The sequence below is a fragment of the Bradyrhizobium sp. LA2.1 genome, assembly GCF_040547725.1.
In the GTDB taxonomy this organism is placed as follows: Bacteria; Pseudomonadota; Alphaproteobacteria; order Rhizobiales; family Xanthobacteraceae; genus Bradyrhizobium; species Bradyrhizobium barranii.
Map to the genome: position 1 here is coordinate 1 of NZ_JBEPQI010000043.1, position 51265 is coordinate 51265.

The 51265-nt window shown below is 61.8% G+C and carries 36 protein-coding genes, 1 tRNA gene and 1 pseudogene; 16 read left to right on the forward strand and 22 right to left on the reverse strand.

The features are described 5' to 3' along the window. The 3 genes and pseudogenes from ABIB95_RS44460 to istA all read right to left on the reverse strand — a co-directional run. On the reverse strand, positions 1–476 hold a 476-nt coding region (locus tag ABIB95_RS44460; RefSeq protein WP_354248834.1), incomplete at its 3' end, for an IS110 family transposase. Positions 477–551: 75 nt separating this feature from the next. Beyond that, on the reverse strand, positions 552–1418 hold the full coding sequence (istB, locus tag ABIB95_RS44465) for an IS21-like element helper ATPase IstB (protein ID WP_354248835.1): 867 nt from the start codon (positions 1416–1418) through the stop codon (positions 552–554). 8 nt (positions 1419–1426) lie between these two features. Further along, positions 1427–2917, reverse strand: a pseudogene (istA, locus tag ABIB95_RS44470) (IS21 family transposase); the annotation flags it as partial. Positions 2918–3025: 108 nt separating this feature from the next. On the opposite strand from istA, the gene ABIB95_RS44475 reads away from it, so the two are divergent. Then, positions 3026–3460: a hypothetical protein gene (locus ABIB95_RS44475; protein ID WP_354248836.1), complete on the forward strand. Its 435-nt coding sequence runs from the start codon at positions 3026–3028 to the stop codon at positions 3458–3460. Between the two features lie 227 nt (positions 3461–3687). Here ABIB95_RS44475 and ABIB95_RS44480 read toward each other — a convergent pair whose 3' ends face one another. The 3 genes from ABIB95_RS44480 to ABIB95_RS44490 all read right to left on the reverse strand — a co-directional run bounded on the left by ABIB95_RS44480 (position 3688) and on the right by ABIB95_RS44490 (position 6314). Beyond that, complete coding sequence (locus ABIB95_RS44480; RefSeq protein WP_354248837.1) at positions 3688–4149, reverse strand: hypothetical protein; 462 nt, start codon at positions 4147–4149, stop codon at positions 3688–3690. 30 nt (positions 4150–4179) lie between these two features. After that, entirely contained in the window at positions 4180–4890 is a 711-nt protein-coding gene (locus ABIB95_RS44485; RefSeq protein ID WP_354248838.1) for a hypothetical protein, read from the reverse strand. Between the two features lie 80 nt (positions 4891–4970). Next, a complete protein-coding gene (locus tag ABIB95_RS44490; RefSeq protein WP_354248839.1) occupies positions 4971–6314 on the reverse strand; it encodes a hypothetical protein in 1344 nt (447 codons plus the stop codon). Positions 6315–6386: 72 nt separating this feature from the next. Here ABIB95_RS44490 and ABIB95_RS44495 point away from each other — a divergent pair, with 72 nt between their 5' ends. The 3 genes from ABIB95_RS44495 to ABIB95_RS44510 all read left to right on the forward strand — a co-directional run bounded on the left by ABIB95_RS44495 (position 6387) and on the right by ABIB95_RS44510 (position 13544). Beyond that, positions 6387–8213 carry a hypothetical protein gene (locus ABIB95_RS44495; protein WP_354248840.1) on the forward strand — a complete coding sequence of 609 codons (1827 nt, stop codon included), beginning with the start codon at positions 6387–6389 and terminating at the stop codon, positions 8211–8213. A 307-nt stretch (positions 8214–8520) separates the two neighbouring features. After that, on the forward strand, positions 8521–11235 hold the full coding sequence (locus tag ABIB95_RS44500) for a hypothetical protein (RefSeq protein ID WP_354248841.1): 2715 nt from the start codon (positions 8521–8523) through the stop codon (positions 11233–11235). A 1262-nt stretch (positions 11236–12497) separates the two neighbouring features. Then, complete coding sequence (locus ABIB95_RS44510) at positions 12498–13544, forward strand: hypothetical protein (RefSeq protein WP_354248843.1); 1047 nt, start codon at positions 12498–12500, stop codon at positions 13542–13544. A gap of 92 nt (positions 13545–13636) precedes the next feature. On the opposite strand, the gene proA is transcribed toward ABIB95_RS44510, so the two are convergent. Continuing rightward, positions 13637–18403 (reverse strand): anti-phage protein ProA, encoded by a 4767-nt coding sequence (proA, locus tag ABIB95_RS44515; protein WP_502917943.1) that lies wholly within the window; start codon positions 18401–18403, stop codon positions 13637–13639. Between the two features lie 142 nt (positions 18404–18545). On the opposite strand from proA, the gene ABIB95_RS44520 reads away from it, so the two are divergent. Then, on the forward strand, positions 18546–19004 hold the full coding sequence (locus ABIB95_RS44520) for a hypothetical protein (protein ID WP_354248845.1): 459 nt from the start codon (positions 18546–18548) through the stop codon (positions 19002–19004). 380 nt (positions 19005–19384) lie between these two features. Here ABIB95_RS44520 and ABIB95_RS44525 read toward each other — a convergent pair whose 3' ends face one another. From ABIB95_RS44525 to ABIB95_RS44540, 4 genes are read right to left on the reverse strand one after another with little or no spacing between them, the layout of a single operon-like run. Then, positions 19385–20740, reverse strand: a complete 1356-nt coding sequence (locus ABIB95_RS44525; protein ID WP_354248846.1) for a ThiF family adenylyltransferase — start codon at positions 20738–20740, stop codon at positions 19385–19387. Next, the gene (locus ABIB95_RS44530; RefSeq protein ID WP_354248847.1) at positions 20710–21261 is read right to left on the reverse strand and encodes a hypothetical protein; all 552 of its coding nucleotides are present in this window, start codon (positions 21259–21261) and stop codon (positions 20710–20712) included. Before ABIB95_RS44530 ends, ABIB95_RS44525 begins: the two co-directional genes overlap by 31 nt. Beyond that, positions 21258–21713, reverse strand: a complete 456-nt coding sequence (locus ABIB95_RS44535) for a hypothetical protein (protein WP_354248848.1) — start codon at positions 21711–21713, stop codon at positions 21258–21260. Before ABIB95_RS44535 ends, ABIB95_RS44530 begins: the two co-directional genes overlap by 4 nt. 5 nt (positions 21714–21718) lie before the next feature. Beyond that, the gene (locus ABIB95_RS44540) at positions 21719–22015 is read right to left on the reverse strand and encodes a hypothetical protein (RefSeq protein WP_354248849.1); all 297 of its coding nucleotides are present in this window, start codon (positions 22013–22015) and stop codon (positions 21719–21721) included. A 207-nt stretch (positions 22016–22222) separates the two neighbouring features. Between ABIB95_RS44540 and ABIB95_RS44545 the strand changes: the two genes are divergently transcribed. After that, the gene (locus tag ABIB95_RS44545; RefSeq protein ID WP_354248850.1) at positions 22223–22519 is read left to right on the forward strand and encodes a hypothetical protein; all 297 of its coding nucleotides are present in this window, start codon (positions 22223–22225) and stop codon (positions 22517–22519) included. Further along, the gene (locus tag ABIB95_RS44550; protein ID WP_354248851.1) at positions 22516–23664 is read left to right on the forward strand and encodes an ImmA/IrrE family metallo-endopeptidase; all 1149 of its coding nucleotides are present in this window, start codon (positions 22516–22518) and stop codon (positions 23662–23664) included. Before ABIB95_RS44545 ends, ABIB95_RS44550 begins: the two co-directional genes overlap by 4 nt. A 740-nt stretch (positions 23665–24404) precedes the next feature. On the opposite strand, the gene ABIB95_RS44555 is transcribed toward ABIB95_RS44550, so the two are convergent. From ABIB95_RS44555 to ABIB95_RS44585, 7 genes are all read right to left on the reverse strand, one after another. Beyond that, positions 24405–24480, reverse strand: a tRNA-Lys gene (locus ABIB95_RS44555). Between the two features lie 180 nt (positions 24481–24660). After that, positions 24661–25269, reverse strand: coding sequence for a Spy/CpxP family protein refolding chaperone (locus tag ABIB95_RS44560; RefSeq protein WP_187387955.1), 609 nt, complete (start codon positions 25267–25269; stop codon positions 24661–24663). A 199-nt stretch (positions 25270–25468) separates the two neighbouring features. Next, on the reverse strand, positions 25469–26482 hold the full coding sequence (locus ABIB95_RS44565) for a TRAP transporter substrate-binding protein (protein ID WP_208088070.1): 1014 nt from the start codon (positions 26480–26482) through the stop codon (positions 25469–25471). A 222-nt stretch (positions 26483–26704) separates the two neighbouring features. Beyond that, a complete protein-coding gene (locus ABIB95_RS44570; RefSeq protein ID WP_354248852.1) occupies positions 26705–30307 on the reverse strand; it encodes a beta strand repeat-containing protein in 3603 nt (1200 codons plus the stop codon). A 173-nt stretch (positions 30308–30480) separates the two neighbouring features. After that, on the reverse strand, positions 30481–32043 hold the full coding sequence (locus tag ABIB95_RS44575) for a 2-isopropylmalate synthase (RefSeq protein WP_166343489.1): 1563 nt from the start codon (positions 32041–32043) through the stop codon (positions 30481–30483). A gap of 373 nt (positions 32044–32416) precedes the next feature. Next, positions 32417–33748 carry a hypothetical protein gene (locus ABIB95_RS44580; RefSeq protein WP_354248853.1) on the reverse strand — a complete coding sequence of 444 codons (1332 nt, stop codon included), beginning with the start codon at positions 33746–33748 and terminating at the stop codon, positions 32417–32419. Positions 33749–34239: 491 nt separating this feature from the next. Next, on the reverse strand, positions 34240–34485 hold the full coding sequence (locus ABIB95_RS44585; RefSeq protein ID WP_354248863.1) for a hypothetical protein: 246 nt from the start codon (positions 34483–34485) through the stop codon (positions 34240–34242). 305 nt (positions 34486–34790) lie between these two features. Between ABIB95_RS44585 and ABIB95_RS44590 the strand changes: the two genes are divergently transcribed. After that, positions 34791–36008 (forward strand): SMP-30/gluconolactonase/LRE family protein, encoded by a 1218-nt coding sequence (locus tag ABIB95_RS44590; RefSeq protein WP_354248854.1) that lies wholly within the window; start codon positions 34791–34793, stop codon positions 36006–36008. Positions 36009–36095: 87 nt separating this feature from the next. Here the strand turns inward: ABIB95_RS44590 and ABIB95_RS44595 are convergent, their stop codons facing one another. After that, positions 36096–37985 carry a peroxidase family protein gene (locus ABIB95_RS44595; protein WP_354248855.1) on the reverse strand — a complete coding sequence of 630 codons (1890 nt, stop codon included), beginning with the start codon at positions 37983–37985 and terminating at the stop codon, positions 36096–36098. Positions 37986–38210: 225 nt separating this feature from the next. Here ABIB95_RS44595 and ABIB95_RS44600 point away from each other — a divergent pair, with 225 nt between their 5' ends. From ABIB95_RS44600 to ABIB95_RS44635, 8 genes are all read left to right on the forward strand, one after another. After that, entirely contained in the window at positions 38211–39311 is a 1101-nt protein-coding gene (locus ABIB95_RS44600) for an NAD(P)/FAD-dependent oxidoreductase (RefSeq protein WP_354248856.1), read from the forward strand. 299 nt (positions 39312–39610) lie between these two features. Next, the gene (locus ABIB95_RS44605) at positions 39611–40825 is read left to right on the forward strand and encodes an ABC transporter substrate-binding protein (protein WP_354248864.1); all 1215 of its coding nucleotides are present in this window, start codon (positions 39611–39613) and stop codon (positions 40823–40825) included. A 102-nt stretch (positions 40826–40927) separates the two neighbouring features. Further along, positions 40928–41803, forward strand: coding sequence for a branched-chain amino acid ABC transporter permease (locus ABIB95_RS44610; protein ID WP_354248857.1), 876 nt, complete (start codon positions 40928–40930; stop codon positions 41801–41803). Between the two features lies 1 nt (position 41804). After that, positions 41805–42731 carry a branched-chain amino acid ABC transporter permease gene (locus ABIB95_RS44615; RefSeq protein WP_354248858.1) on the forward strand — a complete coding sequence of 309 codons (927 nt, stop codon included), beginning with the start codon at positions 41805–41807 and terminating at the stop codon, positions 42729–42731. Then, positions 42731–44209 (forward strand): ATP-binding cassette domain-containing protein, encoded by a 1479-nt coding sequence (locus tag ABIB95_RS44620; protein WP_014493138.1) that lies wholly within the window; start codon positions 42731–42733, stop codon positions 44207–44209. The genes ABIB95_RS44615 and ABIB95_RS44620 overlap by 1 nt, the downstream gene beginning before the upstream one ends. A gap of 40 nt (positions 44210–44249) precedes the next feature. Next, positions 44250–45485, forward strand: a complete 1236-nt coding sequence (locus ABIB95_RS44625; RefSeq protein ID WP_354248859.1) for an ABC transporter substrate-binding protein — start codon at positions 44250–44252, stop codon at positions 45483–45485. A gap of 187 nt (positions 45486–45672) precedes the next feature. Further along, on the forward strand, positions 45673–46722 hold the full coding sequence (locus ABIB95_RS44630) for a methyltransferase (RefSeq protein WP_354248860.1): 1050 nt from the start codon (positions 45673–45675) through the stop codon (positions 46720–46722). A gap of 161 nt (positions 46723–46883) precedes the next feature. Further along, entirely contained in the window at positions 46884–48194 is a 1311-nt protein-coding gene (locus tag ABIB95_RS44635) for an ABC transporter substrate-binding protein (RefSeq protein ID WP_354248861.1), read from the forward strand. A 204-nt stretch (positions 48195–48398) separates the two neighbouring features. On the opposite strand, the gene ABIB95_RS44640 is transcribed toward ABIB95_RS44635, so the two are convergent. The 3 genes from ABIB95_RS44640 to ABIB95_RS44650 all read right to left on the reverse strand — a co-directional run bounded on the left by ABIB95_RS44640 (position 48399) and on the right by ABIB95_RS44650 (position 50880). Continuing rightward, positions 48399–49568: a Gfo/Idh/MocA family protein gene (locus ABIB95_RS44640; protein ID WP_354248862.1), complete on the reverse strand. Its 1170-nt coding sequence runs from the start codon at positions 49566–49568 to the stop codon at positions 48399–48401. A gap of 49 nt (positions 49569–49617) precedes the next feature. Continuing rightward, positions 49618–49932, reverse strand: coding sequence for a septal ring lytic transglycosylase RlpA family protein (locus tag ABIB95_RS44645; RefSeq protein ID WP_071910599.1), 315 nt, complete (start codon positions 49930–49932; stop codon positions 49618–49620). Between the two features lie 102 nt (positions 49933–50034). Beyond that, complete coding sequence (locus ABIB95_RS44650; RefSeq protein ID WP_283017457.1) at positions 50035–50880, reverse strand: CmcJ/NvfI family oxidoreductase; 846 nt, start codon at positions 50878–50880, stop codon at positions 50035–50037. Between the last annotated feature and the right edge of the window lie 385 nt (positions 50881–51265).

The following is a 51265-nucleotide window of genomic DNA, read 5'->3' on the forward strand; positions in this document are numbered from 1 at the left end:
ATGGCGCGAGGGAATAGCAACCCACATTCCTTGATCAGACTGCGGACCTGGTTCTCGATATCCCGGCGCATGGACACAAGGCGGAATCGCGCGACAAGGATCGCTCGAACCTTCTGGCTCTCCTCGCTCTTGATTTTGACTTCACGATACCACCCGACCCGCACCAGTTCGGCAAGGCCCCGAGCATCATTCCGATCGCTCTTGTTCATGCGGACCGACAGTGCTGCGTGTGCATGCCTTGCATCGATGCAAACGACGGGAAGTTCAACCCTACGAAGCTCGTGCCAAAGCCAGCTTGCCATCGCGCCCGTCTCAAAGCCGATCCGCTCCGCCAGTGGCGCATGTCTACGAAGCAGCTTGGACAGATCGCCGGGATCAGACTTGGCCTTTCCTTCAAAAATCGCCTGACCAGTCTCGTTGACCACGCAAACCGAAGTCTCTCTTTGCGAGACATCCAGGCCGACGTATTGCCTCATGACAGCTCCTCCGAATCGCTTGATTGCGAGAGCTCGACGATAACGGAGCTTTCGTGCCCCGAGCGCTGACCGCAATTACGTCATCGTTTGCAAATTTGACCCCTCATCGGCGTCCAATTTTGCCCCCTTTGCGCGGCGGGGTTTGCTGGTAGCGCTCGTCTCGTCGGAGCTGGCCGGGATAGCGGAGGCGAGACGAGCGCGGGTGGCGTGATCGTCGTCTCTGCTTTTGAACCGCCAGCTATCGTTGCCGGTCTCGACGATGTCGCAGTGATGGGTCAACCGGTCGAGCAGCGCGGTGGTCATCTTGGCGTCGCCGAACACGCTCGGCCATTCGCCGAAGGCGAGATTGGTGGTCACGATGACGGAGGCGCGCTCATAGAGCCGGCTGACGAGGTGGAAGAGAAGCTGGCCACCGGACTGGGCGAAGGGCAAATAGCCGAGTTCATCCAGCACGATGAAGTCCATCCGGGTCAGATGCTCGGCGAGCCGACCTTGCCGTCCATTGCGGGTCTCGGTCTCGAGCCGATTGACGAGGTCGACGACGTTGAAGAAGCGGCCGCGGGCACCGGATCGGATGCAGCTTCTGGCGATGGCAATGGCCAGGTGGGTTTTGCCTGTGCCGGTGCCGCCAACCAGCACGACGTTGCGTTGTTGGGCGATGAAGCCGCCGCCAGCGAGATCATTGACGAGGGTCTGATTGATCGGCGTGCCGTCGAACTGGAAGTCGGCGATGTCCTTGGCAAGCGGCAGCTTGGCAATGGTGAGCTGGTATTTGATCGACCTGGCTTGCTTCTCGTTGATCTCGGCGTTGAGCAGGTCGCCGACAATGCGTTGAGGTTCGTGCTGGCGCTTGACGGCAGTTGCCATGATCTCGTCGAAGGCAGCCTTCATGCCGTAGAGCTTGAGTTCGCCCATGAGGTCGAAGATTTGAGTTCGTTCCATCAGATGGTCCTCCGGAGGTTGTCGTAGCGGGCACAATCGGCGATCGGTGCATGACGGAGCGTCAGTGCGGCCGGCGTCATGATGTTGGCCGGTGGAGCGGGATCGCGTTGCCGGGCCAGGATGTTGAGCACCACATCGGCGGAATGAACGCCGTGACCGAGCGCTTCGGCGCAGGCGGCTTCCACCGCGGGAAGGCCGTCGGTCAGCACCGCATTGAGGATATCGACCATCTGCCGGTTGCCGTCATCGGTGCTGGCGAGCTTGCGCCGGATCCGCTCGATCGCGGCCGGCAGCACCCAATCCTTGAAGGGAGCACCGTTGCGCAAGGCGCCGGGTTTGCGGGCGAGCACCGGCACATAATGCCAGGGGTCGTAGACGGTATCGCCGCGGCCAAAGGATCGCGGGTGCTCGGCAACGATGCGTCCATCCTGACGGATTACGATGCGATCGGCATAGGCTTGAACCTCGACGGGTCGTCCGACTGCGCTGGCTGCGACCGAGTACTTGTTGTTGTCGAAGCGCACCAGGCAGGTCTTCGAGACCGATGCCGTCACCGCATGGAAGCCGTCGAAGCGGCCGGCATAGGGAACGAGTTTGGGGCGTTCGGCTTCGAACACTTCCCAGATCGTCTGATCGGCCAGCTCCGGATGGCGATGAACCTTGGCGTAGGCGATGCATCTGTCGAGCAACCAGGCGTTTAACTCGTCGAGGTTTTTGAACCGCAGCCGCGGCGTGAAGAAGCGTTCCCGGACCAGCCCGACCTGGTTCTCGACCTGCCCCTTCTCCCAACCCGACGCTGGCGTACAGGCGACCGGATCGACCAGATAGTGGCTGCACATCTGCAGGAAGCGGCGATTGTAGAGACGGCCTTTACCGACGAAGATCGTCTCTACCGCGGTCTTCATGTTGTCGTAGATGCCGCGGGTGCAGGTGCCTTTGAACAGGGCGAACGCCCGGTCGTGGGCGTCGAACACCATCTCCTGCGTCTCCCGCGGATAGGCCCGCACGAACAGCATACGGCTGTGACAGAGCCGGACATGGGCAGCCTTCACCATCACCGTGGTGCCGCTCAGCAGGACGACCTCGTGGCTCCAGTCGAACTGGTAGGCTTCGCCTGGGGCAAAACTCAGCGGGACATAAGCGGCTGCGGTCGATTGCCCGCGTTCCTTGCTCCAGCGCCTGGCGTAACGCCGCACCGCATCGTAACCGCCGTCGTACCCGCGGCCGCGCAGCTCCTCGTAGATCCGGATCAACGTCAGCTGTTCACGAGCCGATTTAGCCGCGTTCGCCGCCAGCAGCCCCTCAAGCTCTGACGCCCAGCGCCCCAGCTTTGGCCGTGGCTGCACCTGCCGCTCGTACTCGAAGGAGGTCTCTCCCGACCTCAGCACCTTCCGGACCGTGTTCCGCGACACCTTCAGGTCGCGGGCGATCTCCTTGATGGTCTTGCCCTTGATGAAGTGCTCGCGCCGTATCCGCGCAACCGTCTCCACGATCAGCATCCTCCACCACCTGCTTTGTTACGAAGCAGGCAGCGCAACAGACCAACCTATAGGGGGTCAATTTTGGACGCCGATCCCCCGGCTTAGGGGGTCAATATTGCAAGCCGAATGACACTCAAACAAGCAATGGAGGGGAAAGTACCTGACCCGGATCGGCTCCGTAAACGCTGCACCGAAATCGGCCTCTTCCTGGAGCGGGTTCTGGTTTCACCGGTACACAACATCACCCTTGGCGAATTCGCGACAATGGCCTGCATGGAATGTGGCAAGCCCGTGCGAAAGCGCATCCCGCGGCAACAAGGCGCGGTCCAGGCCGAATGCTTCGGCTGCCACGCTTCGTACACGATAACCGATGATGGCGGCGGGAACGTCAAATGGGTGCCACACCAGCATCAAATCGCTTGTGCCAACGCATCGTGCAAGAAGGAGATCGTCGTTTGGCAGCACGAACTGGAAATCGGCAGGTGCTGGACTTGCCCGGACTGCTCGGGCCGCAACGTGCTGGTTCTCGGCGTGCGTCACGATGTCGCCGAGAAGCCTTAAAAGGAGCGCTGGAGGTTATTCCGGCATCCTTCTAGATCCGAGTTTGGCGGCTCCGCCGCGGCGGTCAAGGAGGATTTGCGACAATGTCGAAAGCGACTGAGACTGCAAGTCGTTGGCTCGTCAATTGTTTTTCCGAGATAGCTTTGGATCTCGACTAAACTCTCGCGTCACTTCTTGAAACGACGAGAATACCGCCCCAAGCTTCCGATGCTCGCAAACGATCTAACCTACTGCGGATGCAGCGATGAGATGGCCTCGAGGTGCTTCAACGACTGTTCCGTCAGATCCCTTGCAGCCTTTATGTATTCCCTGGCCTGCTCGATGCGGCCGATTTCCGGAGCCATACCTCCAGAAGCAACCGTGAGGAGCTGCTTGGAAACAACTTCGAAATCGGAAGTTAGATCGCAAATCAGGTAGGCTACATTATCCAAAGTCATTACCTGGGCGAAGTACGGATCCTGCTCGCCTTCGAGCTTCATTTCGACGAAGGGCACAAGCACCGGTTTCCCAGGTGCGTCATCGGCCTTTCCGGATGCCTGTTCGATGCTTCCGACTGCCAGGAGCAGCGACATCATCGAATTTTTGACGACGGTGACATTGTCGAGGAAGTCGCCGTACATCCTAACCGCTTCAGGCCCGCGCTCCTCAGTCTGTGCCGGAACGATTTCCGGACGGGAACGATCCACCATCTTGCTCTCCGATCCCTGACAAACTCTGATCTATACGGCCTTGCTATAAACAGGTGCCTCGTAGCCGCTTACGCTCCGGGTTGGATGCAAAAGCTCCTTTGAGTGACGTACTTGTTTTGCGCCTTCGGATTTGACTGGATCCGGGGCAACATTTGTCGCGACCATCGCGCTCTTAACGACTGGGACGGTAAGCCTTTGATCCGAAATCATCTTCGCCGCTCGTGCGCCCGTGGGGGTCAGGGTGAATGCCGCATGTTTTCCATAGCTGGTCCGGCGGATCAGCCCAGCGGTCGACATCATGTTGAGGACCCGGGACATGTTCGCCTGACCAAGCCCGAACTGGCGCAGAAGTGCGATCCTGTAGACGCGTCTGAGCGGCGCTCCATGGATCTCCATAAGGATTTCCCTGACGTGGCCCCGCTGCAGCACTTCCGATACCGGCAATCTTTCCCCGGCCGTGATCGATTCTGAAACAAGCTCTTTCAGGGTAGTGAGCTTGTCGGCGAAAGTCCGATGGTCGGGCTCCAGGTAGGCGCTAGTGCGCGCAATTAGTTCGTGCCATGAACGCAATTCGTCGTCGCGTCGGCCGTCGGAAAGGCACTTCCATGTCCATGCTCGCATCGCGCGATAGATGCTTTCAGCAGTTCTTCCGCCCCCTTCCTTGAGGGCGGCGCGGATGACCTGCCGGGCCTCTGAAGGCGAAGCCTCGCCGAGTGCAATCTCATCAAATCCTACTGTCATGGACACTTATCCCATTCTCCGGTTAATAAGTCATTTTACAACGTTTTACACCTGATTTGGTCCCAGCGGAACCGAAAGATTCAGTCTTGATGAAGGCTCCAAATTTCCTTAGATTCTAATGACTTAAGTGACATTTCTGCTGGCGCTTCCGGCATCGGCAGGACAAAACCAAACTCGGAATTGGCCGCTTCTCGGAAATCTGTTTGCTGCACCACGAAAGTCAAGGCGCCCGTCTTGGCCTTCACCTCCGCAGCTACGTTCAAATGAGCAGCCATTGTGCTCGCACCTCCTATGGATGGCACCACGAACAGATCGACGGGCAGGCCCAAATATGGAGATTGAATAGTAGCCCGGTCACAGAAGTCCCGGCAGACCGCGAGCGCAACGAGCGTTGTGTCGGTTACAAGGATAGGAATATGGTCCCCAGGCCGGATATCCTCGAACCGACCCGATCGGTCCTGAGCCGGAATTATCTTGTCGTAGCGGTGCAACGTGCGGCCATACCCGTCGAGAACGGTTGCGCGGTTGCGGAAGATGGCATCTTCGGGCTCATGCCAGCTCCCGGCGACCAACCAGTGCAATGGAAACTCGTCTTCGCCCAGGACGGTCCGCTCCCTTAACAGGTCTGCGATTTGCCTTCTGGTGGATTCGTCCACGGTCAGTTCGGGCCAGACGACGCCCGCGCACCCCGAATCTACGGACTGGGTGATCTGCTCGACAAGAGTGTTCTCGGCATCGTCGAAGGAAACTGCATGCGCGATGAAATTATTGGCCCGCGTCTCGCGCGTTGATAGACGTAGGTTCGCGAACAAAGACGCCGCGGCGCCTGACTTTTCTCCCCGCTCGCGCAGGTCAATTCGCAAGAGGCGGACTTCGAATCCGCCGACTTCCGGCGGGATGATGCGATGCCTCAGCATCCCCCGTTTGAGATAGCGCCGCCCCTCAAGCTGCGCATCCTCCAGCCGCCTCTCCCGCGGCACCACGAACATGCCGGTTTCAGGACAACGCCAGTCCGAGAGATCCTCGGCAGGATCGCCGAAATCGGTCTGGACGGAATTGTAGAGCAATTCGTCGATAGCCCGGATCTGAACGGCGAGCGCCAGGATCCAGTCATCTGGATTCTGAGTGGTGGGCGTCCACCGGAGGTGACCGGCGAATAGCCGGTCGATCCGTCGGGAAGTCGCAATGCGAAGCGTCCTCTCGACCAAACGCCGGTAAGCGTCGAGAATGACGAGCGGCGCCTCGCACGCCAGCAGATGAAGCCGCACAAGCGCGGTCATCATCGGACCTCGCTGCAATACGAAATCTTTGGCGATGTCCGCCTCGACGGCTTTCGCTGCCGCAATCCAATCGCTAAAATTCATTTCAGGTTCGACATAGGATGCCCCTTTGTCGACAATGATCGTCGCCGGATTCCCGTGCAAGGCGTTTTCTGTTCCGGCCCCCTAGTGACGTCCCTAGGATGCCCCTGGGGCGCCGGGGTTTAAAGGGTGCCTATGACTGAGGAAGCGAGAACGGACGACTCAGCAGCAGCCACGGAAATACCGGCCGGACCCGATACCGGATCCGAGGCCCCTAAGACGACCCGGCGGCCATATACGGCCATCGTATACTTCCACGGGATGGGATCCCCGCGAAGGCATGAGCAGATCAGCAGGCTGACGGACGAGCTTGACCTGTTCGCCGGCGGTCAGGACGCCGCAAGTGTCGGGCACCTTCGCGATCAGAAGGTGCTCTTGGAGCCTTCCCGCACCGAGGAAGACGAAGACGTCGCGTTCGTCGAAATCTCGCGCTTGGTTCGGCGCTTTACCCGTGCGGATGGCAAAGGTCGCCTCCGCAAGGAAGGAAGCATACGTATCTATGAGGGATTTTGGTCGCCGCACGCTGCGAGCGACCTTCCGTGGTGGCGGGTCCTTCTTTGGTTGCTTTCGCGTTTCGTGGCACCGGTTCGCGTGCTGAGCCATCCGTGGAGGGCGCACCAACGCCTGAAACTGGCCACGCTCTATCGAATGCAGGCCGAGCATCCAGCAATGGTTCGGCTTTTTGGCCGATTGGAAGACTTTTACCTCACTTTCGAAAACTGGGCGGCGAGAAGAGAGGCGCCATCCGGCGGATTTTCCGGATTTCTTGCACACGTTTCCGCGAACCTTGCGACGGCCAGCCAGCGACACGAAGCACTAAGGCTGGCGAAGGCCTGGCGCCGCCGTTTCCTCAGGGAGCAGCTCACCCTCCTGTTCTTGATTTTGACCGCAGGCGCCGCTGCAGCTTCAGGAATCCTGTTGCTCGCGCTATACGCCGTAGCCTGCACCCGGTTCTTCGCACCGGAAGTGTTTCGCGGCGTTTTGCTTCCCTTCGAAACACATTCGCTTCTCAGTGGCATATTTATGGGTGGCGTGGCGGTCGTTTTGTTGGCGATGTTCCTCAAGACTAAGCGTTACCTGGAGACGTTCTGGGCGGACGTAATGTTCTGGACCACCCAAGAGGAGAAGACTGCGCGGTTCATCAAGAGGAAGGAAATTCTCGCCGCGGCCGTCAGCATATTGAGCCACGTGCTTCGAGATGAGGATTGCACGAGGGTGGTCGTGGTAGGTTACAGCCTTGGATCAGCTATCGCGCACGAATCGCTACTGAGGCTCGGACGGAGGGCCATGGCGCGCAAGAGACTCGGCAAGACGCTGCCAACCGAACTTGCCAGACTCAGCATCGTTTCTCATCTAATCACGGCCGGATCTCCGATCGATAGGATCCATTATTTCTTCGAACTGCACGATAGCCGGTCGCACCGCTACAATCGTATCCGGGAAAAACTGAAGGGTTCGACCGACGATGCACCGTTTACTATCGACGGAAAGCCTTCCGCGGCGTGGGTCAATCTCTGGGACGACGCCGACGGCATCAGCTCCGGACTATTTTCTCCGAGAGCTTCAGGCCGGAATGCCAGCGCCATCACTGAAGTATGGGCGCCCGGTAGCCACAGACTGAACCCGCTCCAGGCTCATTCGGCATACTTCAACTCCGTACCTGGAATGCGTGTCATTTTCTGGCTTGCGGTGATAGGGCGGATGCCGCCGGCAACCGAACAGGAACCGTCCCGGCGCGGTCCATTCTTCCGTTTTGTACGGCCGTGGACAAAATGGCTTGGAATCACATTGACTTGGACGGTGTTGGCACTTCTCGTCAGCGCAATATTCTTCGATGCAGGGACCACTCTCGCCTATATCGCGTTCGCTCAGGTCCTCGCGCTGTTCGCGCTAGAGGCGGCCGGTGCGCTCGCCGACAGACGTCGCCCGCTTCTCTTTTCGCGAACGCCTCGCGATGCTTGACATCGGTGGCGGCTCCTTCAATATGGAGGGTAGACATGATGGAGTCTTATTCCGTCACACAAGGGGTCGTCGGCCGCGAGGCTTGGCGGCCCCGCCTCTTTTTGGCTGCCAGTCCGCGCTCGTTGACGTTGCGGACTATCGGAGTCCGGGGGCGCTTCTTTCTTGGACCCGGCAATAACTAGGCAGCCGGTGAGTCTCCTGTTCCGAAAAAGGTATCCTCAAGAGACGTTGGTAGGGGTCGCTTATTGTCCCGTTCGGCGCTGAGTCTCGAGAGGGATGATGGTTGAAGTAGGACTCGGGGCACGACATGAATCCGAAACGCAGAATAGCTCAGATTGACCGTCTGACCAGGGCGATCGAATACATCGGCCCCGATTTTGAGAAGTTCGGAGGGCTGTTTCTCGACTACTTGCTCGAGATCCAAATGAACCACCAAGGGACGAATTTGGTCGGTTATCCGGTCTCGGGCGTCGTGGACAGCGTAAGCAAGAACGACCGGATCGTTGCGGAATACTCCGACGCCGAGGCCTACTTCACAGGCGCCATGCACAAGGCGGAGTCCGACCTGGTAAAGGCGCTTGATCGAAAGCCTCGCGCAAACGACATCTTTCTTCTGTCCGGCGAGCGCAAGCGGCCTCAAATTGCCCAGGCCTTCGAGTCGCGTGTACATGGCTGGCAATCCATGGCGGGGAAGACGTTGTGGCTCTGGGGCGCCGGAGAAATCGCCGCCTACTTGGCGGAAGAGTTAATATTCAATGACAGGGCGGTTCAGCGGCTCGCAACCTACTTGCCCGAATTCAAGAGAATTCACGAGGAAGAAGCCGCAAGCCGCCGAGTACCCGCGCCCGACCGCCAAAGATTGATCCGCGCGGACGTCGACACCGAGATCGCACGCCGTCTCAAGCACCAGGCTTGCGTCACCATTAGCGGAATTGCCGGTCTGGGTAAGTCATCCGCGGCTTCCGCCTTCGCGACCCAGCATGAAGATGACTACGATTTAGCGATTTGGCTGGACCGTGGCGAGGTGCGGAGACCGGAGGATCTACAGGGGCTCCCGTTGGTGCGCGGCGGCGAGCTTCGGAACGTGGCTTCGCTTCTGCGGTCGAGAGCCTGTTTGCTGGTGATCGACGATGCCGACCCAGACCTTCCGGCCGACGCAATGGCAGAGCTCTGCGGATCGAGGTCGCGAATACTCCTGACTCGACGCACCGTTTCGGCCGATTCCTACGAACTTCCGTTTCTTTCGCGTCCGGACGCCGAATCCATCTTGAACCGGGCGGGGGTCAGGTGCCCTCCGGAGATTGTCGAGACCATTTGGTCGACCGTTCGCGGCCATCCGCTCACATTGGGTCTCATGAGCGCTATGGTACGGCAAGGCGTATCTTGGGCCGACGTCGCGCTGGACTGCCGTGCCGTGGGAGACCTGGATGATCACGGGCAGCGCCTTGCTGACCGCTTGTTGGGTCGGGTGCGTCCCTTGTTGGAGCGTGAACTCTCGGTGTTTGCATGGGCCGGTCAACCCGTGTGTGCCAAAGATTTCCTCGAAGAAGTCATCCAGCCGCAAGGGGTACGAAAGCTGAGGGGTAACGCCCTCACCTCCGCAGATCGTAGCGACGTCATCAGACTGCACGACGTTGTCTTTGCCGCCCTGACCCACGGCTGGTGTGGTGCGGATCGCAGCGCAGAACTCGATGCATCGCTGGAATCCTACCTGATATCGGTCGCGGCGGAGCCGGGTTTGCGACTATGGACCGGCGCGCGAATCCTGCTGCGGAAACTCGAGGACCTGGTGGGTTCGGGAGCCCGCAACCCGGCGTTTCGTTATGCCCTGCTCACGGTATGGGATCCCACCGAACTGCGCCCGGATCTCATCGGCGACCCTTCGGTCGATGCGAGATCGATCGGTACACCGCCGGCTCCCTTGGCCGTGATGGCGGTGATAGAGGCGATCGAGCAATTATTCCTTCATGATAAGCTGGATAGCCAGGAGATCGCGACGAGCAAGCTTAAGGCGCGCCTCGATATCTTCGACCGTCTCGCAGCGCTACCGGCACTAAGCGATCTCGAGGCATCTCAGATAAAGCACCACAAGGCCAAGGCGCTCAAGCGACTTGGGGAAACGTCCGAAGCGGCCACGCTGTTTGAGGCAGTGCTCGATGGTCCCGTACCGATGGACGAAGCACGTTTGCAGCTAATCGATATCTATCGGGGTGATCGGTCCAAGGAGAGCCGCTCGGTTGAACTCGTAGACGAGATACTCGGGCGCGCCGCCGCAGGGCAGGACGTCGCCTATTCGGTGTTCCTCGGTGTCGTCGAACGGTTGCCACGAGGGCCCGGAAAGTGGCGCGACACGCTGATCGATCGTCATGCTGTCGCTATCGAAGAAACGATCGTAGAGGCCGCCAATGCGGGCGTGCAACAAGCATTCGTGGCCTTCTCCGCAGTCGGGCGACATCTCTCCAAGGAGCAGCCCAAGCTTTTCGAGCGCATATTCCGCCAACTTCCGGAGCCTACCTTCGAATCGTTACAGACCGACGGGGAACGGTTCGCGTGGGCAGAAATCTTCTGCGAGGCCTCGCGACTCCCTGATGCCGACGCGAATCGGTTACGCGCCCAAGCGCTTCGGCTGTACGAAGCAGAGGTCAGACCGCAGCTGTTCCACCTGCAAAGGCGCGCCGAACTCTTGATCGATATCGGCAATCCGGACGCAGCCGTGGCCCTGCTGAAGGAAAGAAATGATCTCGATATCAGCGAATGGATCCAGCGACTGATGGCCCGCGCCTGTCTTGCCCGGGGCGCTTCTGATGAAGCGCTCGTCTGGATCGACAAAGCGCTCGCGCGGCTCGAGAACGAACATTTTCGCAGTGAGTTCCTCGAACTCAGGTTCGATATTCGTGATGCGCTTGGGGACCGCGACGCGGTCGAAGATCTCGTGAAGGCTCGTGCCGCGAGCCTGAAGGAGGTGGAGGCGGCTCGCCTTGACGCTCGGCTCCTCCAACTGGCTATCGTACGGAAAGCATGAATTCTTCGAACCAGCATACCGGCCTGAAATTCAACGACCGGAATGCCGGCGCCAGAACTTCCCTGGATCGGCCTCCAGGCGAGATGGATCGCCGGCCGAGAAAAGTGAGTATCGAGACGGAGGTTGCTCAGCCAAAAATGAGAGGCGCGCCGAACCAACCTTCATATCATTTGAAGCCAGGCCGCGGTAGCGCATCAGAGACTTAAAGGGCCTAGTTCCGCCGTGCACCATATCCGCCGAACATGCATGCTGGTACCAAGATAACAAGAAGAAATCACCGAACGTTCATCCCCAAGAAGCGCTCCATAAAAATTCCCACGCGTGGCGAAAGGGGGCGTCGAGCCGGATCGCATCCCGCTCCAGCACTTCGCACGGAACGGAGACATTGCTCCACCGACGATACATAGACGCAAGCATCCTTCACACGATGCGGGATACGCTTCCTCAAGTCAGATCACGGGAATCTCAGATTTTCCCTCTGGCTCAGCGTCAATTCGTGCCATCCCCGCCGCGCAGTTGTGCGAGGGTTCACCGATGTCGATCTTATGAATTTTTGTGAATAATTCTCAACAAGACATCAATCGCTGCCCTGAAGTCCCGGGACGATTTTGCCGCCCTTCCGACCCTTTCTATCCAGGGATCAGTAATCGTATCGCCTCGCATTCTGAGCATTTCCTGAACCCGCTCTTGGACCCTCGCGCTGGCTATATGTGAGCCTTTCAGAAGCTTGCAAAGGTAGGACTGGGTTATTCCCAGTCGGGCCGCAAGCTCGGCCTGCGTCAGCGACGCAATCTTCGCCAACTCCGCGATTTCGCGGGTGGCGCGCGAAGTGCTTGTGTCTTTCACCATCATCGGCATAAGCGATGGATTTGAGAAGCCCCTCTCCAAAATCATCGAACCCCTAGGATGGTCCAAATTCAACGCGATCTCTAACTTTCTGAAGCATACTGACCGGGATCCCGTGGCCCAAATGGAGCCGGATGAGACCAATGTCAGAACAGGCATCGGATTGAGCATCATTCTGTATGGTCGAGCGACCGACTGCGCTTACTCCCCAGAGATGAAAGCGTGGGAAACAATCATGACGCTTGCCCTGCCGGACATATGGGATTCTCACCCGGAACCCGGGCACGCGGACTACGGTAGCTCAAGAGCGCCGTCGCAGAGTACGAGACTTCCACGCGGACGCAACGCCTGGCGATGGGCAGAAGCTTCCTGCGCGGCTTCAAGCTGCTCGAGCAGGGCATGGATAGATCGACTGTTTGGTCGGTCCGACCCGAAAATTGAAAACAGGAAGCGATCTGATGGCAACAGCTCCAACTCCGATAACCGGACTGACCCGTAGTCAGGTCTCGGTCACCGACATTCTGCACTTCACGGGCGGTCTCCGTGCGGTGAGAGGCGATGGCGGCTGGCAGCTGGGACCGCTTCTTCGAGACGGCACGATCAGCGCCGAACGAGGAATCCCCGAGGAACAAATTCGCGGTCTGGCGCAGACCATGGGGCTCGTGTTGTTCGGGGCAGACGAGATAGTTCCGGTTGATCCGCATTTGCCTGCGCGCATTTGGACTCCGCTTCTGGGACCACCGCGGTTGCAGCACGCCGCCAACGATACGTGGTCCATGATTTCATCGACTGCCGGAGACGCTGGCGACGAAGGGTATGCGAAGCTTGCCCGAAACCTGTCCGTCAGCTTGCGTGCCGCAGGCCTGCAATTGCGGAACGCTTCGGACGAATACGGCAGACAACTCGAAGCCGCCCTGGCCAGCGGCTGGCGAGTAGGCGATCGATTTTCCAATCTTCTAATGGTCGAGCTGCATCTCGCCTTTCACTCGGTGCTGTCTGAAATGGCCAGCGCGAGGGACTATTTGGCGCAAGTCGCAGCCCGCCGCGTCGGTGCACCGGATCGTATCGACGCGCTTGCCCGGTTCCGCGACTGGACGGGGCGACCCACCAATTCACCAGTTCTGAGCGACGCTTTGGTAAAGGCGCTTTTTGAAGCTTCGGATGTCGCAACACCTGATCCATGGCTCCACGACATCGGCGAGTATCGAAATCTATTTCTTCACCGCGAGCACATCGGGGCAATGGCGCGTTGGCTGGTGGTGGAAGAGCGCGACAGCCCGATAGGTCCCGTTAGAACGATCGCCATGGCCATCAACACGCGACCCGGATCCGAGTCCAGGTGCGATGCCTTGACGCGGTTCGTCGACCTATATGGCAGACTATGCCGTCTTGCGGATTTTGCCGCCCCACTCGCGCCGTTCGAGGCAAGGCCTCCGGCGTTCGGAACTGCCGAAAACCCCTAGACTTGGTGTGACCCGGCGGTTTCCTCGAACCAGAAAACGCGCCGAAGACATTCAACAAGGGCCATATCTTAACGGGTTCAGGCATGCCACGCTCAGGCCGTTGACGGCTCCGGCTGCGCCCGCGTCACGAGCGCGCCGTCCAATCGAAGAGTTCCCGATTCCAAAAGCTCGGCCAATGCATCCTCCACCACCTCGCGCAGTTGCGAACTGGTGGAGCCGAAGCCGAACAGTCGCGCCACTGCCTGTACGAGCTGATCACGTTCAGCGCCGTAATTTTCTTCGACCACCTGGGCGATAGCGGCCATCACCTCCTCGGACGGCAGGATTTCCGGCCTGCGCAGCGTCTGCGACTCGACCTCTCCGCGACTACGAACGACGACCGCTTTACCCGGAATGATGTAGAAAGGGCCGCCCGCGATGTCGCCCTTGCGCTTCGCGGCCTTGATTGCCGCCTTTACAGCATCGCGGATGCGGTTGCCGGCACGGGCCAAACCCCAGGCAGATCTGATCCTCACGACGATTTCCGACTCGTGGATGGGCCCTTCGACGGTGACGACCCCGACGACGTGCTTCATCATCTCAGAAACGGGCGTCTCGTGCGGATCTACCTGCCTTCGCACGGAGAGCTTCGCTTCTTCGTAAGGCGGTGTTTCGGCCTTCTCGGTCGTCCCGACGACCGCGGTGACGACCTCGACCTCCGCCTCCTCGTGCGACGTAAACCGGATGGGGACGGCGGATGCCGAGTCCGCCGCCCGTTCGTCGGTTTCCCGCCAACGGGCCTTCACCGCTTCAATCGCCTGAATGACCTTAGCCGTCTCTTCATCCGGGCGCAGGAACCAATCCGTCGACCAAATACGATGCAGCACCCAACCGTGTGCTTCGAGAACGTACTGCCTCAGTCGATCCCTATCTCTCGCCGAGCGTGACGAGTGGTATTGAGCACCGTCGCATTCGATACCCAAGACGAAACGACCCGGCTTCTCGGTATCAGCCACCGCCAGGTCAATGAAAAATCCAGCGGTGCCGATCTGCGTCTTCACATCGTAGCCCTGGGCAGTCAGGCGAGCGGCAACCTGTTCCTCGAAAATCGAATCGGCGCCGCGTCCGGTTTCTTCCGCAATGCCGAGCTTCCCGGTCTGGGCGAATGATAGGAACATCTTGAGTGCCGCAACGCCCCTTCCCTTGGATCGCGACAGGTCCACATCGTCGCCCGTGATCGATGCAAAGACCTCGCAACGTAGCTTCGCCCTGGAGATCAACACGTTGAGACGACGCTCGCCGCCCTCGGAGTTGAGCGGCCCGAAGCTCATCGAGAGGAAGCCCTCTTTCGTCCGGCCGTAGCCCAAGGAAATGAATATGACGTCCCGCTCGTCGCCCTGGATGTTCTCGAGGTTCTTCACGAAGAACGGCTCGCTGGTGCCGCGACTGAAGAACTCCTCCGTGTCCGGATTTTCCTTACGCAGCAGTTCCAGTTCGTCCTGTACGGCCTGGCGCTGCGCGACCGAGAACGTGGCAACGCCAAGCGTTCTATCCGGCGTCTCCCGGGCGTGACGAATCACGGCTTCAGCGACGATCCGCGCTTCCTTTGGATTCGTGCGCGTGTTTCCTCGATCATAATGCGCATCCGGAAGATAGTTGAACTTGAGGCCCATGCCGGCAACGGCATCATAAGGGCTCGGCACTATGAAAAGTTTGTTGTCGTAGAATTGCTTGTTCGACACCGCTATCAGCGATTGATGCTTACTGCGGTAGTGCCAATTCAACATCCGGTGCGGTAGGCCCTTTGCCAGACAAAGGTCCAAAATGCTTTCTGCATCCTTGGCCTGGAAGGTGAGTTCGTCATCCTCATCGCGGTCGTCGTCGTTTCCGGTCAACTTGGCGAAGAAGCGGGTCGGCGGCAATTGGCGCTCGTCACCGACGACCACCATTTGACGGCATCGCGCTACGGCGCCGAGGGCGTCGACCGGCTCGATTTGCGACGCTTCGTCAACGACCAACAGGTCGAATGAGATCGAACCTGGCTTAAGGAACTGCGCCACGGATAGCGGGCTCATCAGGATGATGGGTTTGATCTGCTGGATGACGGGACCGGCGCGCTCCAGGAGCTGGCGGATCGGCAGATGATTGCGCTTCTTGGCTATCTCTCCGTTGAGGACCCCCAACGGACCGATGCCCCCGGCGTTTCGCGGCAACCGCGACGCGTGCTCGTAGGCGATCTGGTTCCGCGCGAGCTTCATCCGCTGGAGATCGAGCTTTCGGAAACTCTCGACCAGCCGGCTATGCACTTCGCCGTCGAATTTCCTGAGTTCGGGATGGGCTGCGAAGATTACAGTGCGCATCGCTTCGAAATAAGAACGGTCGAACGTCGCTACTAGCGAAGATCCCGCGAGCGAGCCGTTGAGCAGACCTTCACCAAAGGCGCCGAGGCCTTTTTCCTCCGCAAGGCGGAGGCGATCCATGAATGCGATCCAGCGGGTCACGCGTTCGGGCGATTTCCGCCAATCGGACACAAGTTCGACAAGACTGGCCACGGGCAGGTCGTTGCCGGTCCTCATAGGAATACGGGACGCATCGAGTTGTAGGAAATCAAGCAGGCGGTCGACACCGGACCTCGCCGACCGAAAATCGTCCTTGAAGGCCTCTAGTGAACTTCTGTCATTCGCCGACAAAGTCACGCGTGCCAGACGTTCGCGTACGCCCTGAACCCCGTCTTGCGGAAACGTCGCCCACCAGACGCTGAGGTTTCCCAACTTTGTCCAATCGGATCGTTCCTTACGCCATGCGCCGCCGAAGGCTGCGCGTCCCGAAGCTTGAAGTTCCTCGAACAAGCGGCGCGCGGTTTGAGCGGCAATCAATCCGTCTATCAGCAGCAGACGCTGTTCGACCGCCGTCGGCATCTCAACATTCAGGTAAGAGCTCAGAAGCGCGACCTGCGCCCGGTAGCGCGAACTGAAGAAGCGGAACAGCGACCGCCCTTTTTCGGCGATGACACTCCGGCACTCGCCGATCGACGCGTTCCAAGCCGACTCGACGAACGCAGAGTCGAATGCCGTTTTTAGCCTCGCGAAGCGTTCGCCCTTTTCGACTATCTCCGTGACGTCGTCGGCGCGATCCCATATGGGATCACAGAAGGCCTCACGATCGCATTCCGGCATTGCGGCGGCCGCTTCCACGAACGCCAGCAGTCGCTCCACTTCGCCGAAAGTCTGCGGTCGCGGAAGATCGAACAACCTGCACGCGCCATCGACGCCGGTGTTCAGTCTAGTCAGGTCGCCGGCGACCGTCTCTAACAACCGCCGTAGGGCATCCATTTCCGAGGGGTCGAGGGCCTCCCTGCCGACTCCGCGCCACGGATGCAGGTGCGGCGGACCGTCCGCAGCGATCCTTTCCGTTATCTCTTCAACCAGCTCACGCCGCTTTTCGCGGTCAAGCGGAGACCAAGTCTCGGGATCTTTCAACGGCCGATCGGGTTCTCCGGACGATCCCCTCGTCCGAATAAGGTTGCCCAGCATCTGGAATGGCGTCAGACCGCTCGGCTCGTGCAGCGCATGCATCATCTCGGCGTGGCGATTGAGCTCGTCGCGGCTGTCCGTCAACCGCTGCACCAGGGTCGCCTCTCCGCGCGGCGTCGGTGCTGCCGCGCCCCGCGCTCGCTTCAGCTCTTCCAGAAGTACCCGCTTGTTGGCTTTGCTTGAGTGAAGCTCCAACGCAAGGGATGACAATCCGGCGTCCCTCAGACGCCGATGCACGACGTCCAACGCGGCCATTTTCTCCGCGACGAAGAGTACAGTTCGTCCCTGGGCTGCCGCCGCCGCGATGATGTTCGTAATGGTTTGCGACTTTCCCGTCCCCGGGGGTCCTTTGATGACGAGATGGCGCCCGCGCGCCACTTCCTCGATAGCGACGGTCTGGGACGAATCGGCGTCGATGACATGGTTCATCGCAATCGGTTGGATCACCGGGTCGATCTTGCCGTCGTCCGCGACGATCGGATCAGGCGACTCGAAACCGTCCTGCAAGAGACCCCGGATCAGAGGGTTGAGATCCAGCCCGCTGTCCGCTGGCCAATTCTCGGGGTCGAGATCTCGGTACATGAGGAACTTCGAAAAGGAGAAGAACCCGAGCACCATGGCGTCCGGATTGACCTGCCATCGCGACTTGCGCGAAACTGTCGCGGCGACTCCATTCATATAAGCGACGATATCTACATCGTCCTCGTCGCCGAAATCTTCGATCTTCAACCCAAACTCGCCCTCCATCTTCGCTTGAAGCGACAGATTCGGAGAGGGAGGCTCGGAGCGCCAAACGAGGTGGAACCGGTCGGCAGCACTGCTGCGCTCGAGACGCACTGGGAGGAGCACCAACGGTGCAAACCGCACGATCTCCGACTTGTCGTCTTCGAACCATTTCAATAGTCCGAACGCCAGGTAGAGAATGTTGACGCCCTGCTCTTCTTCCAGAGTGCGCGCGTCATACCAGATGTCAAGAAGGCGCCTTTGAAGCCCCTCCGAAGACAGCTTGGTCTGCAGCCGCCTGTCGGAATGACGCGACTGCAGGCTGCCGTCGGTACTCTCGTCCTTGAGCGCCAGCTGCGCGGCCTTGCCGGGGGAGTTCTCGCCGTTGACCGTCGATTGGGAATCGGTCTCCTCGATCGCTGCCGGCAGGAACGTAAAACGCTTTCCCTCGCCCAGGATCCGGAAGACTTCAGCGGATTTCTCGTCGACAATCTCGATGGCGCGGATGTTTTTGGTCCGCAGCGGAATGTGGACGAGCCTATTTCGCGTGCCCAAGTCGAGGAGCGCACGCCTGTCCGCCAAAAGCCTGTCCCGGATTGATATGCCCGCCAAAATGACCCCCATGCACCCTTAAACCAAAGATTGCAGGGTTGAAAGCCATTTGGTCAAGCTGGCCTAGTTATGCTCTCAGGATAGGCCATCGGCACCCACCGATGTAGAACGAATAGCGCGTTGAAATTGTTGCTTGGTCAGGACGAGCACGATCTTGACGTTCCGCGGAAAGGCTAGTCAGGTGGACGCAGATGGCAGTGATCTTTGCGAAATTCGAGAGTTGGCGGCAGAGTTTCGAGAGGCGATCGAGCGCTGTCCACGCGAACGCTTGCCCATCACCTTTGCCGATTGCCCGCGTGGTGCCTGTGGCGACGCAACGCTGCTGTTAGCAAAGCACCTCGAAAGAAACGGTCACACCGGATTCGTCTACGTTCTTGGCATGCGGAACGGGGGGTCTCACGCATGGTTGAGACGTGGCGCCTTGATCGTCGATATCACGGCCGATCAATTCGAAGATCATTTCCAACCAGTCGTCGTCGATACAACATCGAACTGGCATGCCACGTTCGACCTCGATCCGGACGATCAGCAACACCCGACAAATTTCGAGGAATACGACGAGGCCACTGTTGTGACGCTCGCAAACGCCTACGTGGAGCAAGTGCCGCGCTAAACTCCACGTGGCGCCGCGCCATCTTGACGAAAGCCGCCCACGTTACGGTCGAGGAAATGATGAGTACTTCGCGAAGCCGGACGGACTGGGCTGACGCCTTGCGCAGCGTTACTTCGAAAACCCGAAGCATCCCATCAGCTTCGACCTGCTCCATCTTAACGGAGAAGAGCGCTGGCGCATCGAGCCAGACTCCTCTTCACGGCGACCGTTTTTACGGTAATTTGTGGTCTCTCGCCTCGCAGCGAAGGAGAGGCATCGGAGGTCCTCAGAGTTTTCAAGCATCGCAAAAAGGACCTCTTCGACACAACGCGCCAAGACTGGACATAGCGGACAATGGCATCGCCGATGGCACTCTGGGAATTAGCGAACCACGTGGCGGCCTACCGACTGGGCTTAGTTGCGAACTCAGCGTAGCGCGAGCCAGCGATTGCGAGTTCGTGCACGCCCATGTGACGACCCTCGCACAGGCAGCCGGTGCGGTGCGGAATCGGCGTGCCGACCAACAGCGGCTCTTCCCTAAGGCTGAGCATCACCCGTTCGGCCGAGAACGGGTAGCCAGGAGCGGTGAGCTTCAGAACCTCTGCTGCGGTCATCAGTCCCGCGGCAAATGAGAGGAAGGGCAGCGCCGCATCGGTGCGCCTTTCCCCGACCGTCGTCTGGGGCGTTATGGATCTATCTGTGGCGCAAGTAGTGGGAGCGAACCTCTCGTCGGGCGGAAACACACAGAGCGAGCACGCTTTCGCCCCAGGCATGTGCTGAATCAAAGTCGCCTGCCAGTTCCGACCCGTGGTGGCATAAAGCTGGATCGGCGGAAATCCCATCTCGATGTGGTAGCGCACGTTGAACTCGTTGGCCGCCGAGATCAGAACGTCGGTAGAACCAGCCTCCCGGTGATTCCATAGCGCCGATTTGTGCAAGGCGACCGGATCAACCACCACATCCTCGACACCGGCTTCGCGCAGAAAGGCGGCGACTGCATCGACCTTGGCCAGATCGATGTTGGCATGTGCCTCTGTGAATATGGGAGAGCGGGTGATGTTATGGATCCCGACATGATCGTGGTCGATCAGGCTGGCACGGAAGTTGCGGGTAGCGAGAGCCAGGAAATAATTAGCAGCTGAACCCACCGAGCCGAGCCCTGCCGTCATTATGTGCCCGAGCGAGGAACCCACCGGGGAAAATTCAACCGGGCTGGGGGCGTCGGTCCAGTCCCAAGCGTTACAGGTGAATGGAGCGGTCATGGCGCCGAAGCGCGTACGGAACAGATGCGCAGCACCCAAAACCACCGCCAGCGCCGCACCGACTCCGATGTCCGACGTGACCAAAGACAGAGGCGACCGCCCCTTTCCGATGTAGGCGCTCCACCCGGACCCGTGGACGACAGTATCGTGGCCATCGGGCCCGAGATGGAAGCGGAAGTCGCCGGCGGCCGGTGGACGTGTACCGTAGCTGCCGAACGGATCGGCATCCCGCATGCCGTCGAGGGTGTGCCGGACAAGCGAACGGCCGGCCCAAGGAAGGCGCGGGTGGATGGCGACGTCGGGAAAGCCGATCTGCACCGAGGGCGACAACCGTCCCAAGAGATTACAGGCAACGAGCGCTGCCACTTGCCCATCATAACTTGCAAGGTAATCGGGTGACGCGGTGATCGTGATGACCCGCGCTGGATCGAGCGGCGAGGCGCGGTAGAGACGCATGCGATCGTTCAGTCGGCCGTAAAACTGTTGCTGGTCCATGGTCCGCTTCCCGGAATGATGATGATGTCGTCGTCCGAAAGCTCGATCCAGCCGTACGGCTTCTGCCACAAATAGGCGGCCGCGCCAGCCAGCGACGGCAGATGTTGTCCGTATTCAGGCAGCACGAGCGAGACATATCCCGGGTACCGAATCTTGGCGCCTTCGACGTCGCCATCGCTATGGTACGCTTGGCCGGGATGGGTGTGGACCTGGGCGACCACCTGCAGCTCGAAACGTGCCGCAGTCTGCATGCAGGATACCATCGACCGCGTCGGCACGTGGAAGCTACCTGACGTAGTCAGCGCTTCGGGCGCGAAGACCGCGACGGCAAGAGTGACGTCGCCGTCGGTCCGACCAAGCAGATAGACGATCCCTTCATGTCGCTGCCGCTGAGACCGGATCAGGGCGGCCATCAAGTCGTCGAGCACGTCGGCGGTGGCCAGCAACTTGGCCAGCCTCGGCCTCGTCGGAGTGCCCTTCGGCTTGTGACCAAGAACACGCTTGAGCCAGTCGAGGATCATGCTGCCAGCCTCCCTTCGTATTTCTTCGTCAGTTCGTGCGCGATGCGCAGAGCCATGGCACTCAAGGAGTGGCACGCCTTAGTGTGTGGATTGTTCTGCCAGACGCCGATCTCCCAGTCCGAGTGCGGCCCACGGGAATCGACCATGGTATAGGCGAGGCGATTCCACGGCGCGCAGATTACGCCACTAGGGTGAAAGAAATTGCCGCCGCGGGGTGTGTCCCGCGGATCGTCGATCTTGCCGGTCGCCGGGTTGCACCAGTGCCAGGCAGGAGGTGTGGCGGAATATCCGTCACACCTCACGCGGAGGTGGTAGGTGACTCCGTCCTTGGCCGGGAGCCCCAGGACGAAAGTCAGGTCATCGATCTCCTCAAAGGTCCAGCCCATGAGGCCGGCATTCTCCTTGAGCGCGTCGAGTTCGACCTTCACCAGCAGGGCAGCGGGGCTGGTCAAGATGATCAGACCCCGGAACCGGTGGCGACCAGCGTCAGCTTGTACTTGCCTTTCTTGATGCCGAAGCTCACCAGGGGGCGGTTGACGGGTTCGAGATGGACGTCGCCGAAGTAGAGCTCGAATGCGTCCTCCTCGGCGAGATCGCGGTCCTTGACTACTGCCGCGATCACCTTCTCGACTTTGTCGTTCTTGTCGAATGAGCCGCGGAAGACGCCGTTCGGCGTCGCGATCTCGAGCACTACCGCGTCGTCGTCGTGACCTTTCCCCGAATTATCGCTGGGGCCCTTGCTTTCTTGGGACATTTGCCGACTCCGATGCTGCCGGGCTTCTCGCCCGTTGCTGATGCCCCGGAATCTGCGCACGGGAGGGCGGAGCAAACCCCTTGGCCCGAGCGATTCTGCGTGTTAGTCCCACTTCTGGGAACGCTGATTCTGATATGGCACGGAGCGGGGTCGAGCGCAAGAGGTCGTCCCACATTTGGGAACTAGTTTTGGCGGGCCGTGGTTGCCATGAAGCTGATGGGAATATCGAAGTTGGCCGGACTTGCGCATCGAGCCGGAGACGCGCTGGACGGGGCGGTACCGGCTCTCGTCGCCGAGCTGGAGGCGGGTGCATGGCGATCGATGACTGAAATTGCTGATTACTTTCCCACGGCGACGATCGACGGCATCAAAGTCCGAATTCCGCTCACCGGCGGCTATCGGGTCGATCTTCTCGCCGACTGCCAGGCACAGATGATTCTCATCGAATACGCGGGTGCGGGAAGCGGGGCACGCGCCGGCAAGACAGGGAGCAAAGTGGCATGACAATTCGACCAATACGCACGAACGAGGATTATCAATTGGCACTCAGGCGCGCCAAGGCGCTGTTCGGTCAAAGCAGCCAGAAGGACCTTGATGAGCGCGAGGTGCTGCAAGCCCTCATCGAAAGATGGGAAAAATCCCAACATTCTATCGAAGCGGCTACGCCCGCGCAGGCGATTAAGTTTCGCATGGAGCAAACCGGTTTGTCGCAACGCGATCTGATCCCATATCTTGGGAGCAAGTCCCGAGTGTCAGAAATACTCAACGGTCAGCGACAGCCCACGGTCGACCAGATCCGCGCTCTGCACCAGCATCTCGGCATTCCAGTCGCGTCACTGATCGGCTCATTCAAGCATGAGCCTGCGGTTGGTCCCTCAAGCAGCTCGATAGCGGCCGAGGGGGCGCTTCGTAAGCTAGGCGTGATGAAGGTGAAGGAGAACCTCGCCGGTTTTTTGTCGCGTTCGAAGGCTTCTGCTCCTGCGGTCGCTATGTTGCGCAAGACCAGGACTGAGCGCACTAACGCGAAGACGGACATGGCGGCACTCGAAGCATGGTGTGGGGCTGCATTGGTGCGTGCAGAAAGGATCACCATTAAGAAGGTTAGGATCAGCGATCCGAAGAAGGCAGCGCGACAACTGGCACAGCTGAGCATATTGCCGGACTGGCAAGATCAGATTGTGGCTGCGCTACATCGTATGGGAATAGTGTTAGTCATATTGGAACACCTCCCGGGAACGTTTCTTGATGGAGCCGCGATGTGCCGTGGCGATGGTGTTCCGGTGATTGCACTAACTCTGCGCCACGATCGATTAGACAATTTCTGGTTTACGCTATTGCATGAATTTGCCCATGTGATTTGCCACTTGAGTCCTGATCGACAAATAATTCTGGATGATCTCGATGTGGTGAGTTCAGAAGCCATAGAGGCCGAAGCGGATTCTTTTGCGCGTAACGCTCTTATCCCCCCTGCTATTTGGAAGCAGATTAACGAAGAAAGTAGTACGGAAGAGGTTTTGGAGGCGGCGGAGAAAGCCGGCGTACATCCTTCGATAGCTGCCGGCCGCTGGCGGTTCGAGCACTCTGACTATCGTCGTTTCTCCAAGCTAATCGGTCGGGGCGAGGTGAAGACCGCTCTCATGCCGGCGTAGACCTAACGCTGTGGCAACTTAGCGGACATGGTCGGTTTGTCGAATGTGCCGCACGACGACGCGTCGATGGCGGCTCGGCGTCAAAAAGCGAATAAGCGAATCCGCAGGCCCAGCTGGATCGCAAAGACGCGAATGCTTGGTGGTGCTCCTTCGAGCGCTGCAGATTTCGTCAACCCTTCGACCAGGCTTGTCGCAGTGTGGAGCAACGCGCCGGCCGCGCCTCGATATCCATGGTCGACTAGAGGTTCACGTTGCAACTGCCCTGCACCAGCGGCTCATGCTCCATTCTGAGCATTTTACCGAGCGCTTTTGTGTCGAAGTTGTTGGCGTTGCGTTAGGCTGGCGCTCCCGAAATCACCCAACGGGATTTGCCGGAGGCACGTGCTCGCGTGCGAGAGTATAACTTTTGGGCGAGACACAAACTGGACACCTAGTTTTGGCCGCCCACTAACTATTTGATTTTATGGCGCTCCCTAGGGGAATCGAACCCCTGTTTCAGCCTTGAGAGGGCCAGGTCGATTCGCTCGATGATGATCGTGAAGGAGTTCGGCGACGGAGGGCACTTTCACTTGGTCGTCAGACGTCGGAAGGATCGACCTTGCGTTGCGGCGACCATGCGCTCCTAGGACGATCACAATGCGGAGAGCAAACCCTTTGACTTGCACGCAAAAACACCGTTTGAAAAACCGTTTTGGTCGGCCCATCTCAAACGGTGAAGCTGGCTAAGTTATTGAAATGATTGGTGGGCGCACCAGGGCTCGAACCTGGGACCCGCTGATTAAGAGTCAGCTGCTCTACCAACTGAGCTATGCGCCCGAAAGGCGGTCAATGCCTTGCGAGGCCGGTCGTTTAGCAAAGCGATCCGGGTATGGCAAGCGATGTGGCGCATGTTTTCCAAGGTTCTTCCACAGGCCCGAAAATGCGAAAAGCCGCTGGATTCCAGCGGCTTCGCCAAGGCCAATCCCGGGGTTAATTCCTCGGGAAATACGGGGTGGCTCAGAGCCGGCCCTCGCGATCCCGGTCCGGGCCGCCGTCACGGTCGAAACGGTCGCCTTGGAAGCGGTCCATGCCGCGCTCCATCATGCGGTCCATGCCCCGTTCCATGAAGTGTCGGGACGGGCCGTCCCCACCGCCGCCGAACGGACCACGGTGGCGGGTCAGCACGGCAAGGCGCCGCTTCTGGCCCTCGTCGAGCGTCTTGTAGAGCGGATCGGCGGCATCGGCGATCTTCTTCAGGGCGGCGGAGGTCGCGCCCATGTCCTCGGCGCGCTGGCGCAGGCGGGCGACCGGATCCTCGGGCTTGTCGGCGTTCTTGCCGGCGTCACCCGGGCCGGCATTCATCCGCGCGTTGGCGCGGTCGATGCGCAGCTTGGCGAAGTCGCGCACGGCAGCCTCGACCGGCGGCCACAGCTTCTCCTGGTCGGCGTTGAGCTTCAGCCCGGCATGGACGGCGGCGATCCGCGCGTCGACGAAGGCGGCACGGTCCTCCGGGTTCATGCGGACGTGGCGGAAGTGCTCCATCCACGGGCGATGAAACTGGGCATAGACCGCGCCCGAGCCGGCGATGCTGAGCACGGCGATGGCGGCGATGGTGAACTTCCTCATACGGACCTCCTCTGGAAGGATGCCGGCGAGGATGAGCGCCGGACGGCTGACGCGCAACTTACAACTTGGACAGAGAGAGCGTTCTTACGAAGATGTAACTCCCCTGAATGTCCATTCAGATGCAGACTGAAATGTTTTGCAACAAAAAGGGCCTCCGCGCAGGCTGCACGGAAGCCCCGTCATTGATGGTCGATCCTGATCAGTTCGTCGTGCTCTTCGATTCCTTGAGGAACTCGTCGATCAGCGGCTGGCCGACGCGGCCTGCGGCGTCCTTGTAGACCGGCTCCATCGCCTTGCGCATCGCCTCGTCCTGCTGCGGCGTGAGCTTGATGATTTCGCTCTTGCCGCTCTTCTTGATCTCGGCCAGCGCGTCGTCATTCTCCTTCTGCGACTGCGCGTTGTTGAAGTCGGTCGCCTCCTTCATCGCCTTCGACAGCTGGTCGCGGATGTCGGCCGGCAGATCGTCCCAGAACTTCTTGTTCACGATCACGACGTAGCCGATGTAGCCGTGATTGGTCTCGGTGATGTACTTCTGCACCTCGTGCATCTTCTGCGTATAGATGTTCGACCAGGTGTTCTCCTGACCGTCGACGACGCCGGTCTGCAGCGCCTGATAGACTTCCGAGAACGCCATCACCTGCGGCAGCGAGCCGAGCGACTTGAACTGGGCCTGCAGCACGCGCGAGGACTGGATGCGGAACTTGACGCCCTGGTAGTCGGCGGGCGTGACCAGCTTCTTGTTCGCGCTCATCTGCTTGAAGCCGTTGTCCCAATAGGCAAGGCCGGTGATGCCCTTGGAGTCCAGCAGCTTGAGCAGCCGGAGGCCGAGCGGGCCTTCCGTCACCTTCCGCAGCGTCTTCAGGTCCGGAAGGATGTAAGGCAGATCGAACACCTCGAATTCGCGGATGCCGAGCGGGCCGAACTTGGAGTTGGACGGCGCCAGCATCTGCACGCTGCCGAGCTGGAGCGCCTCGAGCTCTTCCTTGTCCTTGTAGAGCGTCGAGTTCGGGTAGACTTCGATCTTGACCTTGCCGCCGGTGTACTTCTCGGCGAGCTCCTTGAACTTCTCCGACGCCTTGCCCTTCGGCGTGTCGGTGGCGACGACGTGACTGAACTTGATGATGATCGGCGATTGGGCCGATGCCGGCCCGGTCAGGGCCAACGCCCCGGTCAAGACCGCAACCGATGCCGCAGCCCAAATGAAATTCCGCATGCTTCCTCCCGCACGTTTTTTGGTGGGGCACGAACCGTCGCCCCCAAGCCTTAGATTCAAGACTTGAAGGCAGGATTATAGGGAAGCGGGCACAGGCGCCATTGCCCCTTAGCAGGGGGCGGCTTGCAAAAATGCGGTATCCGGAGGCGAAATCTGCCGGACTGGCTCACGCAGGGCGATGGCAGGGAAACCCTGCCATCGCCGCTGCCGCCTCTCGCAACCTCAGCCGTGCAGCGCCGGCGCGAGCTGGGCCTGCTGCGCGACCGCCGGATCGGTGATCAGGGTGCCGCCGTGCCCGTCCGAGGACAGCGCGAAGTCGGCCGCGCTGTACTGACCGAGCAAGTGCAGCGTCGCGACGTGGGTGCCGTCGGAGACTGTCAGCGTGCCGCCGGTGTTGTCGTTGTTCTGCGCATAGGCCATCGAGGTCAGACCGTCGCTGAACAGGATGTCGCCGAGATCGAGACTGTCATGGTCCTGCCAGCCGGAGATCGTTCCCGTGAAGGCCGACGCCTGGGCCAGCACCAGCGAGGCATTGGGACCGGCGAAGATCACATCGTCGATCGTGCCGCCGGCGTGGACAAAGGCGAGCGCGCCCGAGCCGATCGTGGTGTCATCAGCGCTGCCGCCGGCCTGCACGTACTGCGTGCCGGACAGGACCGTCGTGCCGGTCGCACTGCCATACACATATTGCACGCCGCCGTTGACGATGGTGGCGTTGGCGGCGCCCCAATCGACCTGGACTCCGCCGGCATTGATCGTGGTACCGGTCGCCGTGCCGTCGGCGTAGACGCTCTGCTGGCTGCCGGCGTTGACCGTCGTGATCGACGCGTTGCCGTGGAGATACTGGAGGGCACCATTGCTGATCGTGGTCTGGACCACCGTGCCGCCATAGACCGACTGGACGCCGCCATCCATGGTGGTGTTGATCGCGGTTCCACCCAGATAGACGTCCTGCCCGCCGCCATGGATCGTCGTGTCCGAGGCCGTGCCGCCGCTCTCGACGGCCTGCAGGCCCGAATTGATCGTCGTGAGGCTCGCCGAGCCGAACACGTACTGACCGCCGCCGCTGATCGTCGTGATGATCGTGAAGCCCCAATCGATCTGGATGCCGCCGGCATTGATGGTGGATCTGGTCGCACTGCCGTCGATGTAGACGTTCTGCTCACCCCCGGCATTGACGATGGTGTTGAAAGCATTGTTGTGAACGTGCTGGAAGCCGCCATTCGCGACCGTGGTCTGGATCGCAACGCCGAAGACGTTCTGGGTGCCGCCGTCCACGGTGGTGTTGGTCGCGATACCACCGCCGAGGATATCCTGGTCGCCGCCGGCCTCGATCGTCGTGCCGTCGGCCGAGCCGCCGATCTGGATGTACTGATTGCCCGAGATCACGGAGTTCGAGGCCAGACCGAACACCAGCTGCGCGGCGCCCGCGGCAACCACCATTCCATTGGCCGAGCCCTCCAGCACGACCGCCGCGCCGCTCTCGACCTGGATGTCGGAATAGCCGGACGCATCCTTGATCCGCCAGACGCCGCTCTGGACGTCGAGCTTCTCGACATTGACGACGGTGCCAAGGAGCGAACCGGAGCCACTTCCCGACAGCACCAGCGTGTCTACGCCGTCGCCGCCGTCGATCGTGCCGGTGACGAACGAAGCAGTGGCGAGATTGATGCCGTCGTCGCCTGCGCCCATCGAGACGTCGCCGATGATGGAGCCGCTGTTGGTGAGCGTATCGTTGCCACCGTCGGTGGCGATGCTGCCGAAAATGCCGCCCGTGTTGGTAACGGTGTCGCCGAAGGTGCCGACGATCGAGATCGCCTCGCCGTTGTTGCCGCGGATCGTGCCGTCATTGATGATGGTCATGACGCCGAAGGCGCTACCGTCATTGCTGTCGTCCACGGTGATCGCGCGCTGATCGCTGATGATGAGGCCGCCCACCTCGTTGTGGACGAAGCCGCCGCCGATCGCGAGCGCCTCGTTGAGGCCGTTGGCGCCGCTGGTCAGGCCGACCGCTGCGATCGTCCCGAAATTGTCGATCGAGACCAGACCGTCGACATCGACGCCGTCGGCGTCAGCACCGCCCACCGCCGTGCCGGTGATGGTGCCGCGGTTGGTCACGACCGTCGTCGTGTTAGCCGCGCTGTCCATGTTGATGCCGGAGCCACTGCGGCCGGTGATCGTGCCGTCGTTGTTGACGGTGATCGGCTGGTCGCCGGTGATGCCGTGGCGGGCGCCGTCGATGATTCCGCCGGCGTAGTTGTTGACCACGCCGCCGGCGTTGACCGACTGGAAGTCGATCGCGTCGTTGCCGGACGAGGCCGCCGAGGCATTGTGGCTGACGATCTGGCCGTAATTGTTGATGGTGGCGTTGGCGCCGGGCCGGATCGCGTCGGCATCGGCCGCCGAAATCACGCCGGTTGCCGCGTTGTTGATGACGGTATTGGCGCCGCTCGAATTGATGTCGTCGAGATCGAGCGCCTGACCGGCATTGCCGCCGGTACCCGTCGACGAGATCGTGCCTTCGTTGTTGACGGTGAAGGTGCCGCTCTTGCCCGAGACCAGGTTCGAGATCTTCACCGCATCCTTGGTCGCGGTGATGGTGGCGCCGGCCTTGTTGTTGATGGTGAGGCTGCCGCTCGCCGAGCCGCTGGTGGCGATCGCGCGGCTGGTGCCGGTGATGGTGCCGGAATTGTCGACCAGCGCGCCGGGCGAGGTGCTGCCGCCGATCCAGGTGACCGGGGTCGAGCCCGACAGGGTCGCACCGGCGAGGACGGTCAGATGATCGTTGTTCGCCAGCGTGATCGGGTTCGACGAGTTGCCGGAGACCAAGGTGCCGTCGTCATTGGCGATGGTGCCGGTCGCCGTCGCGGTGCCGATCGTAACCGCCGCGCCCGGATTGCTGGCGCCGGTGAGCGTGAGCGCAAAACTCTCGTCGGGCTCTGCGGTGGTGTCGCCGGAGATCGTGATGGTGATTGTCGCCGAGGACGCACCGTCGGCGAAGCTGCCGCTGAAGGTCGAGGCCGGCAGCGTGCCGCCGAAATCGGCCGCATCGGTGGTGCCGGCCGCGAAGCTGCCGGAGAAGCTGAGTACGCCGGTGGTGCCGCCGGTGCGCGCAATGGTGAAAGTCATGGTCTTGGTGCCGCTCTGCCCCTCGGCAACCGACACGCTCGGCGACGAGAACGAGATCGTCTGCGTGGCGGGCGCCGCAACGGTGAAGGCAGTAATCGGGAACGGTGCGTCGGGCGTGGTGCCGTCCGTGCTCTGGTCACCGCTGCCGTTCTGGGTGGCCCAATTGGCGATGTTGCCGATCGCGGCGAGGTAGTCCGCGAAGCTGGCGAAGCCGGAGCGCGGACCGTTATAGCCGACGATATCGAGGCCGCCGGTGAAGCCGACCGCGGTCTGGCCGGCGACGAGGCCGGTGCCGGTCAGCGTGCCGTCTGAGGTCGCATAGCCGACATTGGAGATCGCGGCGAGAAAGGTCGGCGCGGTCGAGGTGCCGACATAGGCGTAGACGACCTCGCTGTCGTTGGACAGGCCGGTATTGTTGGCGTTGGTGAAGGTGGCCGAGCCGGCGCTGGTGCCGAACGTGCCCTTGCCGATGTTGTTGATGTCGATGACGGTGCCGGCGGGAATCGCGTCGGTCGCGGTCCAGGCGATCGTGCTTTCGGCGTTGCTGCCGGTGGCGAAGGCGGAGCCGTTCCAGTTGCTGTCGGTGAAATTGATGACAGTGCCCTGCGGGATGTCGGTCAGGGCGACAAAGGACAAATTATCGTTGCCGTCACCGTTGAAACCGGTGAAGGCGATCGAACCAGCGGAAAGGGGCATTCCAAATTCTCCAGCAGCAAGGGCGCGCAACGCTGCCGGTTAATGGAATGTTAACATGACATGTTAATAACATATTTGTTGCGATACACCCCCGCATAACGTGATCGTGTGCCAAACGAAAAACGCGGCGCCGAGGGCGCCGCGTTTGCCGATGAACTGGAGAGGATGAAGCGTCAGCTCGCCGCTGCCGTCGTCACCGTATCGCGCTGGCGCTTCATGACGATCTTGTTGAGTGCGCCGAGATAGGCCTTTGCCGAGGCCACCAGCGTATCCGGATCCGCCGCGCGCGCGGTCATCGCACGTCCCTCATGCGACAGCCGCACCGAGACTTCGGCCTGCGCGTCGGTGCCTTCGGTCACCGCATGGACCTGATACAGCTCGAGCTTTGCCTCATGCGGCACCAGCGCCTTGATGCAGTTGAACACCGCGTCGACCGGCCCGTTTCCTTCGGCTTCCTCGATCCTGATCTGCCCGTCGACGTCGAGCTTCATGGTCGCGCGCTGCGGGCCGTGGGTGCCGGCGATCACGGTCAGCGAGGTCAGCTTGATGCGGTCGTGGGAGGCCGCCATCTCCTCGTCGACCAGCGCCTCGATGTCCTCGTCGTAGATGTCCTTCTTGCGGTCGGCCAGTGCCTTCATCCGCGTGAACGCATCCTCCAGCTGGTTGGCGCCGAGCTTGTAGCCCATCTCTTCCAGCTTGTGCACGAAGGCGTGGCGGCCGGAATGCTTGCCGAGCACCAGCGACGACTGCTTCAACCCGACCATCTCGGGCCGCATGATCTCGTAGGTCGAGGCGTCCTTCAGCACGCCATCCTGATGGATGCCGCTCTCATGGGCGAAGGCGTTGCGGCCGACGATCGCCTTGTTGTACTGGACCGGGAACGAGGTTGCGGCCGACACGACCTTCGAGGCGCGCGTCAGCTGCGTGGTGTCGATCTTGTTCCACCACGGAAACACGTCGTTGCGGACGTTGATGGCCATCACGACTTCCTCGAGGGAAGCGTTGCCAGCCCGCTCGCCGATGCCGTTGACGGTGCACTCGATCTGCCGCGCGCCGCCGGCAATGCCGGCCAGCGAATTCGCCACGGCCATCCCGAGGTCGTTATGGCAATGAACCGAGAATACCGCCTTGTCGGAATTCGGCACGCGCTCGATCAGCGTGCGCATGAAACGGGCATATTCTTCGGGCGTGGTGTAGCCGACGGTATCGGGGATATTGACGGTGGTCGCGCCGGCCTTGATCACGGCCTCGACGATGCGGCAGAGATAGTCCATCTCGCTGCGGGTGGCGTCCTCGGCCGACCATTCGACGTCGTCGATCTGGTTGCGGGCGCGGGTCACGTTGGCGATCGAGAGCTCCATCACCTGCTCCGGCGTCATGTTCAGCTTGACGCGCATGTGCAGCGGCGAGGTCGCGATCACGGTGTGGACGCGGCCGCGCCTGGCGAATTTCACCGCTTCGGCGCAGCGGTCGATGTCCTTCGGGTTGGCACGCGACAGGCCGGCGATCACCGAGTTTTTGGAGCGGCGGGCGATCTCGCTGACGGCCTGGAAGTCGCCTTCGGAGGTGATCGGGAAACCGGCCTCGATGACGTCGACGCCCATGTCGTCGAGCATCTCGGCGATCTCGATCTTCTCCTCGAACGTCATGGTGGCGCCGGGGCACTGCTCGCCGTCGCGCAGCGTAGTGTCGAAAATGATGACGCGGTCCTTATCGGACTTGTTCACGGGGGCCATTGCAAAATTCCTTTTGAGCTTTTTGCGCCGTCAGTCTGCTGGGCGCTTGAGGTGTCCGGTGATCTCGACCAACCCCTGAGCGCCCAGGCGCATGGCGCCCAGCCGGCCCTCAGGGGCAAGTAAGAAGAAGGCCGCCAATCAGGAGGGTGGGCAGCAGCGCGGCCGGGATCGTGGCGGCGGCCAGAGCCACCTCCCCCGAAATCCCATCGATTTGGCCGCGAATCAGCATTGCCAGACCCTTTTGAGCCCTCAAATCCTCGGTCAAAACCGTTGACGGTTGGTTGCCGGGAGGCTCGATGCGCCGTTTCTAGACGAGAAATGGCAGCAACCGCAACGCCAAAAGATGGTCAGAACGATTGACCTGGTTTCCCGGCTATTGCCGGGGCGGCGGCACGAGGTCGAGCAACCGCTTGCGGACGGCCACTTCCAGAGGCGCGTTGCAGACCGGCCGATTGTAGAAGCCGCTGCTGCGACACAAGGCGGGCGTCGGACCGCGAAGATCGCCGGCCTGGCAGGCGAGGCAAATTCGGAACGCCGCCGCCTCGAGCTGGAGCGAATAGTCGAGCGTCGATGCAGCCGGCTCGGACGGCTGGAAGAGCTGGCTGCCCTTGATGTTCTGGAACCAGGTGTCGATGTGGGCCTTTACCTTCGCAGGATTGGCGACGTCGTCCATGTTGAAGCGATTGTCGAGCAGCCCGATCGAGGCGCGCGGCGTGCGCGCCGCTGAGTGGCACGACAGGCAGGATGAGCGGATATTGTCGGCAGGTCCGTTGGCTCGCCCCATGAAGCCCATGGTGAGACGCTGGTCCCAGCCATAGGTCACGTTCCGCAAATCGGGATTGATCCAGCTCTCACGGATCGCGCCGTCGTAGACACCGGGGTCGTTGCCCCATTGCAGCGATACCGGCACGAGATTGTCGAACAGCGCGTCGCCCTTCGCCGGGCCGCGCCAGACAAACGTCCCGAACACCCATCCGGTGTCCAGCGACCGGCCAGTCTTCGCTGAATCCTTCACTGAAATATCGACCTGAAGCAGGCGCACCGACCGGATCGTGCGGGTGCTGGGATCCTGACCGCCGGAGCCAGCGCCCAAATTGTCGATAAAGGCGTCGTATTCCGGTGCGCCCTGGAGGTAGGCGACTTCGTCGGGTGAGGCATCGGTGAACAGAAATTTGACGGAGACGGTGTCATTCGGAAATTTCATCGCGACCGGGAAGGACGGATTGCAGGGCTCGGCGAAGACCTCCCCGAACACTGCTGCTCCCGGCTTGTTGTAGAAGCCGACCGCCCAGACCTGGGAACCTCGTGTGTTGGTCTTGGACAGATCGCCGGGATCGGGGCCACGTTCCTTGGTCAGCCCCATCAACGGCTCGCGCCCGGAGTTTCCGTAGTCGAGCCATTGCGAGATCCACCACTCCTCCTGACCGGTGCCGACGAGCCTGCGATCCGCGATCTTGAAGGACGTCTTCGCGGTGTTGAGCACGGCATTCATGTAGTCAGCCGGCTTGGTGCGAAAATCGACCGATTCCCAAGGCTGCGGATCGTTGGGATTGGGGCGCACCGGCGGATAGTCGACTCGCCACTTGGCCGCGGCAACCGTGCCATTCGCCTTCATTGTACTCGCCGAAAAGCTCTGACACTCATCGGCCTGGCACGACGAGCCCGCGATCATGGCCAGAACGACGACAACCCCTGCCGCTCTCATGACGGCCTCCTTTGCGCCTGCCGGTGAATCCAGTCGAACCAGAACTAGGCGCAATGCGGCATCAGGTGTGTTAACTGGTTCACACAACCTGGGCGAATTGCACGAGCAAATCGCCGCATGTCGCGCGAGGTGGCACTGCACGCGCGCTTTCGCCGGCTGCCCGCTTTGGCAACATGATGGCCCGCGTCGCCCCCGGTCTATATCCCGACGCCGGTCGTCGTGAGGCAGCCGGTTTTTGTGCCGGCACCGGTCGTGAGGGGGACGATCTGCTTCAGCGTCCGGCAACGACGACCGTCGTTGCGGCCGCCCCGGCGCCGGTCGTGGCGCCCGCTCCGGTCGTCAACAACACGTGCAACCGCCTGGTGACGGAATATCGGCAAGCCGGCGTCGTGGCGTTCAAGGACGTCTGGGAGGTGGACTCGATGCGCAGACACGCCTCTGCGCTCCGAGCCACTCGGGACAGACTGATCGGCCGTCAGGCAATCTGGCCTCTATCCCACGCGGCGGGCGCGCGCCCGGCTTTCCCAACGGTCCAGCATCTGGCCGAGCTCGCCGGTGGCGATGGGGGCGGCCTCGTTGGTGTTGGCAGGTGCAGCGGCGCGGAGCCAGCCTGGCTCGGTATATTCGCGCCAGCGGCGCGCCTCCGCGCGTCGTTTGCGGGAGGCGAGATCGCGGGTGAAATAGCCGGCGGCGAACGCGATCGCGAGCGCTATGACCAGTGCAACAACGGCTAACACAATGAACTCCGGCTGATACCCCCGGAAACGTTCTGCCATCATCGCGCGTGAGGTCAAGGCTTGACACGTCCTAAAAACCGCACCGGCTAACCGCGCGAAGCCCACGACAGGCCCCGAACGACGAGACCGGGACGAATTGCCGCTCCTGCCCTCGCCTCGCCGCAATGCCGCCGCGTTCCAGCCTTCGCAAGCCTGCTATCGCGCCGAGGATGCGTACCTGCCCCTCGCAACCGGCCGCGGACCGGACTAACCTTCGCCCGCTCGGCCGGATCAACCGGCCAGCCGAACATAACCGGGAGGACGCGATGAAACGCCCAGAGCAGCGTGACCAGGATGCTGCGCTTTCACGACGAACACTCGTGCGGGGACTTGCGCTCGGCGCTGCGGCGACCGTAGCCGGCCCCGCGCTGGCCCAGACCGGACCTGCCGCACCGCCAACGACGATCACCACCCCGCCGCGCGATTTCGGTCCCAACGGCGCGCCTACGACTTATTTCTCGGACCCCGACATCATCACCGTCGATCCGTCCTTCGACGATCTGGCGCAGCCCAACACCGCGATCAAGCGCCTCTACACCGGCCTGCTGTGGGCCGAGGGCCCGGCCTGGAGTGCGCAGGGCCGTTATCTCCTCTGGAGCGACATCCCCAACAACCGGCAGATGCGCTGGACCGAGGACGACGGCCGCGTCAGCGTGTTCCGCACGCCCTCCAACAATTCCAACGGCAACTCGTTCGACTTCCAGGGCCGCCAGCTCTCCTGCGAACACCTGACCCGGCGGGTGACGCGCTACGAGCACGATGGCACAGCCACGGTGTTCGCGGACTCCTATCAGGGCAAACGCCTGAACTCGCCGAACGACGTCGCCGCGCATCCCGACGGCAGCTACTGGTTCACCGACCCGCCCTATGGCGGCCAGCTCTATGAGGGCGAGCCCGACGTGGCGGGCGGCCCAAGCAATGCAGGCGGCAAGCTCAATCCGCGGATCGGACAGCCGGCCGGCTTCGTGCCGGGCAAGCGCGAGCTGCCGACCAACTGCTATCGCATCGATCCAAGTGGCCGCATCGACCTCGTCGTCACCGAGGACCAGGTGCCCGATCCCAACGGCCTGTGCTTCTCACCGGACTACAAGAAGCTCTACGTCGCCTCGACCGGCAAGGGACCGGGCGACACCGGGCCCGGCGGCAAGGGCGAGATCTTCGTGTTCGACGTCGGCGCCGACAACAAGCTCTCCAACGTGAAGAAGTTCAGCGACTGCGTGATCGACGGGGTGAAGTGCGGGCCCGACGGCCTGCGCTGCGACGTCAACGGCAATGTCTGGTCCTCCAGCAACGCCGGGCGCGCCGTCGGCTATAGCGGTGTGACGGTGTGGTCGCCGGCGGGCAAGCTGCTCGGCCGCATCCGCCTGCCGGAAGTGTGCGGCAACGTCTGCTTCGGCGGCCCCAAGCGCAACCGCCTGTTCATGGCCGCGAGCCAGTCGCTCTACGCGGTGTATACGGCGACGCAGGGCGCCGGTCCGGGCTGAGGCGGCACGGAGCGGATCACGACACGGCGCCGGCGTACCTCGCCGGCGCCGAATGATGCTGTATCGCTCGTTTGAAGCGACCCAGCATTATCCCCATTCGTGATGATGCATCTCATACGGCTTTACGCCCAGCAGGTCGATGGTCTCGGAGCCGACCTGCAACAGGGTTCCGCCATGATGGTCAGATGATTTCGTGACGTGAACGTCGTTCGAAAATTGCAGTTTGTCCTGTTTGGGATCGAAGTCGGTGATGACCGCGGTGTTGTGCTTACCTGCGAGAACACCAAGGTCGAATTCGAATGTGTCGGCGCCGGCACCTCCGGTCATGGTCATGCGGCCGGCCGCGGCGACCAGCGTGTCATCCAGATCTCCGCCGGTCAGGGTATCCCTGCCGGGAGATCCGACCACAAGCTGCGCCATGCCTGCTGCAGCCTTTTCTCCGGTCGGGTCTACGCCGCCCAGCGTGCCGCTGTGCCGCTCGGTGGCGACGAAGGCATCGCTCTGCATCGCAGTGGTATCGGTGTCGCGCAGAATCAGGTCCGACAGCGTGGTGTTCTTTATCTCATTCAGGGTCTGCTTATCGAAACCCTGGTTCTCGAAGTAGTAGCGATCGCCGTCGCGCAAAGCGCTGAACTGGTCGGCGATGATTATGCCGAAGGTGGGCCCGATGACGGCTCCTGGCGCATGATCCTCAGCCAATCCACCGGCCCACAAATCGACGGCATCGATCGAACCATAGGCTTTCTCGAACGCTGCTGCCGTCGCCGGATCAGAGCTGAACTGATCGAAGCTGGTGTAAGGCGCAAGCCCCAGCGCCTCCCGGGTTTGGTTCAGTGTACCCAGCCCAAGATCATGGCCGCGTTGGATATTGATCGCTGCCAGATCCATGCCGTCCGGAGGATCGAACAGGAGGTTTCGCAAGCCATCGACAATGTGAGCGTCCAGCGGGTTGGCCAGGTCCCCCGCCAGATGCCGCAGCAGGCCATCCGCACCAGTCGCCTTGAAAGTCGCCGTGTCTTCGAAGAACGATTGCGCCAGCGTCTGCTCCGACGTAAAGGCGCCCAGATTGCTGGTCGCACTGATCTCGTCGGAGACGATGGAGTGACCGAAGCGAAAGGCCGCACCGGCAAACTCTTCGGTGATCCGCGCGTCCGCCGTGCGGTCATAGCCTTGGTACGGCTTGATGGCGTCCTCGCCCAACAGATGCGGCAGGAACTCGTTGTAGGTAATGTTGACCATCTCGGCCGTGGTGATGGCCTTGGCCGTCTGGTATAGCTTGTCGCCGCTCCAGTTCGGATGGTCCTCGTGCAGTCGATCGACCTGGTAATTGTGCTCGCGCACAAACAAGACTTGCAAGGCGGTCAGGTCGGGATTCTCCTGCGCCCGTACGTCACCGGCCGCAAAGACGTTGCCGTGCTCGGTCTCGACGATCGGGAGATTGTCTCCCGCCGACACCTTCATATGGCCGTCGGCCGTTCGCAGGCTCGCTGCGGTGGCCGCGTCGGAACCGTAGATCTGCGAGCCGTCCAGCCAACCCGTCACCGTATTGATCGCGGCTGCCGGATGCCCGGTGACCCCCGTCGCAGGATCGATCGCCACCCGCGTCAACGCGATCATGCTGCCGGGCGGCAGAAACTCATCATCAGCCGGGACCTTGATCGAGATATCATCCGTGCCTGTGCCCTCCTTCTGCAGATCCAGATCGTGATCGATGAACTGGCCCCACGCATACATCATGCCTGACAGCGCGACGCCGGCGTCATCCACCAGATGCGGGCCTTCCGCGTCATCGCCAATATCCGTCTGCGCCACGACAATGTTGCTGATCTCGCGCGGATTCGGACCTGGCGTCATTTCATTGACCCCATCGACGAAATTTGCCGGCCCCAGCCGAGCAAAGTCGGTGTCGGCCTGGTTCAAGGTGGGATCCGCACGATTGTTGTTGGAGCCGTCGATGCTGCGGAATCTGAGCGCCATGGTTTACCCTCCCCGTAGAGTGTTCGCCCCAGCGCCTGCTCCATTGGCGGCTTGCGGCATGACGCTTTTGTGATTCTTTATGACGCTCGCATGATCGTTGAGTGACGACATTCGATATACGACAGAATTGCACCTCTAGCGGCGAAGCGGCAATCTTCGCCTGAACGATCGTGCCGAACAGGCGATGTTGCGCACATCAGCGCAGCACTATCCAAGGAACAAGCCATGCGCGTCATCATCTGCGGCGGCGGCGTGATCGGGGCCTGCACCGCCTGGTTTCTCCGGCGCCACGGCATCGAGGTCATCGTGGTCGAACGGACCGAGGTCGCGGCCGCCGCCTCCGGCAAGGCCGGCGGCTTTCTGGCGCGTGACTGGTGCGCCGGCTCGCCGCTCGACGCACTCGCGCGGCGAAGCTTTGCGCTTCACGCGCAGCTGGCGCAGGAGATCGCGGGCGATTGGGGCTATCGCCCGATGACCGCGTATAGCGGCTTTGTTGCGTCCGACGGCGATCCGCGCCGGAATGCACCATCCGCGCTCGGCTGGCTCGCCGACGGCGTCGCCATCGCGCAGCGCATCGGTACGACGCAGACGACTGCGATCGTTCATCCCCGCAAATTTACGTCGGCCGTGATGAACGCCGCAATCGCGCAAGGCGCCGAGCTTCGCATCGGCCGCATCACGGGCATCGTGCGCGACGCGAATGGCACGACCGCGAAGGGTGTCGAGGTCGAAGGCAGCCTCGTTGAGGCGGACGCCGTCGTGATCGCGATGGGACCATGGTCGCTGCTCGCCGCGCAATGGATGCGCCTGCCCGCCGTTTATGGCCAGCGCAGCCCGAGCATCGTGTACGACATCGGCCCCGACGTTCCGGCCGATGCGTTGTTCCTGGAGTATGACGAGGACGGAAGCGCCGTGTCGATCGAGGTGTTTCCGCGCGCCGACGGCAGCACGCATATCACCGCACTCTCGGACATCGCGCCGCTGCCGCTCGATCCGGCGGCCGTGACGCCGGACGTCGATGCGATCGCGCGCCTGCAAATCATGTGCGAACGGCTGTCGCCACTGTTTCGTCCCGAAAAAATCATCGCGCAGCAGGCCTGCTTCCGACCGGTGACTGAGGATGGCCTGCCGTTGATCGGCAAGGTGCCGCAGAGCGAAGGCCTCTATGTTGCGACCGGGCACAATGTCTGGGGCATCCTCAATGCGCCCGCCACCGGCGAAGCGCTGGCGCAGCTGATCACCAAGGATGCGACGCGTGTAGACTTGTCGCCATTCGATCCGGCCCGATTGAGGCCGCTCGATCCATCACTGCTGCAAGCGCGCTGAACCGGCATCGCTGCGCGTCTTGTAGACCGGATGGAGCCAGGCGACCGCCCGCTCCAAGGCTTCGACGCTCACGCATGCCCGCCGACAGAATCTGCATGCCTGCGTGCGTCATGGGTGTCTCGCAGCTATCCTGCCCGCAATTTGCGCCGCGCTAGACTTTAGTCCCCTTCTCACAATCCTGAACGCGGTTTCACTTGCCGAGACCTCCCTCGCCGTTATAGTTGCGACATAATGGCTCACAAGAGGCCTGTTCAAAGGGAGAGAACAACATGAAAAAACGACTCTCTGTTGCATTGCGAATGGCGCTCGGTGCGGCCACGACAGGCGCGATGATGGCAGCGTCAGGCGCGGCACTTGCAGCCGATCCCCTCAAGATCGGCGTGATCGCGGAAGCGCAGGCGATTGCCGGCGCCTCCATTCCACAGGCAGCGCAGCTTGCCGCCGACGAGATCAACGCCAATGGCGGCGTCGACGGCCGCAAGATCGAGATCATCTCTTACGACAATCACTCCTCGTCGGCGGATTCAGTACGTGCGTTCCAGCGCGCGGTGAACGAGGACAAGGTCAACGCGGTCATCGCCAGCTATATCAGCGAGGTGGTGCTGGCGCTGGAGCCCTGGGCTTCGCGGCTGAAGACGCCGTTCGTCACGCCGGGTGCCGCCTCCAACGAGATCAGCAAGAGCGTCCACGCCGATTACGAGAAGAACAAGTACACCTTCCACGGCTATCTGACCTCGGCCGCGCTCGCACTCTCGGTCTGCGACGGCGCCAAGGACCTGCTTGTCGACAGGATGCACATGAAGACCGCGGTCATCATGAGCGAGGACGCCGCCTGGACCAAGCCGCTCGACGTCGGCTACGAGGAATGCCTGCCCAAGATCGGGCTGAAGGTGCTCGACCACATCCGCTTCTCGCCCGATACGACCGACTTCACGCCGATCTTCAACAAGATCGAGGGCTCCAAGCCCGATGTGATCATCACCGGCATCTCCCACGTGGGCGTGCAACCGACGGTTCAGTGGAAGAACCAGCAGGTGCCGATCCCGATGTTCGGCATCTCCTCGCAGGCAACCAACGAGACCTTCGGCAAGGACACCAATCAGGCGGCCGAAGGCGTGCTCTATCAGGGCGTCTCCGGGCCCGGCGTCGCGGTGACGCCGAAATCGGTGCCGTTCGCGGAGAACTTCAAGAAGAAGTTCGGCAATTATCCCTCCTATGCCGGCTACACCGCCTATGACGAGGTCTACTACATCGCCGACGCGGTGAAGCGCGCCGGCTCGACCGACGCCGACAAGCTCGTCGCCGCGCTCGAGAAGACCGACTGGGAAGGCACGATCGGCCGCGTCCAGTTCTACGGCAAGGACGATCCGTTCACCCACTCGATCAAATATGGCAAGGGCCTGATCACCGGGCTGATGCTGCAATGGCAGGACGGCAAGCAGAGCGCGGTCTGGCCCAAGGACGTCGCCAAGGTCGACGTCAAGTTCCCGAGCTTCATCAAGCTCAGCAACTAGCAGGACATGCTCCCGGGACCACCTCCCGGGAGCTTCCACATGCGGCTCTCCGCAGCACCTTTCCTCAAAGCGGCAGCTCGGCTGCCACCCGGCCAATCATAGATGCGAGCTTTCCAGATATTGATCGATGGCTTTGCCATCAGCGCTCTCTACGCTCTCGGTGCCACCGGCTTCACCCTGATCTTCGGCGTCTCCGGCGTGCTCAACCTCTCCCACGGTGCCATCATGGTGGCCGCAGCGGTGGCGGCCTGGGCCGCTGCCAGCATCCTCAACGTCGGCACTTATGCCGGTGCGCTGATCGGGGTCGCCGTCGCCCTCCTCACCGCCTTTGCGACCTATTTCGCGGTGGTGAAGCCCATTCAGGACTCCCGGCGCATCCCCAATGAGGAGAAGGAGATCTTCGTCCTCACGGGAACGCTGCTCTGGGGCATCATGATCCAGGAGCTGATCGCCTATTTCTTCACCAACAACGCCAAGACCGTGCTGCCGATCGTCGAAGGCATCGTCGAGATCCTCGGCGTCCGCACGCCGAAGAACGAGATCTTCACAGCCATCGTGTGCTGCCTCGTGATCGCACTGCTGTGGCTGCTCGTGAATCGCACCCGCACCGGCAAGGCGGTGCTGGCGGCGTCGATGAACCCGCGCGGCGTGACGCTACTCGGCCTCGAGCTCACCAACATCTACATCGTGGTGTGGGGGATCTACGGGATCCTCGCTGGCATCGCCGGCGTGCTGCTCGGCATGTTCCTGGGGGTCAGCTCCTACAGCGTCGGACCGCTGACGGCGAGTGCGTTCTCGATCGTGGTGCTCGGCGGTCTCGGCAGCGTCTCCGGCTCGCTGATCGCGGCCTTCGTGGTCGGCTATCTCGAGACGCTGACGGCCTACCTGGTCTCGCCGGCCTACCGCACCATTCCGGCGCTGCTGCTGCTCGTGTTCGTGATGTATATCCGGCCCCAGGGCCTTCTGGGGAGGCGCTGAGATGTCCACCTTCTTCACCTCCCGCCTGTTCGTCATCTCGGTCGCGCTCGTCATCATCGCCGCAACGCTGCCGCTTTACGTCTCCGGCTACGTGCTCGGCCTGCTCACCGTCGCGTTCTATTTCGGCGTGTTCGCGATGGCCTGGGACCTGCTGTTCGGCTTCGCGGGCGAGGTCAATTTCGGGCCCACTTTCCTGATCGGCGTCGGCGCCTACACGGCCGGCATTCTCAACGCACAGTTCGGCTGGTCCGTCTATCTCTGCATCGTGTTAGGGGCGCTCGCCTCCGTCATCGCTGGCCTCGTGCTGGCGTTGCCGGCGCTCCGGGTCCGCGGGCCTTATTTCGGCCTGACCACGCTCGTCGCGGTGTTGATATTACAGAATTTCATCGTGGTGTTCGCCGATCTCACCGGCGGCGAGATCGGCCTGACCATCCCCGACGTGATCACCATCAACGCCGGCGCCAATTACTGGATCGCGCTCGGCTTCATGACGATCTCGGCGGCGATCCTCTACGGCCTGTCGCAATCGCCGATTGGCCTCGTGCTCCAGGCCAGCGGCCAGGATCCGGTGCAGGCCGGCGCGCTCGGCTTCAACATCGTCAAGCACAAGCTTGCTGCCTTCATCGTCAGCGCGTTCTTCTCTGGTTTGTCCGGAGCGCTGCTGGTGTTCTATTTCGGCACCGCCTCGGTCGGCACCGTCGTCGACGTCGCGGTCGGTGTGAACGTGATCGTCTCGGCCGTGCTCGGCGGCCGGCGCACCGTGCTTGGCGCCGCGCTCGGCGCGATCTTCCTGATCGTCGCCGGCGAATTCTTAAGGCCGACCGGCGAGCTCGCGACCTTCATCGTCTCGGCGGTCGCGCTGCTCGTCGTGCTGTTCTTCCCCGGCGGCTTCCTCGGAGCGGCCCTCTCGCGTGAGGCGCGCTCGTGATGGATATGATCGCAAACCGGCCCGTGCTCGACGTCCGCGGCCTGACAAAACGCTTTGGTGGATTGACGGCGGTGAAGAACCTCGGCTTCGAGGTGAACGCCGGCGAGATCTTCGGCCTGATCGGGCCGAACGGCTCCGGCAAGTCGACCGCGATGAAGAGCGTGATGGGCATCGAACGCCCGACATCGGGCGAAGTCATCTTCGAGGGCGAGAACGTCGCCGGCCTGCCCGCGCACAAGATCGCGCGCAAAGGCTTTGGCATGGTGTTCCAGCACTCGCGGCCGCTGAACCGGCAGACCGTGCTGGAGAACATCATGGTCGCGCTGCTGCCGGACAGCCTGTTCATGCTGTTCCCGGACAAGGCGCTGGTCGAGCGCGCCAAATGGATCGCGGACCGCGTCGGATTGGGCAGCGTGATGAACCGCCGACCGCCGACGCTGCCTTTCGCCGATCTGCGCCGGCTCGAGCTCGCCAAGGCGATCGCGCGTGACCCAAAGGTCGTGCTGGTGGACGAGCCCTTTGCCGGGCTGACGCGGGCGGAGGTCGATGTCTTCTCCGACTTGATCCGCAGCTTTCGCGACGAGGGCCGCGCCGTGATGCTGGTCGACCACAACGTCAAGAGCGTCGCCGCGCTGGTCGACCGCGTGCTCGCGATGTATCTCGGCGAGGAAATCGTCACCGGCAAGGCCGACGACGTCATGAAGAACGAGACGGTGCGCCGGGTCTATCTCGGCGGCGCCATTGAGACCCATGCGCGGCCCGAGACCAGCTTCAAGGACAAGGTGCCGCTGCTCCAGGTCGAGAATGTCAGCGTGTTCTACGGCAAGGCGCAGGCGCTGGAGAACGTCTCGATCCACGTCCACGAGGGCGAGTTCGTCTCCGTCGTCGGCCTCAACGGCGCCGGCAAGACCACGCTGTTCAACACCATCTCCGGCTTCCTGCCCTACAGCGGCGAGATCGTGCGCGGTGGCGACAGACTGCGTGGCACGAGCCCCGCGAAAATCGCCCGCAGCGGGCTCGTGCAATGCCCGGAATCGCGCGAGCTGTTCGGCGAGATGAGCGTGCGCGAAAACCTCGATCTCGGCGGCCAGCATCTCTCCGACGACAAGCGCGCCGCGCAGCTCGCCTGGCTGTTCGAGCTGTTCCCGATCCTGAAGGAGCGCCAAGGCCAGATGGCACAAACGCTCTCCGGCGGCGAGCAGCAGATGCTCGCGATCGGCCGCGCGTTGATGATGCAGCCGCAGATCCTGATCCTGGACGAGCCGACGCTGGGCCTCGCGCCCGTCATCCTCGAGCAATTGTCCAAGGCGCTGACGAAGCTGCGGCAGACCACCGCGATCACGGTGCTGCTCGGCGAGCAGAACGTCACCTTCGCGCTGCCGCATGCCGACCGCGTCTATGTGCTGGAGCACGCCCGCATCGTCTGGGAGGGCGATCCCGGCCGCTTCGCGAGCGAAGCCGGCGCCGATTTTCTTTAAGTCCGTCAACATCAATAAAAACATAGAAAGGGAAACGACCATGCGACCTTCAATCCTCGGCAGCAGCCTCCTCACCTCCGCACTGGCGCTGTGCCTTGCCGCACCCGCCTATGCGCAGTCGAACGATCCGATCAAGATCGGCGTCATCGCCGAAGTGCAGTCGATCGCGGGCGCTGCGACCCCGGGCGGCGCGCAGATCGCTGCCGACGAGATCAACGCAAAGGGCGGCATTCTCGGCCGCAAGGTCGAGATCGTCACCTATGACAACAAGAGCTCGTCGGCCGACTCGGTGCGCGCCTTCCAGCGCGCGGTGAGCGAGGACAAGGTCTCCGCCGTGATCGCGAGCTATATCTCCGAAGTCGTTCTCGCGCTCGAGCCCTGGGCGGCGCGACTGAAGATGCCGCTGATCACACCCGGCGCTGCCTCTAACGAGATCACCAAGGCGATCCACAACGACTACGAGAAGAACAAGTACACCTTCCACGGCTATCTGACTTCGGCCGCGCAAGCCCAGCTCGTCTGCGACGCCGCCAAGGATCTTCTGGTCGACAAGCTCAAGTTCAAGACGGTTGCGATCATGAGCGAGGACGCGGCCTGGACCAAGCCGCTCGACGTCGGCTACGAGGCCTGCCTGCCCAAAGCGGGCCTGAAGGTCGTCGAGCATGTGCGCTTCTCGCCCGATACCACCGACTTCACGCCGATCTTCAACAACATCGAGGGCAAGAAGCCCGACGTGATCGTGACCGGCATCTCCCATGTCGGCGTGCAGCCGACAGTGCAGTGGAAGAACCAGCAGGTGCCGATCCCGATGTTCGGCATCAGCGCACAGGCGCTGAGCCCGACCTTCTGGAAGGACACCAATGGCGCCGCCGACGGCGTGCCGTCGCTGGCGGTGGCAACACCCGACGTCGCCGTGACCGCCAAGACAAAACCGTTCGCGGCCGCCTTCAAGGCCAAGTTCGGCACGCCGCCGGCCTATACCGGCTACACCGCCTATGACGAGGTCTACTTCATCACCGAAGCGATCAAGCGCGCAGGCTCGACCGATCCCGACAAGATGGTCACCGAGCTGGAGAAGACCGATTACGAGGGCACGATCGGCCGCATCCAGTTCTACGGCAAGGACGACGAGTTCACCCACGGCATCAAGTCCGGTCCCACGACCGTGTCCGGCCTCGTCTTCCAGTGGCAGGACAGCAAGCAGGTCGTGGTCTGGCCCGAGAAGATCGCGGAAGGCAAGCTGAAGTTTCCCGCCTTCGTGAAGCTGTCGCAGTAACCGGCTCGTCCCGGCATCAGGCCCACCGCTCATTCGCGAGCGGTGGGCTTTTCTTTGTCCTTCAAGAATCTTTGTCCTTCAAGAAGCATGCTGCGCCGCGGCCGGCTCGTAGCGACCTTGGGTCACGTTGACGTTTTGCCGCCACCTCCGCCATCTACCCCGCCGGTGATGAAGCGGAGCATCTCAGATGGACGCAGGCATCTCTCCCGGACAATCCCCGGCACCTCAAGATTTCGCCCAGATATTCAGGCTGATCGGTGGGTACCGCATTTCGCAGGCCCTGCGCGTTGCCGTCGAGCTTGGCATTCCGGATCACCTGGCGGCAGGCCCGCGCCATTGCGACGATCTCGCGACAACGACCGGAAGCCATGCTCCGACCCTTTACCGGCTGCTTCGCTTCCTGGCCGGTGCCGGCCTGCTCGACGAGACGTCTCCGAAGCAGTTTGCGCTGACACCGCTTGGGTCTACCCTCCGCGCCGATATCCCAGCTTCGATCTGTCCGGTGGTGCGGCTATGGCTCAGCGAATCGCACTGGCAATCCTGGAGCCATCTTCTGCACTCTGTACAGACCGGCCAGCATGCCTTCGATTACGCACACGGGACCGGGGTCTTCGACTATTTGCGCGAGGACGCCGAGCTATCTGCGATTTTCAACGCGACGATGACAACCAGCTCCGCCCGGTTGGCCACCGCGCTTCTCAAGCACTACGATTTTCACGGGATAGGCCGCATCGTCGACATAGGCGGCGGACATGGCTTCACGCTCACAACGATTCTGGCCGATCACCCGACCATGCAAGGCGTGCTGTTCGACCTTCCCGATGTCGTAGCCGGCGCGTCTCTGGAGGCGATTGGAGGCAAGAACCGATGTGAGATCATCGGCGGGAGCTTCTTTGAAACCATTCCGGCAGACGCAGACGCCTACATTCTGAAGCAGATCATCCATGATTGGGATGACGAACAATCGCTGGCAATCCTGCGAAATCTTCGCGCGGCAATGCCAGGACATGCTCGGGTTCTGCTGATCGAACGACGGATCGAGCCAGATCATCGCGACGCCATGCGCGTGCTCCATATCGACATGGAGATGCTGGTCAATGTCTCCGGCATGGAGCGCACCGACGCCGAATATCGATCCCTGCTGGAGCAGGCCGGATTCCGATTGGCGAGGGTGGTGCCGTTGCTCGACGGTGCAGGCTTTGCGGTATTCGAGGCCATGCGCTCCGACACGAACTGAGATCGGGCAGATCGCTCGATGCAGTCCGTCTTCGCAGTTGCGTTCTGCGCCATGACCCGCCTATCGACCTTTCGCCATGTTGACTTTCCATCGTCCCGCTCCCCATAATTCGTAAAAAAATAACAAGACCAATCAACAGACGGGTTTTGAGGGAGGATAGGATGCCGACTTCACGCAGGCAGTTGCTGAAGAGCTCGGCGGCTGCCGCCGCCGCACTCAGCCTCGATTGGACCCGGGCCCAGGCGCAAGCCGAGAATTTGCGCATCGGCCTGATCTACGACCTCACCGGCCCGTTCGCGGCGGGCGGCTCGGTCGCCTCGTCAATCGGCGCGCAGATCGCGATCGATCTCGTCAACGAGAAAGGCGGTGTCGGCGGCAAGACCAAGATTGCTCCGGTCGCCGCGGATTCCCAGAGCAAACCCGACGTTGCGATCAACGAGGCCGAACGCCTGATCAGTCAGGAGAAGATCGACATCATCAACGGCGTCTATGCGAGCTCGCATGCGGTGCCGCTCGCGGCCAAGGTCGAGCAGCAGAAGAAGATCCTCTGGATCACGACCGCGGTCTCGACCGCCGTGTTCAAGGACAAGAATCTGCAATACGTGTTTCGCGCGCAGATCCATTCCGACCAGTATGGCCAGGCCTTCGCGAGCTTCCTCGCCGAGCATGCGCAAGGCAAGCTCGGTATGGATCCGAAGTACGTCAAGGTCGCGCTGATCCACGAGGACGGCCCGTATGGCGTCGGCGTCGCGGCGGCCGACGAGGCCTACGCCAAGCAGGCCGGCATCCAGGTGGTGCTGCGCGAGGGCTACTCCGCCTCGGCGCCCGACCTCTCGGTGCTCGTTACGAAAATCAAGCGCGCCAAGGCCGACGTGATCTCGCATGCCGGTTACAACCCCGACATCACCCTGTTCCTGCGCCAGGCGCGCGAGAGCGGATTGCGCTTCAAGATGTTGTTCGGCGCCGGCGCCGGCTACAGCCAGCTCGACAAGCTGCGCGCGACCTTCGGCGCCGACATCGACAATTTCTGCAACATCGATCCGGTGCCGGCGCAATTGCTCGATCCCGCAAAGCTCGCGCCGGGCATCGGCGATCTGACCAACGCCATGGTCACGCGCTACAAGGCCAAGACCGGCGCGACCGAAGTGCCGCCACACTGCTCGATGGGTTTCAACCAGACCTGGGTGCTGCTCAACAACGTGCTGCCGGTCGCCAAGGAGAAATACGGCAGCTTCGATCCCGAGGCCATCCGCAAGGCCGCGCTCGACGTCGACATTCCCGCCGGCGGCACTATCCAGGGCTACGGCGTCAAATTCTTCCCGCCGGGCACGCCGCTGTCCGGCCAGAACGAACGCTCGACGCCAGTGGTGATGCAGAACGCCGGCGAGCGCATCTCGGTGGTGTGGCCGACCAACATCCGCACGCAGGACCCGGTGTTTCCGCTGCCGAAGGGCTCGACCTACGGGGCGTGAGGTGATGCGGACGGTCTCTTCCCCTCTCCCCTTGTGGGAGAGGGTGGCTCGCCGCGTAGCGGCGAGGCGGGTGAGGGGTTATCTCCGCAAGCAAATCTCTTACGTTCGAACTCGCGGAGGGAGACCCCTCATCCGGCGCTCCGCGCCACCTTCTCCCACAAGGGGAGAAGGGATGGCAGCGTGCCTGCGGTCTCTTCAGCGGCCCTACAACACCACCCGCCGTCCCTCCTCCGCGGCCCAGTAGCCCGCGTAGTTCACCTTGATCGTCTCATACGCCAGTGCGAGGTCCGACAGCGGCTGCCGTCCGCTCGCGGCGCATTCCATGAAGTCCTGGATCTCCTGCAAGTACCCGCGCGTCCACTCCTCCTCGAGGCAGACATATTGCCAGCCGGTTTTACGGTCGACCTTCTCGGTGATGTAGACGCTTGCGAGCTTCTCCTCGCTAGTCTGGTAGCTCATCAGATGCGTGTTCGGCGTGATGTTGGCGAACAGCGAACCGCCGGAGGTGTAGGTTTCGATCAGATTGCGCACGCCGCCCATGATCATGTCGCCGGAAAACACGGTCGCCTTGGTGCCGTCGGAGAACGTCGCCGTCAGCGTGCCCCAATCTTCGACATCGACCGGATTGGCCTTGATGTAGGTGCGCTCCTCGGGCTTCAGGACGGCCGTGACGTTGCCGACATCGCCGGTGACGCTGGCGACGCGGATGGTTTCGCCGCGCGCCCTGGCCTCCACCTGCTTGAGATAAAGCACGGCCGAGAGCGGATGGCAGCCCATGCGGATCAGCGAGCCGCCGCCGGTCATCGCCCATTGCGCGGCATGCGCGGCGTGCGAGCCGGAATGACTCTCCTCACCCTTCATGAACAGGATCTTGTCTTTCGTCGCCCTGATGATCTCCGCGGTCTTGGTCACCGCGGGCGCGTAGATCCAGTCCTCGGCATACATGAAGAGTTTTCCGGTGCGCTCGATTGCGGCGCGGGTCGCGTCCATCTCCTCCAGCACCCGCTCATACATCAGCGCCTTCGGTACATGCTTGCCGATCGGCTGCGCGTCGCCTGCCCGGCCGAAATAGCCGGCGAACGGCTTTTCGCAGATCACGTGCTTGCCGGCCTGCATGCTGGCGACAATCATGTCGGCATGGAGATTGGGTGGGGTGCAGATGTCGATGACATCGAGCTCGCGGTCCGCGATCAGTTCGGCGAAGCTGCGATAGACCCGCGGAATACCATGGCGGCCGGCGAATTCAACGACATGATCGCCGCGCGCCGCGACCGCCGCGACCTCGACATCCACACCGTAGACGCGGCGGAACGCATACATGTGCAGCTCCGACACGAAGCCGCAGCCGACAAGCCCCACCCGAATCCTGGCCATAGCCCCCCCTTAGCCTTGCGTTGGGCGGCACTATAGCGCGACGGCCAGCCTATTCCACCGAGACCCGCACCACGCCGGCGCTCATCATGCCGAGCGCTTTGGCCGCCGGCACCGAGAGATCGACGATCCGGCCGCGGATAAACGGGCCGCGATCATTGACGCGGCACTGAATCGACCGGCCACCGTAGGACACCGTCAGCACGCTGCCGAACGCGCGCGTGCGGTGAGCGCAGGTCAGTTCGCCGCCCTTACCGGCTTTTCCGTAACCGTAGTATGAGGCAAGCCCGCTTTCGGCTTGCGCGACAGAAAATGCAGAAAGCGAAAAAGTGGCCAGACTGAAGAATAACGTCGTCTGCGTTCGCACGGCACCGCTCCCGGTTGCCCTGCCCGGCGCTGCAAACGTCGATTTGTTCCGGTAAGTTCCAGGAACACTGCCGGGCGCGCCCGGCAGTGCCATCACACATTGTTACTGTTTATGGAACACCAGCGTGCGGACCTCGATGCTTTCGCGCGGCGCCGCATCGGCCGGCGTGGTCGGATCGACGAAGGCGGTATGCGGCCCGAAGCGGGTGCGGCCGTCGGTTGCGGAATCATAGCACTTGAGCAGCAGCGCCTCGTCCGGCGCCATCTCGGGAAAATAGAACCAGCGGTGGTTCGGATTGTATTTCACCGAATAGGTCTCGCCGCGGCGATTGGGATAGATCAGATCGGAGGCGACGAGATCGTCGGGCGCGACGGTCGTGCCGTCTGCCATCGCCAGCGGTGAATCGCGCAAGGGTCCGCGGATCGGCCGCCAGAGGTTGATCACCTGCACACGCCCCCTCAAAAGCGCGTCGGCTTCGTCGGGCAGATGCTCGCGCACGCGGTTGGCGCCGGAGACGGCGGTCTGGTCGACATGGACGCGCGTCGCAGGCTGGCGCGGGCCGCCGTCGCGAATATCCGCCGCCCCCTCGACACGCCTGCGCACGGTATGATCGAAGATGACGACCCGGTCGGCCTTCAGCGTCGCGCGCAGGAACGCCTCGACGGCGGGATAATAGACCGCCCGGATTTCCTCGTCGTTGTAAAAGTCCTTCACTTGCGTCGGGTGACGCACCAGCGCAAAGCCCTCGCGATCGAGCGAGAAATTGTCCGCGATCAGGCGCGCGTCGAAGATCGGGACCTGATGCGGCTCCGGCAACGACGTGCTCTTGGGCTCGCCCGGCGGCGGATCGAAAGCATAGGTGCGTGGCTTGCCGGAAACCGGCGCGAGGTAGTTGAGTTCGGCAGTGACGAAGGGAAGCGATTCGATTTTTGTTTCTTGCAGGCCCATGGCCGGTCTCCCGATGTGGTCGTCTGTCTGATTTTTGACGGGATGCGGCGCGGTGCAAGGGAGGCGGTACAAATAGCAATGGGGCTGTTGTCGGCGGTGAGGAACGCAGAAGAAATGTTTCGACGGTAACCCGGCGTACGCTACTCCCCTTCTCCCCTTGTGGGAGAAGGTGGCGCGAAGCGCCGGATGAGGGGTATCTCTCCGCGAACTCAATAGTGAGAGGCGAGTACGCGGAGAGATACCCCTCACCCGTCTCGCCGCTATCGCGGCGAGCCACCCTCTCCCACAAGGGGCCCGTTGCGTTATCGGCTCTTGAGGCTGAAGACGTCAGGAGCGAATGCCTTGGTCCCGGCAATTGCCTGCCAAGATCTGTAGTTGTCGCCCT

What these genes read in the sequence shown, in the direction of transcription:
- istB (WP_354248835.1), bottom strand. Translation starts at nt 1,418, where the DNA reads ATGGAACGAACTCAAATCTTCGACCTCATGGGCGAACTCAAGCTCTAC.
- ABIB95_RS44475 (WP_354248836.1), top strand. Translation starts at nt 3,026, where the DNA reads ATGACACTCAAACAAGCAATGGAGGGGAAAGTACCTGACCCGGATCGG.
- ABIB95_RS44480 (WP_354248837.1), bottom strand. Translation starts at nt 4,149, where the DNA reads ATGGTGGATCGTTCCCGTCCGGAAATCGTTCCGGCACAGACTGAGGAG.
- ABIB95_RS44485 (WP_354248838.1), bottom strand. Translation starts at nt 4,890, where the DNA reads ATGACAGTAGGATTTGATGAGATTGCACTCGGCGAGGCTTCGCCTTCA.
- ABIB95_RS44495 (WP_354248840.1), top strand. Translation starts at nt 6,387, where the DNA reads ATGACTGAGGAAGCGAGAACGGACGACTCAGCAGCAGCCACGGAAATA.
- ABIB95_RS44500 (WP_354248841.1), top strand. Translation starts at nt 8,521, where the DNA reads ATGAATCCGAAACGCAGAATAGCTCAGATTGACCGTCTGACCAGGGCG.
- proA (WP_502917943.1), bottom strand. Translation starts at nt 18,403, where the DNA reads ATGGGGGTCATTTTGGCGGGCATATCAATCCGGGACAGGCTTTTGGCG.
- ABIB95_RS44525 (WP_354248846.1), bottom strand. Translation starts at nt 20,740, where the DNA reads ATGGACCAGCAACAGTTTTACGGCCGACTGAACGATCGCATGCGTCTC.
- ABIB95_RS44530 (WP_354248847.1), bottom strand. Translation starts at nt 21,261, where the DNA reads ATGATCCTCGACTGGCTCAAGCGTGTTCTTGGTCACAAGCCGAAGGGC.
- ABIB95_RS44540 (WP_354248849.1), bottom strand. Translation starts at nt 22,015, where the DNA reads ATGTCCCAAGAAAGCAAGGGCCCCAGCGATAATTCGGGGAAAGGTCAC.
- ABIB95_RS44545 (WP_354248850.1), top strand. Translation starts at nt 22,223, where the DNA reads ATGAAGCTGATGGGAATATCGAAGTTGGCCGGACTTGCGCATCGAGCC.
- ABIB95_RS44550 (WP_354248851.1), top strand. Translation starts at nt 22,516, where the DNA reads ATGACAATTCGACCAATACGCACGAACGAGGATTATCAATTGGCACTC.
- ABIB95_RS44560 (WP_187387955.1), bottom strand. Translation starts at nt 25,269, where the DNA reads ATGAGGAAGTTCACCATCGCCGCCATCGCCGTGCTCAGCATCGCCGGC.
- ABIB95_RS44565 (WP_208088070.1), bottom strand. Translation starts at nt 26,482, where the DNA reads ATGCGGAATTTCATTTGGGCTGCGGCATCGGTTGCGGTCTTGACCGGG.
- ABIB95_RS44570 (WP_354248852.1), bottom strand. Translation starts at nt 30,307, where the DNA reads ATGCCCCTTTCCGCTGGTTCGATCGCCTTCACCGGTTTCAACGGTGAC.
- ABIB95_RS44575 (WP_166343489.1), bottom strand. Translation starts at nt 32,043, where the DNA reads ATGGCCCCCGTGAACAAGTCCGATAAGGACCGCGTCATCATTTTCGAC.
- ABIB95_RS44580 (WP_354248853.1), bottom strand. Translation starts at nt 33,748, where the DNA reads ATGAGAGCGGCAGGGGTTGTCGTCGTTCTGGCCATGATCGCGGGCTCG.
- ABIB95_RS44590 (WP_354248854.1), top strand. Translation starts at nt 34,791, where the DNA reads ATGAAACGCCCAGAGCAGCGTGACCAGGATGCTGCGCTTTCACGACGA.
- ABIB95_RS44595 (WP_354248855.1), bottom strand. Translation starts at nt 37,985, where the DNA reads ATGGCGCTCAGATTCCGCAGCATCGACGGCTCCAACAACAATCGTGCG.
- ABIB95_RS44600 (WP_354248856.1), top strand. Translation starts at nt 38,211, where the DNA reads ATGCGCGTCATCATCTGCGGCGGCGGCGTGATCGGGGCCTGCACCGCC.
- ABIB95_RS44605 (WP_354248864.1), top strand. Translation starts at nt 39,611, where the DNA reads ATGGCGCTCGGTGCGGCCACGACAGGCGCGATGATGGCAGCGTCAGGC.
- ABIB95_RS44610 (WP_354248857.1), top strand. Translation starts at nt 40,928, where the DNA reads ATGCGAGCTTTCCAGATATTGATCGATGGCTTTGCCATCAGCGCTCTC.
- ABIB95_RS44615 (WP_354248858.1), top strand. Translation starts at nt 41,805, where the DNA reads ATGTCCACCTTCTTCACCTCCCGCCTGTTCGTCATCTCGGTCGCGCTC.
- ABIB95_RS44620 (WP_014493138.1), top strand. Translation starts at nt 42,731, where the DNA reads ATGGATATGATCGCAAACCGGCCCGTGCTCGACGTCCGCGGCCTGACA.
- ABIB95_RS44625 (WP_354248859.1), top strand. Translation starts at nt 44,250, where the DNA reads ATGCGACCTTCAATCCTCGGCAGCAGCCTCCTCACCTCCGCACTGGCG.
- ABIB95_RS44630 (WP_354248860.1), top strand. Translation starts at nt 45,673, where the DNA reads ATGGACGCAGGCATCTCTCCCGGACAATCCCCGGCACCTCAAGATTTC.
- ABIB95_RS44635 (WP_354248861.1), top strand. Translation starts at nt 46,884, where the DNA reads ATGCCGACTTCACGCAGGCAGTTGCTGAAGAGCTCGGCGGCTGCCGCC.
- ABIB95_RS44640 (WP_354248862.1), bottom strand. Translation starts at nt 49,568, where the DNA reads ATGGCCAGGATTCGGGTGGGGCTTGTCGGCTGCGGCTTCGTGTCGGAG.
- ABIB95_RS44650 (WP_283017457.1), bottom strand. Translation starts at nt 50,880, where the DNA reads ATGGGCCTGCAAGAAACAAAAATCGAATCGCTTCCCTTCGTCACTGCC.